Raw genomic sequence first — 57,671 nt, forward strand, 5'->3', positions numbered from 1 at the left:
TGTACTGAGCTATGAAAATAACATCTATCGAGCCAACTCCCAGTCCGAACACCATGATGCTGCATCTGGATGAGCGACTGGAAGCGGGTATCCGCAGAACATATACACGAGACAATGAGCGTTCCGCTCCCCCATTTATCCGGCGCATGCTGGGCATTGAAGGGGTCAAAAGCGTGTTTCACACGACCGATTTTGTAGCCCTTGACCGCAAAGGGAATGCAGATTGGTCTACCATTCTGGGTCAAGTCCGAGATCAGCTAGGCGAGGAAGGCGCTGACGCCAATTGGGATTTGCCAGAGGAAACCTCTGGAGAAGCGTTTGGCGAGGCACAGGTTTTTGTGCAATTTTTTCGCGGCCTTCCTATGCAAATTCGAGTCAAGGCAGGGCAGCAGGAGGAACGAATCTCCTTGTCCGACCGCTTTGTGCAGGCCGTTACCCGTGTAGCGAGTGCAACGCTGATTAAGGAACGCAAGCTGAGTGATTACGGCGTCCGCTATGGTGAACTGCCGGACATTGCACGTGAGGTTGAGCAGGAACTGGAGGCAGCCTTTCCACAAGAGCGGCTGGAGCAGATTATCCAACAAGCGATTGCCCACGGTGCAAACAACAGCGAATTCGTGGAGGAACGCCGCGAGTGGAGTGATGCCGAGCTGGAGCAGGCCCTGCAGCACGGGGATTGGCGCACACGCTACGCTGCGCTGGATCGGCTGGAACCGACGCCCGAGCATTTGCCGCTTATCCGGCAAGCGCTGCATGACGATAAAATGCAGCTGCGGCGGCTGGGCGTGGTCTATCTGGGCGATATTCGCTCTCCGGAAGCGATGGAACTGCTAGCCGAGGCGCTGCGCGATCCTTCAGCGGCAGTACGCCGCACCGCAGGCGACACGTTGTCGGACATCGGCGATCCGGTCGCTACCAGTGCAATGATCGGAGCCCTGTCGGATAGCAGCAAGTTGGTACGCTGGCGGGCGGCACGTTTTTTATACGAGGTGGGAACCGAGGATGCGCGTGATGCGTTGGAGAAGGCGGTCGATGATCCCGAATTCGAGGTCAGTCTACAGGCTAAAATGGCGCTGGAACGCATCGAATCAGGCGAACAAGCCGCGGGCACAGTTTGGCAGCAGATGGCCAAGCGGAACTCTTAATTTAAGATTCTACGAGTGATTTTCAAAAAATTGTCGATTGTCAGAAGATGTACAGGTACGATATACTGTAATTCGCTATACAATAAAATATCATGTCATACACCTCATCAACCCTGTTTTATGATGAGGTAGAGGTCGCGGATGTAATCGGTACACCGGAGGAGACGATAAGAGCCGTCTGAGATTCCAGTGGAAAGGTACACCCGCCGAAGTATGCGGAGCTGACTCTTTGTAAATACTCCGAATGCTGGGGCTGCTAACCGAAAGGAGCAGAACTGTCACACGCTGTCCTAACACAGACACGTGTGTTGAGCTATCTTGTTATAGAAGAAGGTATGGTGCGGAATGCATAGACAAAACCGCAGGCGTATTCCCTGCGGTTTTTTGATTTATATACTCCCCCTCCTTCTAGCTCTTGCCCTGACATGAAATACAATTTCATGAAGGAGTGTTTGAACGTGCAACACAGAGCAACATCTGACGGAACCTTGCGTAAAAGTCTCAAAGCCCGCCATATGACGATGATCGCCCTCGGCGGTTCTATCGGAACAGGTCTGTTCCTCGCCAGTGGAGGCGCAGTTGCCGAAGCTGGACCCGGTGGTGCCCTGCTGGCTTATGCAGCAGTTGGCCTCATGGTCTACTTCCTTATGACCAGCCTCGGTGAGTTGGCTACATTTATGCCTGAATCCGGCTCTTTTAACACCTATGCAGGTCGCTTCGTCGATCCGGCTTTTGGTTTCGCCATGGGCTGGAACTTCTGGTACAACTGGGCGGTGACGATTGCTGCCGAATTGGCAGCAGCGACCGTGCTGATCAAATACTGGTTCCCGGAAAGTCACTCTGCCTGGTGGAGTCTGTTATTCCTGGCCGTAATCTTCGCACTGAACGCGTTGACCGTCAAAGGCTACGGTGAGTCTGAATACTGGTTCGCCATGATTAAAATTGTGACTGTGGTCATCTTTTTGACTGTAGGTGTGCTGATGATCTTCGGCATTATGGGTGGTCCTGCGGTCGGCTTTGCCAACTTCACGGTAGGAGACGCCCCGTTCCATGGTGGATTCTTTGCTGTACTGGGTGTATTCATGGCAGCGGGCTTTTCCTTTCAGGGAACGGAGCTGATTGGGGTAGCCGCAGGAGAGAGCGAAAATCCGCGTGAAAATGTGCCGCGCGCCATCCGTCAAATCTTTTGGCGCATCCTGTTCTTTTATATTCTCGCAATTCTCGTGATTGGATTGATCATTCCGTACACCAATCCGAATCTGCTGCGTGGAGATATCAGTGATATCGGGGTCAGCCCGTTCACGCTCGTATTTGAAAAAGCAGGGCTTGCGATTGCTGCCTCTGTTATGAACGCCGTTATTTTGACTTCCGTATTGTCGGCAGGTAACTCGGGTATGTACGCGGCCACTCGGGTACTGTACGCTTTGGCACGAGAAGGTAAAGCCCCGCGTTTCCTCGGACGTATCAATAGACGCGGCATTCCTATGAACGCGCTGCTGATCACGACCGCTGTCGGTATGCTAGCCTTTCTCGCCTCCCTGTATGGAGACGGTGTAGTCTATAACTGGCTGCTGAATGCTTCTGGAATGTGCGGATTTATTACGTGGGTCGGAATTGCAGTCAGCCATTATCGTTTCCGCCGTGCCTTTAATGCACAGGGTCACAGTCTGAGTGAGCTTCCATACAAAGCCCGTTGGTTCCCATTTGGCCCGTTGTTCGCCTTCGCTCTGTGTATCATTGTCATTATCGGGCAAGGGGCGGATGCCTTCACCGGACAGGAGATTGACTGGAAAACGATGATCGCTACGTACATGAGTGTGCCGCTATTCCTTCTGCTGTGGCTCGGCTACAAATGGACCAAACGTACTAAAATCGTGCCATTAAAAGAATGTGATTTGAGCCCGGATGCTTCTTCGGATAAATAATAGAAGACATTAAAAAAAGCCCGTCTCCACATATCAGGGAGAACACGCTGGTAAACCTGGTCCAAGACTGTTTATCCGCATGTTCACCTGTATATGCCCGGAGACGGGCCTTTTCTTTTTCTATTTCTTTTTCTGTTTATTTGGAAGAAGCAGCTACTTCAGCTGATAAAGACATAGATAAGGCACGACGACTAAAAATACCGTATATGACAGCAATCAGCGTCAACCCTGCTGAAAACAAGTACAAATTAACGATACCCAAATGATCTGCAATCCAGCCCATTAAAAGCAGCGAAATACAAAACGTTAGGCTTGTCAGCGTAGCCTGGGCGGACAGCACCTTAGGCAAATCATGTACAGACACACTCATTTGCATCATCGTACGGCGGGATACGACGGACATTTCCGCAGGTAGTCCCATCAACAGCACGATAAGCAGCGTTAGTGGCGGTAATGTGTTCAGTGCATACCAAGCTGTCAGCAGCCCATAACCTGCCATCCCCGCCAACATGGCGGGCAGCAGTCTGCGCTGCAAATACTTGACGCAGGCGAGGACCACGATACCGCCGCCAATCGCTCCTGCAAAATACGCTGCATTGATGTATCCCCACCATGCCTCACTTTTGTGCAAGACCTGCTGAGCGAAAGCAAGCGTGAACGCGCCTACCCAAACCGAACCCCCTAGAAGGTCAATCATATCCATAAAAATAAGAGCTTTCAGTCTGCGACTGGCTCCGATGAGGCTCCAGCCTTCACGAAGTATTTCCTTTTTACGCTTGGGAGGTAGTGTGGGGCTCTCAGATTCCGGGCCATATAGTGTATCTTCCAACTGTGCAGGAGGCAAGTCATGATGCCCTTGCCCGGGTTCAGTTAGAGCTTCGAAAACTGAGACATCTCCACCTCGCACCCTTGTTCCAGGTTGCAGCAAATAATGAGCTTTGCCCTCTAGTGGATCTCGAATCAGGCTGGTGAAGATCATGGCTATCATATATAATCCGCCAGCAACCAGTAGTGTTTTTTCCGAACCTAGCATGGCTACGAGCACACCACTAAGCCCCCACCCCGCTAATTGCACCGTCTGATCGCTGACCGATACCAGACTGTTTGCCCGCATAAGTCCTTCCCCGGACGCAAGGCGAGGAATCAGCGCATTACGCGCAGGCGTAGTCCATCCGTCCAGAAAGGACATGGCTGCCACCAACGTAAACACAATCACCCATATCGGCTCCGTGCCTGCTGACCACAAGTGGCCCAGCAGAACAGCAAAGAAAGCCAGTTGCCCGAACTGAGAAACGAATAAAATAAAAGGAAGCTGGAATCGGGCCAAAATGAGCGGTGCTAAAAAGCCGCTGATCATCTGTGCCCCCATTCGCAGCAACGGAACGAGCACCGAAGAGAAGATGGAGTCTGTTTCATGAAAAACCAAAGACACAAGTGCCATAATATAAAGAATGTCGGCCGCATTGGACATGGTCTGCGTGCCAAGCAAATAGGTAAAGGAACGCCTGTGCATATAAATAAAATACTCCTTTGTTAATGTAGCTTTTTACAGCAGATGATTAGGTCCATTTCAGGGTTACCCGAAGATTGCCGGTACTTCCAAGGTCCGTAATCTGATAAGAAATGGATTTTAAGCCGAGTTGATATAAGGACTGTAAATCCTCCTTGAGACTTCGCTCTGTTCCCTGATAGGCGAAGGTAAGCGTCGTCCCTCCCTTATTTACAATCTTACGCACCTGTTCCTTGATGTCGGCGGATGATTTAACCAGACCCTTACCATCTTGCAGCGGATATTCGAGGGTATTGTACAGTTTTTGATACACAGCAGCCTTTGATCCTCCGGCAGCTACCAGTGCTGATAAGGTTTCCCGATACGATGTATTCGCCTGAGGATACGGTTTCACCCATGAGTGATCCCGCCGCATTTCGGTATCCGTCAGCAGATAATATGAAGTGCTTACTTCGTTCGCGCGATCTGGGGTTGGATCATCCCATGTCGTATCCATGTGATACCATCGACCATCTAATAAAACAAGATTCCATGCATGCAGCTGTCCCCCTGCTCTACCTTCCACAATCCGATTCGTAATGCCTGCACGTTCCAGCATTTTATAGGCTAGCAGTGAATAACCCTGGCAGACCGTGCTTCCCGTTTTCAGGCCATCGTAGGCTGTGTACTTTTGCTGTGCTTCATCATACTTCAGGCGAACGACGATCCAATCATGGATGGCCTTCACCTTCTCATGATCCGTCATTCCCTTCGTAATAATATCCCCCAGCACCGCTTTAACTGTGCTATCCACATAAGCTGTCTGTTCCTTCGTCTCCCGGTAGCTTAAACGAATCGTAACCTGAGCGGAGGTCGTTGTGCCTGTATAGCTGAATGCGTAGCTTTTGATCGTATAATTCACATACGGATCGCTCTCCATGGCCTGTTGGATGGCCGTCTGTAATTGCTGTTTGAGACCGTTCACTCGCCCTTGATATGTAAAGGTCAGCGTTTCACTCCGCGTAGCCATTGCCTGTAAAAGCTTGTTCTGAAGCTGCTGCGATGATACCGATGGAGCCGGCTTGATCGACGCCGCATACACATTGCTGCCCCACTCCACAGCCTGCGGCAGCAACACAGCCAGCGCTGCACCCGCAACCAGACATTTTACAAGCCTAACCCCGATTTTTCTGTTCATACAGAGCGTTCCTGCCCTTCTTAGCATAGTTATAAACAGCTCTATCTTACCATAAAAACAGTTGCCCCAAACGCTCTAGTTTTGTCGGTTGCAGACGAGTAATGGGACCGTTAAAAAGACAGGTTGCGACACACATACTCGGCGATATAACAGATGGGAGCAAGGGGCAAACATGTCGTTCGCAGCGAATTTTATCACAGCAATCTAAGTATCCTCATGATATGGTACTGGCATCGGAAGTAAATGATATTGATTCTCATTCTAGATCAGAAAGGCTGAACACCATGCCAGAATGTATTTCACTTCTTCGTACGCCACTAGGTCAGACTGTGCGTTTGCAATCCCTTGACCCTCTTCATCCCTCATTGCGCCGCCGCTTGACAGACATGGGCATCAACGAAGGTTCCATCATACGCTTAAAAAAAATCAGTTTATTGGGCGGCCCGATCGTCATTGAATGCAACGGCCAACTGGTCGGCCTCCGTCAAAATCAAGTGAAACAACTGGAGGTCGTTCCGACATGGACATGATCGCTCTATTTGGCAATCCCAATACAGGAAAAACCTCATTATTCAACAAGCTGACTCGTACGTATGCAGAAGTAGGGAACTGGTCCGGCGTCACCGTGGAAAAGAAAACAGGGCTCCTGCGTGACAAGTCTGCCGTATTGGTGGATTTGCCAGGTGCCTACTCTTTACTCCCTCTTTCGCTGGATGAAGGTGTCGCAACCCGATATTTGCTGGAAGAGCCGCCTGCGGCCCTGATCAATATCGTGGATGCCTCCCAGCTCCAGCGTAATCTCTATCTGACCGTACAACTACTGGAATATGGCCGTCCCCTTGTACTTGGCTTAAACATGACTGACGTAGCTGATGCCACGGGTCTTCGCGTAAACAAGGAATTGTTGGCTGAACAATTGAACGTTCCCATCATTCCTATGGTGGCGCGCACAGGTAGTGGAAGTAAGCAAATGCTCGCATCTCTTCGAGAAGTAAGACATGCATCCAATACTTTTCAACTGGATTACGGCCCTGCCGTCGAAGCGGCTATTCATGATATTTGCAACTTACTGCCGGATGCATCTGTACCGCAACTCCGGTGGGCCGCACTGCAATGTCTGGAAAACAATCCTGTCGTCATGGAATGGATGACAGATGAGGTGCAGCGTGAACAAGTAACTGCGCGTATTCGCCATTGCGAAGAAGACCTGCTCAGTGAAGGCTGTGCCATCACGCCTGCTCAGCATATTCGTTCTGTACGAACAGCATGGATTGCTGATCTGTGTACCAAGGCACTCGACACCTCCAAGCTCAAGCCGCACAGCCTAACGGATAGGCTAGATGCACTATTAACTCACCGGTATCTGGGGATTCCGATCTTTTTGCTGCTGATGTACGCTACCTTCAAGTTCACCTTCGATTGGGCGGGTACGATCCTTTCAGATATGCTGGATGGATTTTTTTCAGGTGCACTCAGCAGTTGGATTTCTGAATTACTCGTTCACTTGAACGCGTCTGCCTTTACGCAAAGTCTAGTCGTGGACGGCATCGTGGCTGGAGTCGGGGGTGTGCTTGTTTTTCTGCCTCAAATTGCTATTTTATTTCTGATTATCTCGGTGATCGAAGACTCCGGGTATATGGCACGGGTCACGATACTAATGGATCGTCTGATGCAAGCCGTGGGCTTGAACGGGAAAAGCTTCATTCCCTTCATCATCGGATTTGGCTGCAATGTCCCTGCGATTATGGCAGCACGCACCATTGAACAGCCCAGAGAGCGTCTCATTACCACGTTGCTGGTGCCCTTTATGTCGTGTTCGGCCCGCCTGCCGGTATATGCGTTGTTTGCGGGTGTGTTTTTCCCAACACATGCGGCAAGCATCATCATGCTGATGTATGTGTTAGGAATCGTCGTTTCACTTATACTTGCCAAAATTTTTTCCAAAGTATCCATTTTGTCGGGTGAGCCCTCCCTCTTCATCGTGGAACTTCCTCCCTATCGAGTGCCGCAGGCTCTTACACTATTCCGCAGCACATGGGAGAAGGTTAAAGGCTTCGTCCGTAAAGCCGGAACCATTATTCTTGCAGGTTCCGTTGGCATCTGGCTCTTGTCCAATTTCGGTCCGCAGGGCTTCGGGGTAGAAATGGATGACAGCCTGCTTGCCACCGTTGGAGGTTGGTTCGCTCCATTACTGGCCCCTCTCGGTTTTGGCACCTGGCAAGCAGGCGCTTCCCTGCTCACAGGCTTTATGGCCAAGGAAGTTGTCGTATCAACGATGAATATTATTTACCACGTTCCTGATATGCAGGGACTTGAACTACAAGTCAGACATGCCTTTACACCGCTTGCCTCTTTTAGCTTTATGGTGTTCATTCTGTTGTATGTTCCGTGTCTGGCTACGGTAGCGGTCATTCGTAAAGAAACCCTTTCGTGGCGTTGGACCGCATTTTCTGTGATCTATCCTTTGACCGTCGCATATATCATCGCCGTCTTGATCTATCAGTGTGGCAGATTATTAGGTTGGGGTTAAGTCAGGCCCTACAGTAAATAAAAGGAAGTGGATTTCATGATCAATATCATCATTTTATTGGCGATCCTCGGTTATAGTGCGTGGGTGCTGGTACGATTTTTGCGAAAAAGCCGTCAAGGCGCCTGTGCGGGGTGTTCGTCGAGCAAGTCATGTCCGGGTTGTGCGGCGAGCTCTATGCATGAAGATTATGCGAAAATCAAGAAAAGTATTTAATTCCAACTCATCATCACATGAAAAGCGGCTTCGGGGGTTTCTTACACCCGAAGCCGCTTCTTATTTACGCTTAAAGCTCACCGTATTCAGCGATACACTGCCAAATGCTCATTTAGCTCTCGCGTGTGCAAGTAAACTTCACGATACAGCTCGTATAGGCCTTCATACTGTGCCACACGGTCCGGGTTCGGCGAATATCTCGCTGCTTCACGCAGAAATGCTTCAGCACACGCTTGCAGAGATTCAAACCAGCCACTACCATAAGCAGCCAGCATGGCCGCCCCCAAGGCAGGTCCCTGCTCGCTTTCCAGCTTGATGATATCCGCGTTAAGAATATCTGCCTGCATTTGCAGCCATGCCTCATTACGCGCACCGCCGCCGATGGAAATCACTTCATTCACCGTTTTGCCCGTCCCTCTAAGAATATCTATAGATTCCTTGAGCGAAAACGTTATTCCTTCCAGTACCGCTCGTGTAAAATGCGCAAGCTTATGCCCCGCATCCATCCCGATAAAGCTGCCTCGAATGGTTGCATCTGGATGAGGTGTACGCTCGCCGACGATATAAGGCGTGAACAGTAGCCCTCGGCTGCCTGGCTCAATAGAGTTCACATCTGCCAATAGTGCATCAAAAGAATGCTGTGGTGCAAAGGTATCCTTAAACCAAGTCAAGCTGTATCCGGCCGCGAGCGTAACCCCCATAATATAATAAGCATCCTGCTCACTATGATTAAAAAAATGCGCCCGCCCCTGCACATCAATATCCTTGCGTTCCTCATAAGAAAGTACAACCCCTGAGGTGCCGATGCTGCATAGGGTGCGGCCTTCACTCAAAATGCCGGCACCAATCGCGCCACATGCGTTGTCCGCACCACCTGCAAAGACCTTCGTTTCAGGCGAAAGCCCGCTCTGCTCCGCAATCTCCGGCAATAGCGTACCCGTCTGATCAAAGGATTCCACCAGCGATGGGAACAGCGACAACGGAAGATCAAACGCGGCAGCGATCTCTTCGCTCCACTGCTTGTTCGCTATATCCAGCAGCAGCGTGCCCGCCGCATCCGAATACTCCGTCGCCAGCTCTCCTGTCAGACAGTAGCGCACATAATCCTTGGGTAGCATAAAATGTGCCGCACGGGCCAGCACGTCTGGCTCATGCTCCTGCACCCACAGCAGCTTGGGCAGCGTGAAGCCTTCCAGCGCGCGATTACGTGCGATATTCAGCAGGTCCGACCCGAGCTGTTCTTCAATACGACGGCATTGTGCTGTCGTACGCGTGTCATTCCACAGAATAGCCGGACGAAGCACTTGGCCTTCCTTGTCAGTCAGCACAAGCCCGTGCATCTGTCCCGAAAAGCTAATACCGTCTACGGCATCTGTGCCGCCGATTCCGGCCTTCTCCACAAGCTGTTTCAGTGATGCTAACGTGCCACTGACCCAGTCCTCAGGATGCTGTTCGCTATATCCTGCCTTCGGCTGATGGAGTGGATAAGACTGGGAGGTTTCATAAGCCACCTGACCCTTGAGGTTAACCAGCACCGTTTTGACCGCGCTGGTACCCAAATCTACGCCGATGACATAGCGTTCCTGCTCCTGATTTAGCTTCTCCTGCATCGGAGTTCCTCCTTCCCTGTTATCGTGTATTCCTTATTTTATATATGCTTAGTCAGCCAAAATGTATTGATTTAATGTTGCTTTCAGATATTCCTGGCGACCGGATACGTTTTTACGTGGTGTTTCGTTCGCCAGAGCATATTCAGCCAGAGAAGCAAGCGTTGCTTTTCCGGATACGATGTCTGCTCCAATACCTTCTTTAAAGCTGCTGTAGCGCTTCTCAATAAAGTCCTCAAACACACGATCCTCGATCAGTTTGGCAGCTACCTTCAGCCCCTTCGCATACGTATCCATACCTGCGATGTGCGCGAGGAACAAGTCTTCTGGCTCAAACGATGCTCTGCGTACCTTGGCATCAAAGTTGATACCACCACGGCCCAAGCCTTCATTTTGCAGCACTTCATACATCGTCAGGGTCGCATCATACAGATCAACTGGGAATTCGTCCGTATCCCAGCCCAGCAGCAAATCTCCCTGATTTGCATCCAGTGATCCCAGCATGCCGTTAATCCGTGCTACACGCACTTCATGATCAAAAGTATGACCCGCCAAAGTGGCATGATTAGCTTCCAGATTAAGCTTGAAATGTTGATCCAGATCATATTTTTGCAGGAAAGCAATCGTCGTCGCAGCATCAAAATCATACTGATGCTTCGTTGGCTCCTTCGGTTTTGGCTCAATCAGGAACTGAGCGTCAAAGCCAATTTCACGCGCATAGTCTACGGCCATATGGAACATACGTCCCAAATTGTCCTGCTCCAGCTTCAAATCCGTGTTCAGCAGTGTTTCGTAGCCTTCACGGCCTCCCCAGAAAACATAGTTATCTGCGCCCAGACGTTTGCCCACTTCCAGTCCTTTTTTAATCTGAGCAGCTGCGTGTGCGTATACATCTGCATTGCAAGTCGAGGCAGCACCATGCAAATAACGTGGATGGCTAAACATGTTCGCCGTGTTCCACAGCAGTTTTTTCCCCGTAGCTTTCATATGGTCCTCAATCAGATCCACGATGGTATCCAGATTGCTGTAAAATTCCTTCAATGACGCGCCTTCCGGTGCAATATCCACATCGTGGAAAGCGAAATAAGGTAAATTCAGCTTATCCAGCAGTTCAAAGGCAGCTTCCACACGTGCCTTCGCCAAATCCAGCCCGGTAAACTTGGACCATGGACGTTCCGCTGTTTCTACACCAAAAGGATCGGAGCCGCCTGCAACCAGTGTATGCCAGTAGGCCATGCTAAAACGTAAATGCTCCTCCATCGTTTTTCCCGCTACAATTTCCTGTGGATTATAAAATTTGAACGCAAAAGGATTGTCGGATTGCTTGCCCTCAAAGTTAATTTTAGATACCTGTTCGAAATAAGCCATTATAAGTTCCTCCTTTATAGTAAACGTTTACAAAAACGATTCTAGCACAGCCAAAAGACTTTGTCTATTGCTTAAACTAAGTTTGTTTTTATGATATAATATCAGGAATTACACCAACAGGAAGTGAATGAACCATGAATGTCACTGGCGATCAGGCGCTTGTCAAAAAGCTGAATAAATCCATTGTGCTGGAGCGTATTCGCCTTCATGCTCCGCTATCCCGGGCACAGTTATCCAGTCAAACTGGATTAAACAAGGCAACCGTTTCCAATCTGGTGGCAGAGCTCATTACCGATGGATTGGTGTATGAGACAGGATTAGGAGAATCCAGCGGTGGGCGTAAGCCTTTAATGCTGCTGTTCAATAGCCGTGCAGGCTTTGTACTCGGTATTGAGGTCAGCGTACAGTACATCAAGGGCGCTCTGACCGATCTGGCAGGTACCATTGAAACGGAGCTTACCTTTTCTCTAACCCAGCATGATCCCGCCTTTGTTATGGAACAGATTCGAAAGCTCGTTCAGGAGCTTATGCAGGTCACTCCTCCCTCCCCTCATGGTATTGTCGGCATTGGACTGGGGGTACCGGGTATGGTGGATGAGACCGGAACCGTGCTGTTCGCACCCAATCTGGGCTGGGAAGGGGTTCCGCTGCGGCAGCAGCTTGAGGCTGAGCTAGGTCTGCCCGTCGTAGTAGATAACGAAGCCAACGTCGGCGCGCAGGGCGAGTTGTACTATGGTATGGACGGCGATCACCGACAGCTGGTGCGGGATCTGGTCTACATCAGTGCAGGGTCTGGAATCGGGGCCGGGATTATCATTGACGGCAAACCGTATCAAGGAGCTTGGGGGTACGCCGGAGAGACGGGTCATATGACTATTGATTGGAACGGACGACTCTGCTCCTGCGGTAGTCGCGGTTGCTGGGAGCTGTATGCTTCAGAGAAGGCGTATGTAGCATCCACATTGAAACTACCTGCACATAATACAGCGGAATTACTGCCGTTTGCTCAGCAAGGTGAAGTAAGTACATTAAGCGTCCTTGATGATATTGGGCGATATTTGGGTGTGGGTATTACCAACATTGTGAACAGCCTCAACCCCGGAATGCTTATCATTGGCGGTCCACTGGCGGAAGCCAGACCTTGGTTGGAGCAAAGTATGCGTGAAGTGATTGACGAACGTGCCTTGCCCTATCACCGTCGGCAACTACAGATTCGTTTCTCCACGCTTGGCAGCCGTTCGACGATGCTAGGCGCCGCCTATGCAGCAACCGCTCCTTTTCTCGGGCGTGTACGCGTGTCCTTATAAGTAAAAAGGCCCCCATTGCAGTATGTAGCTGCGATAGGAGCCTTTTCTTAACCATATAACGATCATAGGACCGTCGTCTGCTGTTAGGTTGGATTAAGCGTTCAACACTTTTTCAAACTTGGTTTTGTTCATACCGGAAATACGTTCTTCCCCGATCAAAGTCAATGGAACGGCACGAATGCCCATATCCCAAACCTCTTGAGCAAAAGCTTCATTGGTTTCAATGTTGCGTTCTTCGTACTCCACGCCTTTTTCACTCAAGTAGCTTTTTACTTGACGGCAATGCGGGCAGTTTGTAGATGTGTATACGATTGCTTTTTCCATGAATATCACCTCATCATTTATTTTGTTACATCATATTTATTCAAACTTGCGTGGATCATTACAGGGCCAGTGCGCTGTGCTCCAGGCTTTCGATGTATTTCTCGCTGTCCATAGCAGCCATGCAGCCACTACCTGCTGCGGTAATTGCTTGTCTGTAGCGTGTATCCTGTACGTCGCCACAAGCGAATACGCCAGGCACGTTTGTTTCGGAAGTACCCGGATTTACGACGATATAACCGTTCGCATCCGTTGTAATTTGTCCTTCGAGGAAGCCCGTATTCGGATGATGACCAATCGCCACGAATACGCCGCTAACTGTAATGATTTCCTCTTCACCTGTTGCATTATTCAGTACTTTCAAGCCAGTGACTCCGTTCTCGTCCGCAATCACTTCTACAGGAGTACGATTAAGCGCCCATTCAATTTTGTTGTTCGCACGAGCACGATCCTGCATAATTTTGGAGGCGCGCATTTCTTCACGACGATGCACCAACGTTACTTTAGAGGCAAAACGAGTCAGGAAATTGGCTTCTTCCAGTGCAGAGTCTCCGCCGCCGATGACAACAATTTCTTTGCCACGGAAAAAGAAGCCGTCGCATGTTGCGCAAGTGCTTACGCCACGTCCGATATTATCCTGTTCACCGGGAATACCCAGGTACTTGGCAGTCGCTCCTGTGGAAATAATCAGCGTATCGGTAACCAGTTCACCCAAACCCTCTACATCCAAAGTAAATGGACGAGCAGTTGTGTCTACTTTGTTTACCCAGCCTGTGCGGAATTCAGCGCCAAAACGCTCCGCTTGCTTACGCATATTATCCATCAAATCGGGTCCCATGATTCCTTCCGGAAAACCTGGGAAATTTTCAACTTCCGTAGTCGTAGTTAATTGTCCGCCTGGCTGTGGTCCTTCGATCACCAGTGGGCTCATGTTAGCGCGTGCCAGATAAATTGCAGCGGTCAAACCGGCAGGGCCGGTACCTATAATAATGGACTTGTACATATCTTGGTTCCTCCTAAAATATCATAAGTATTATATAACGAGTTTTCGGAACCGGGCGCTGGGCAACTGCATATACTCTAAAAGTAATTCCGCCAGAAGCTTATCCCAAAATGTGGACACCCGGATATTACAAAAACGAATCACTTGTTTTGTAGCTTTTTATGACTTAGACTGATTCTAAATCCTAATTTCATTATGCGGAAATAGCTGTAAACAGTCAAATGAAGTTTTCATGAAGCGAAGCTTAAAGATAAATCAGGTATGGAGGGATTATCCCGATTATGAATGACGTTTTTGTAGGTAGCTTTATTTCTGCCCTGTCCACTGGACTCGGCGCCGTGCCCATACTGTTTATGCGTAATATCACGCATCGGCTTCGCGATGTTCTGTTGGCTTATGCCGCAGGAATTATGACCTCTGCCTCCGTGTATAACCTCATTCCCGAAGCGATCCAGCATTCCAATTGGTTCGTGCTGACTGCGGGAATTCTGCTCGGCTGCCTCGTATTACTGGTGATGGAGATGTACATTCCCCATGCGGATTTGGAGGACCCAGATTCCAAGACCTTTCAACTGGAATCCAAATCTTTTCTCATCATCGCAGCTATTACATTGCACAATTTACCGGAAGGACTCTCTGTTGGGGTCAGCTATGCGAGTGAGACTCACAATCTCGGCAATCTGATCGCCTTCTCTATCGGCCTGCAAAATGCCCCGGAAGGCTTTATCGTAGCGTTGTTCCTTGTGAATCAAAACATCGGCCGTTTCAAGGCCTTGGGCATTGCTACCCTCACCGGAGCTGTGGAAATCATTACGAGTCTGATCGGCTTTTATTTGAGTAGCTGGGTGAACGGACTGGTACCTTACGGCCTTGCTTTTGCCGCCGGAGCCATGATGTTTATCGTCTACAAGGAACTGATTCCCGAGAGTCACGGGGATGGCAACCAGCGGATCGCCACATTCTCTTTTATTCTCGGCTTAATTACGATGATTGGGCTAACCGAATGGCTATAGCCGAGCAACACAAAAAGGCCGCCTTCTGCCTGTAATCCAGACAGATAAGCAGCCTTTTTGGCGTGTTCACATGGAGATACCTCATTTTTTTTGGTTCATGGAGCGCAATGCTTCACGATACTGCTCGTCCTCACTTTTGTGAGTCTCCTTCTCTCCATTGGATATTGGGGAATGTCTTTCCTTTTCTTCGTCCTTTTTGGCAAAACCACGTAAAGCCGCACGATAATCCTGATCTCCGTATGCATCTTTAATATTCTCGCGATCTTTTTCCACCTTCTTATCCGTCTGGATATCAGGCACCTTGTGTTGTTCCTCCGCATGATGCTCTTCGACATCGATATCCTTAGGAGGCGTCTCTTGCGCAGGATCTATCCATTCACGCGCCTCGGGTTCCACCTGTACAGGATAAGGACGTTTGCTTCTTTGCCGTGAGTCCTCTTCGGTAGAGCGAGTCTTGGAAGAGGACTTGCGCGTCATCTTCGTATTAAATACCAGCAAAAAAATAAAGGCAACCGCAGCTACTACGATAAAAGCAATGGTCATCGGTAGCCTCCTATTCTCTTTCAGCGCTACGGTACCGTCCCGCTATTTCAGCGACCCGTTTGCCCAAAGAGCGGCCTAGTGCAAGATCATCACCCGTTGGAAGATTAGGTGGTCCATTGGGGTCAGTCTCCACCGGACATGTTATCCCTACGCCGTAATAGGAGCCGTATAATGCATTTTCCGTAATATTGGCGGGCAGTCCTACAATAATCATGCCTTGATGAAGCATTGGAGTAATCAAATTCAGAAGTGTGGATTCCAATCCACCATGAACGGTAGCGGTTGTGCAAAACACAGCGCCGATTTTGTCCACCAGCTTGCCCTGCGCCCACAGATACCCCAGCTTATCAATCCAGCTTTTCAGACCGCTGCTGATCGTACCAAAATGCCCCGGACAACCCCATAGGATCGCATCCACACTCACTAGCTCATTCACATCGGCCTCATTTACATGCTTTAACAACACTTCCGTGTGCTCAAGGTGTGCTCCTTCTGCAATTGAGCGTGCGAGACGTTCGGTATGCCCATTTTCACTGTCATATACAATCATGATTCTGGTCGTCGTCATTATGCGCATCATCCTTTGTCAGCAAAATCATCCTTTTCGCATGCGCTCTTAACCTTGCCCAAAATCCATCTGAATATTATGAATCGTTTGACGCATACTTTGAAAATCCAAGAACTAGGGAGGCATGTTAACACATGAATTCACGCGCCATATTAGTCAACTTGCTAGTTATTATCATTATTCTGGCAGGAGGTGGAGCCGCCGCCTATTACTACAATCAATCCGCCAACTACATAAAAACCGATAATGCCCAAGTGAGTGGACAAGCGGTTACCGTTGCCTCTCCAGGCGCTGGCAAGCTCACAGGCTGGAATGCTGAAGTTGGTAAAACCTACACCGCTGGAAGCACACTGGGTAATGTAGAAGGAGGCGGAAGCCGAATTAGCGTTACGATTCCAACCGATGGTACCATCGTGCAGCAATCTGCGGTCAACAACTCAATTGTTGGGGCAGGCACGCCTTTAGCGAAGGCTTTTGATCTAAACAATTTATGGATTACCGCCAATATAGACGAAACGGCTGTACAGGATCTTCAAGTAGGACAAACCGTAGATGTATATATTGATGCTTACCCGGATACGTCCCTGAGCGGTAAACTCGAAAAGATCGGCCTGGCGACCGCATCGACTTTTTCACTACTGCCCACTTCCAACACCACTGCCAACTATACCAAGGTGACGCAGGTCGTGCCTGTCAATATTTCCATTCAAGGTTACAAGGGGCTGGGTATTATCCCGGGAATGAGTGCGACTATCAGAGTTCACAAGTAGGGGGCTGTCATGGATCAAAAAATGTCCGTCGGACGTATTCTGTCCGTGCTGCTGCTAGGCGCCTTCATTTCGATTTTGAATCAAACGCTGCTTAACGTGGCCATTCCACACTTAATGAATGATTTCAATGTGTCTGCCACAACCGTTCAATGGCTTTCCACCGGATATATGCTAACCAACGGGATTTTGATTCCTATCACTGCTTTTCTGATTGAGTCCTTCGGAACACGTGCGCTGTTCATCTCCGCGATGGGGTTATTTACTGCCGGGTCTGTCGTCTGTGCTGCCAGTACCGGCTTTGCGCCTATGCTGGTTGGACGTGTTATCCAGGCCAGCGGAGCAGGCATCATCATGCCTGTGGTGATGAACGTGTTCCTGACTGTGTTTCCTCCAGAAAAACGGGGCGCTGCCATGGGTACTATGGGAATCGCCATGATGTTTGCCCCGGCGATTGGACCAACTTTATCCGGCTATATTGTGGAGCATTACAGCTGGCGGCTGCTATTTTTACTTGTTATTCCGCTGGCGGTCATTGATATTCTGTTTGCCATACGCTGGCTCAAAAATGTATCCAAGCTAACGAAACCGAACTTTGACCTGCTGGGAACCGTCTTTTCCACCCTTGGGTTTGGCTTCCTGCTGTATGGCTTTAGTTCAGCTGGGGACAAAGGCTGGGGTAGCAATACAGTAATACTCACACTCGCTGCCGGGATTGTGTTTATTGTATTGTTTATCGTGCGCGAGCTGAACATGCTACAGCCGATGCTGGAGTTCCGTGTGTTTAAATATGATATTTTTACTGTATCAACCTTAGTCGGGGCTACCGTCAACATGACGATGTTTGGCGGTATGCTGCTGCTGCCAATCTATTTGCAAAATATACGCGGCTTTACACCGTTGCAATCCGGTCTGCTGCTGTTGCCGGGTGCACTGCTGATGGGTGTGATGTCACCCATATCAGGGGCAGTATTTGACCGTATAGGCGCAAGGCCGTTGGCGATCATTGGGCTGATCATTACGGCAGTCACGACATGGGAGTTCAGTCTGCTAACCGACGCCACCACCTACGGACATATTATGATCATCTATACGATTCGCAGCTTCGGAATGTCACTGCTGATGATGTCCGTCCAGACGGAAGGGCTAAACCAGTTGCCTCCCCATCTCGGTAGCCATGGTACAGCCATGTCCAATACAGTACGGCAAATTGCCGGGTCTATCGGTACCGCTTGGCTCATTACTGTAATGAGCAGCCGGACCACGATTCATGTAGCGGATTATGCGAATGTCGCTACCACCGCCAATGTTCCTTTAACCGAAGGGGTAGCACAGTTGGGACAAACCCTCGCGCAAACGGCGGGTATTTCAACAGAAAGTGGTTCATCGTTGGCGCTACAACAGGTGTACCGAAATGCTGTTACGGAATCGACGATCCATGGCATTAATGATGCCTTTATCATTGCTACAGGGATTGCGCTGGCAGGGCTATTGTTTTCCTTGTTCTTACGACGGTCTACGCCACGCCGAAGATAGACGTACAGCGTTGCGAGGCTGCAAAAGAAGGAGCATTCACCCCTTGAATTTTTAAGAGGATGAATGCTCCTTCTTGTGATTATTAGCCCTATGACCGTAATAAGCGCAGGCCATTCAAAATAACCAGTAATGTGCTACCTTCATGCCCAATAACCCCAAATGGCAGGGCTATATCTTGCACAAAGTTGCTGATCACAAGCAGCAAAATGACACTTACCGCAAAGATCATATTTTGTTTAACCACCCGCTGCGCCTTGCGGGCCAGTGCTACCGTCGGAGCAATCTCCTCGATTCCATCGTTCATCAGCACAACGTCTGCGACCTCCAGTGCGGCTCCGCTGCCATGCATCCCCATGCCTAGTCCTACGGTTGCCGCTGTCAACGCAGGAGCGTCGTTCACACCGTCGCCGACCATGACGACATGCCCGTACTGCTCCCGCAGCATGCGAATATGGCTGACTTTGTCCTCCGGCATTAAGCCAGCATACACGGCGTCAACTCCGGCCTGCGCCGCGATCACAGCGGCCGTTTCTGGACGGTCCCCGGTTAGCATGACAACCCGGATACCCTGCGCTTGCAGTCGTTTCACGGACTCTTGGGCCTGCGGACGCAGCTCGTCGCGTAGTGCCAGCATTCCGGCAATCCGATCATTCGCGAGGATGATGGATACGGTTTTGCCCTCAGCTTCCAGCCGGGCCCGACTCTCCATCCACTTTGGCTCTGCCAGAGAACCAGGTTCATCCAGTACATTTGTACGCCCAATTTTCCACTTCACCCCACCTATGATGCCTTCCATTCCCCATCCGGTGAGTGCCTGCACTTCTTCGGTTGGAAGAAGATCTCTCTGTCCCAAATCAGCTTCGGCTTTGGCTACAATCGCTCGCGCCAGTGGATGCAAAGAATAGCTTTCAATTGTGGCGACCATATGCAATAACTCATCGGCATCGTATTCTGCGGCGGTAATCCAATCCGTGACGACAGGTGACCCCATCGTTAACGTGCCTGTTTTGTCAAAAGCAACAACAGAAGTCAATGCCATATTCTCCACATGTGCACCACCTTTGAACAGGATGCCCCGTCGGGCACGGTTGGAAATGGCCGATAGCATTACTGGCATAATGGATGATACGAGCGCACAGGGGGAGGCCACGACGAGGAACACCATAGCCTTGTAAAACGCTGCTGCCCACGTCCAGCCTAATGCTATGGGTGCACCGGCAATGACGATCAGCGTGACAGCAACAACAATTCGAGCGTACACCGATTCGAACGTTTTAATAAAACGCTGGGAATCAGGAACTTCGGTCTGAGCCTCTTCCACCATACGAATGATTTTCGAAAATAAAGTGTTCTCTGAGGACTGACTAACCTCCACATATAGCACCCCTTCTCCATTAATGGTGCCCGCATATACCTCGTCACCTTCCACCTTATTTACCGGAATAGATTCACCGGTAATCGATGCCTGATTCACTGCCGAAACGCCCTTAGAGATTCGGCCGTCCGCCGGAATCAGTTCGCCCGGCTTCACCAGCAGCAGGTCGCCTGGCAACAGCTGCTCAATGCCGACCGTTTCGGTCCCCTCGCGAGACAAGCGCAAAGCCGTTTCCGGCTTCAACGCCATAAGCTCAGAAATATCCTTACTACTACGCTCGGTGGTATAGCTCTCCAGCGCACCGCTGAGTGCAAAAATAAAGATCAGCATGGCTCCTTCATTCCAATAGCCAATGGCCGCAGCTCCTAGGGAGGCAGCAATCATGAGCAGGTTAACATCCAGATCATGTTCTCGGATCAGTGTTTCGACTCCTTCCCTGGCTTTGGACCAGCCCCCAAGGGCATAGGACACCACATACAGAATGACCGATAGCCATTGCCACCAATGTGAGACTCCCCATGCCATCAACATCAGCAATCCACTACCTAGAGCAGCTTGCATCTCCTTGTTTTTCAGCATACTTTTAAGCTGAAATTGCGGCTTACGATTCGGACCGGGTCGTCCGCTGCCACTGTTTTTTGAAAGGGTTCGGTTAGAGGGAGACAATGTATCTTGTAATCGTTGAACAGCTTGCATCATGTCACGTTCCTTTCCATATTTTGTTCCTTGTACTAGCATCTCATTGAGAATGATATCCATTGTTAAGTGCCTTAAAATAGCACATGCTGCTTCGGGAAGCCCGAAGCAGCATGTTTAGCAAATGAGAATGATAATCATTTTTGCATCTATACAATTATTTTGGTTTAGAGAAACTTTTGTTTTATTATATACCTTTTCTTTTCCACTTGTAAACCAGCAATAGTCTAAATAAAAAAAGATACCCGCGCAAACACCACAGGTATCCTCCATATTTAGAGCATCCGATTCAGGATTTGCAAAAATCGATTCCAGTCGCTCCAAAGTGCAATATATAGACGAACTAGACCATTTCGATCTATATTTTGTTCCTTGAAAATCGCTTATTGGATTTTTGCAAAATCCTCTATTACATGAATTCAGGTTATCTTCAGGCTAAAGGAAACTTCCACGCATGGTTGTGTGCAGTCCCAGAAGTGTGCTGACGATCTGCGGGCTGTTGCAGTTCCAAACGCGCAGCTGCAAGGCGTGCGGCGGGAATTGCTGTGTCCGGGCAAATGACCCCCGTCAGCTCATTCTCCCAGATCGAAATCCCATCCAGAGACTGGTTAATTTCATCTATTGCTATCCATAAAGGAAGCTCGGGCTTTACACGTCGAACAGCTTCCATTATGCATTTTATCGTATCACTAGTATTCTCATGACCATCGACACCGGGTGGAATCAACTGATCCTCAGTCCTAATATCATCGGATGGAGTTGGCATGACTTCTAAAATGACCGTATCGGCAAAACGTGTCAGATCTGCAGCTTGAGCCACCTGCTTGATCTGTCGTGCACCCACTTTGGATATGTTATTGGGGTTGGCTGACTCCTCCGACCGCGCGGCTTCCTTGTTCCATGTTGGGCTTATGTTAGGCACCAAAGACGGGGCAACTGTCAAAAGCACGCCTACCCGATATGGAATGCACCGAAGACGTCCGCATAAGGTCTGCTCCGCAACGCCGTCAATCCAGTCTCGGGTTGCCCGGAATTCGTCCACGTCAGCCGGATTGCGTACCATAATCTCCAGCTTGGGTTCTCCCCCCTGCCGCACGCTCCGCAACGCCGCACGCAGTAATGCCTCCAGCTGCATATCTTGCAAGCTGCCAATACCCACTGCATTGTTCTGCTCCATTAGGGCGACAGTGAGTGGCGATCCGTTCAGAGACTCGAATAAGCCTTCATACTCTGTTTCCAGCAAGCTGATGATTCGGCGGGACAAATGCTCACACAATCCAGGCAGGCCAGATGCCTGGTTAAAGGTTTTGTACGTGTCAGATGCACGAGAGCCGGGAATAAGGATGGGGTCGGGCTCCCCGTCAGGGGCATGAATCGTCTGTCCAGACTCAGCTACGTCCAGATAGGCATAGCATAATTCCCCCACGCGGCCAGAGGCCTGTGACAAGGGGCCATGCAGAAGACTATAACCGTCGAAACTGCCTATTTCTGTTGCTGTCTCTGTACTTATACGACTCATACTTGTAGGAGCATCGGCATAAATCCGTATGAAGGTACGTCTGTATTCATCGCTCCATTTTAGGAGTGTACCCATTGCTTGCCCAATATCGTTGCCGCTATTCAGCATCGTTTCCCCAAGTAATTCGGGATTCGCAGCCATCAAAGCCTCCGCTCGGCTGATTACGCCCTGCTCAGCTAAACCAACCAGCCAGCCCAACGGATCTTCCTCCTGCGTAGCAGATACTTCATGGCTGCCTGCCCTTAGCGTCTCCATAGCCAACCTCTGTGCAGCAGTCTCCATACCCGACTCTGGATCTTTGAGATCCCGGCTGTTTTTGCCGCCCAACAGCTCTGCGAATACATGCATCAGTTTAGCCTCCATGCTATTAATCCATCCTTTCTTCCGTCAGCAAGTTGGCACACACGAATTTGAGTACCCCTCCAATTAAGGAAAACGCTTACTCATAATGGAGCAACCGAATCTTACATGGGCCTTACTTGTAAAGCCCCTACCTTAACGTATTAGGCACGCCACACATTTATACATCTGGGCACAGCTACCCTACAACCCACAAGTAATCTCTATACTGCTGGTACAAGACCACTCGAAAAAGGAACTTATAAAATAAACACCCCCGGTTTTCACAGGATGCCTACATCCTATGTTAACCCGGGGGTACTTATTTTTACTCGTAAGAACGAACCTTCAATACACGCATCACATTCAATACGGCTAGCAATGTTACACCTACATCGGAAAATACAGCCTCCCACATCGTAGCAATACCGAATGCTCCCAGCGTAAGAAACACAGCTTTGACACCTAGTGCAAATATGATGTTTTGCCATACGATACGACGCGTGCGCTTGGCGATATGGATGGCCGTAACCAGCCTTGAAGGCTCGTCGTTCATGATTACGATATCTGCCGCCTCAATCGCAGCGTCCGAACCCAAGCCACCCATCGCTACACCGACATCTGCCAGCGCCAGTACGGGTGTATCATTGATTCCATCGCCCACGAACAAAATTTTGTCGCTCGTTTTTTTACTTGCAGACAACTGCTCGATGGCTTCGGCTTTGTGCTGAGGTAACAGCTCTGCCCTTACTTCATCCAAACCCAGCTGTCGTCCTACAGCCTCGGCAACTGTCCGATTGTCACCCGTCAGCATGATGGTTTTCACCACACCCAACTTTTTCAGTGAAGTAACCGTTTGGGCTGCGTCTTCCTTAACCTCATCTGAAATCAGAATGCACCCGGCATACGTTCCGTCTACCGCCACATGTACGACCGTTCCTTCATCCAGCGTCCCTGCTTGCTGCGCCACGTTAAAAGCAACATGTTCCCGCTCCATCAGCTTGGCGTTCCCGGCCGATACCAGACGACCATCTATTTGTGCCTGAATCCCGTGACCGGATATTTCACTATACTGCTGAACCCGTTCTGCTCTGAGTTCTTTACCGTAGGATTCACGCAAAGATGCAGCAATAGGATGTGTCGAATGCAGCTCCGCCAAAGTGGCGGTTTCGAGCAGGGTTTCGTTTGTAAAATCCCCGGCAGGATAAATCCCTGTTACACGGAAAACACCTTTGGTGAGTGTGCCTGTTTTATCAAAAACAGCGTATTTTACATGATTCAGAGCTTCAAGATAATTCCCGCCCTTGATCAGAATACCTGAACGGGAGGCTGCCCCGATTCCCCCAAAGAAGCCCAATGGAATAGATACTACCAGCGCACATGGACAAGAAATAACGAGGAAAACAAGCGCACGGTACACCCAATCTGCAAATTGTGCACCTGGCACAACAAGCGGTGGAACAACCGCCAACAACAGCGCTACAATAACCACTACGGGAGTATAGTATCTGGAAAATTTCGTGATAAACTTTTCAGTCGGCGCTTTTTTGGCACTCGCATTTTGCACTAATTCCAAAATTTTAGAGACCGCGGATTCACTAAACTCTTTGCTAACCTCTACCGTTAGAAGTCCGTTCGTATTGATAAATCCACTCAACACGTTGCTTCCCGGCTCTACGGTACGAGGCACGGATTCACCAGTCAACGCAGAGGTATCCACATGCGATTTACCATCTACAACTTTACCGTCCAGCGGGATCTTCTCGCCCGGCTTAATTACAATCAAATCCCCAATGCGAACGTCTTCTGGAGACACTCTCCGTACGGACTCAGCCGTCTTCAAGTTCGCATAGTCCGGTCTAATATCCATCAGATCACTGATGGACTTACGTGAACGGTTAACTGCGATGCCTTGAAACAGCTCTCCGATTTGATAAAAGAACATGACAGCTACGCCTTCCGGGTATTCCCCAATCGCAAATGCACCAACAGTAGCCAGCGTCATCAGGAAGTATTCGTCAAAGGCCATTCCACGCACCAGACTGCGTGCAGCCTGCAAGACAACATCACCGCCAACGATGATATATGCCAGTAAAAATAAAGCCAGCTTGCCTACACCTTCAACAGGTAACCACCAGGCAACAGCCGCAACGACCGCACCAATAGCCAAACGCGCAATCATGCGGCGCATACCGTCCGTACCGTGATCATGCGTATGCCCAGCGTGGCTATCATCTCCATGCGAATGTGAATGAGCATGGGTGGATTCACCATGTTTGTGCTCTGCATGGTGGTTGTGATGCTCGTGTGTATGCCCTTCACCTTCATCATTATGCTCATGACCGCATGCACAATCCTCTACGCTATCTGATTGTACTGCACCAGCATGGCTTCGACTGTCTTCATGTAGGTGGCCACGGGCACTTTTTACCACCATCCGAACATGTGGCTCAAGTCTATGAACCTTCCGTTCCGTCTGGCGAAAAACCTCTTCTTTTTGATCCGAACTTGTGGTCATCGTCAACGTTTTCGTAACAAAATTGACCGAGCAATCCATAACCCCTTCTATTTTACTGACTCCATTTTCAATCTTGAGCGCACAGTTGGCGCAATCCAAACCTTCCAAAATCCATTCATGCCGTTCCGTTCTTTTTAGAGCATCCATAATCATTGGCCTCCAATTAACTATATATGAGCAACTGTTCATATATTATTTATTAAGGTCATTATATTCAGGATCAGGGTCAAAAGTCAATGACATCTAGCCCTTTTTAACAAAAAAATCGACTTCAACGGACAAACGCCAAAAGAGCGCCAATCGCTTGGCGCCCTCTGTTGTTTTATCCCAAAAGATTATTGATGTGATATGTGTTGATGGGTTTGCAAAAAGATCTGCTCCACATGATTATCATCCAGTGAATAAAACACCGTTTTGCCTTCTTTGCGTCGTTTGACAATACGCAGGTTGCGCAAATAACGAAGCTGGTGGGATACCGCAGATTGTCCCATATTGAGCACCTGGGTCAGATCATGAACACACAGTTCTTTTTGTGCCAGGGCATAAATCAGCTTGATTCGTGTCGGGTCACCCAAAGCTTTAAACAGCTCCGACATTTTGTATGCGATGGAATCCTCAACAAGGGAAGATTTTATGCGCTCGATTTCCTGATCTGAACCGTGACAAGCCGGCTCGCAATCCAAAGCTTCCGTTTCAGAATTCATCCTTTTCACCCCGTGTATTTCGACTTGATGCTCCTATTATAGCAAATTCGTAGAGTTTACGAATAGCTTATATTACAGCTTGCCCTGTAACAGAAGACTTCCAAGTCTCAAATGCTTGCCTAACGCTATAGCTTTACACTACATAGAGCTTAATAAAGCTTAATTCAACGTTTTTAATACTTCATCACTGTAAGGAATAATTTCTTCTATTTGTTGATCACGTAACTTCATCGCAAACGCTGGATCAACCAGCAAAGCACGCCCAACCGCAACCAGATCAGCTTCCTCTCGTTCTACTTGCCCCACGAGTTGTTCTAATCTTGCCTCTACACTACTGGATTGTTCGGTTTGACGATTATTATTTTTTTCAAAATCACTCAAAAATGCCTTCTCCAAGCCAATGGAGCCTACGGTAATAACTGGCTTACCTGTTACCTTTTTCGTCCAAGCTGCCAGGTTTAGATCGGACCCTTCAAATTCCGGTTCCCAAAAACGGCGGCTTGAGCAATGGAATACATCCACTCCTGCCTTCACTAATGGAGCGAGAAACTGTTCAAGTTCCTGAGGTGTCTGTGCCAGCTTTTCTTCATAGTGGTACATCTTCCACTGGGAGAATCGCAGTATAATTGGGAAATCCGGCCCTACTGCACGCCGACAAGCCTCAATGACCTCCACCGCAAATCGAGTACGCTGGACCAAATTGCCTCCATATTGATCGGTACGCTTATTCGTTTTGTCCCAGAAAAACTGATCGATTAAATAGCCATGTGCCCCATGAAGCTCAATGCCGTCAAAACCCACTCGCTGGGCATCGGCAGCAGCCTGAGCATAAGCGGAGATGATATTCGCAATCTCGGTCTCGGTCAACGGCTCAACTACCTTTTCACCGGCAGGAGAAATACCGGACGGACCGACAGGCAATGCCTCGGGATTCGGTTGGTTATCCGCACCTATTTGGCGAGCTGTACCCACATGCCAGAGCTGCGGTATAATCTTGCCACCTACCGCATGAACCTCCTCGACTACCTTGGCCCACCCCTTTAATCCCTCACCATAAAAATTAGGAATGCTGGTGTGCTCTACAGCTGCGGGATGATTAATAGCAGTTCCCTCCGTAATAATCAAACCAACCGCATTTTCTGCACGCCGACGATAATACATCGCCACGTCAGACCCTGGGATACCTTGAGGAGAAAAATTTCGTGTCATTGGCGCCATAACAATCCGATTGGGAAGAGATAAATTACCTGCCTTAAAAGGTTTAAACAGTAATTCTGTGTTCATTACTTTTCCCTCCGCTCTCCACTAGTATTATCGTTTTCACTCTACTGTTATACAATTCCATTTTACACATACGTAAACTTGAGTTCAAGAAACCACAGTTTTAATTTTAATAAGCTACACAAAAAAAAGAAGAAGCGGTTCTAAGTCCGCTCCTTCTTTCCTAATTAGTTTGTACTTGTGTGATTTTTAGTGTGCTACCATGTTGTATTCCATAATCCATACTGAACCACCAACGACGGTCAACAGGATCACTACACCAAGAATCAAGGTCATAACATTCCAACGTGGTCCATTGCTTTCACGGATGTGCATGAAGAAGAAAAGCTGAACCAGAAATTGCAGCACTGCCGCGGCTAAAATAACAACCATGGTCGAAGTGCGGCTCAACATATGATTCATCACCACGAAGAGAGGAATGATGGTCAGTACGATGGACAGAATAAACCCGATAACATAGGATTTCACTGAACCGTGAGAATCATCATGACCATGCGAACCCGCTCCTGATTGATGCTGTGCCATCTACATCACCCCCATCAAATAGACGACTGTCAGCAAGAAGATCCAGACAGCGTCCAAAAAGTGCCAATACAAGCTCAATGCCGAAACTTTCCCCTTCGTCTCTGGTGTAAGCCCGCGTTTTTTCAACTGGAACATGAGTCCAATCATCCAAACCAGACCTAACGAAACGTGAAGTCCGTGCGTTCCGACTAGAGTGAAGAATGCCGACAAGAACGCACTGGTTCCAAAATTGGCTCCTTCGTGTACCATTTCAACAAACTCGTAAACTTCAAAACCGATAAAACCAAGACCCAGGATCGCTGTTACGATTAACCAGCTGATTAATCCCTTCATGCTTCCTTTGTTCATAGCCAACACAGCCAGACCACTTGTGAAGCTGCTCGTGAGCAAGAGGAACGTTTCAATAATAACGCCCGTCATGTTAAACAGCTCTGCGCCACCTGGTCCTCCGGCTGTGTTATTCCGAAGGACAACGAAGGTTGCGAACAAGGTACTGAACAGGATTACGTCCGTTACGAGGAAGATCCAAAAACCAAGCATCTTCAGCTCTTGCGGATCGTGATGCCCGTGGTCATGATCATGGCTGTGATGTGCTGCAGCTTGTGCCATTATACAGACCCCCTTATTGCCGCTTCCGTGCGTTTTACTTCATCCGCAGGGATATAGTAGTCGCCATCATAGGAGAAGAACGAACGGCAAATCATACAAATTGCCACACCGATCAGCCCTGGAATATAGAAGAACGACCATCCGAATACGAAACCGAAACCTGCAATGAAAAAGAATACCGACATAATGAATGGAATCGCCGAGTTTTTCGGCATATGAATCGCTTCAATTGGCGGTTGCTTTCTGAAAATACCTTTTGCACGTTTATCTTTTTCTGCCCACCAGTCATCACGTTCTTCTACTTGTGGAATGGTAGCAAAATTGTATTCCGGTGCAGGTGAAGGAATCGACCATTCCAACGTATGGCCACCCCAAGGGTCACCTGTTGTATCCTTCAGCTTGCGGTAATTCTTGATGCCCAGAAGAATTTGAAGAACCTGGAACAAGAACCCAATCCCCATCAGGAATGCCCCAACGGTCGAAACGAGGTTAAGCGGCTGCCAGCCGGTATCCCAGCCATAAGTGCTCAGACGACGCGTCATACCCATCAGACCGAGAGAATATTGTGGAATAAAACATACATAGAAACCGATGTTCCAGAACCAGAAAGCCCATTTACCAGGCGTTTCAGGCAATGTGAAACCGAACATTTTAGGCCACCAATAGTACAGACCTGCCAAGTAACCGAACACTACACCACCAATCAGAGCGGAGTGAAAGTGAGCGATCAAGAAGTAACTGTTATGGAACTGGAAGTCAGCAGGCGCTACAGACAACATGACGCCCGTTAAACCAGCAATCAAGAAGTTCGGAATAAAAGCAATTGACCACATCATAGGGGTTTTGAATGTAATCTTACCCCGATACATCGTGAACAGCCAGTTAAATACTTTAACCCCTGTCGGTATAGCGATAACCATCGTCGAAATCGCAAAGAATGCATTAACATCTGCGCCTGATCCCATCGTGAAGAAGTGATGCGCCCAGGTGAAGAAGGACAGGATCGCAATCATGAACATAGCGTAAACCATGGATTTGTAGCCAAACAATTTCTTTTTGGAGAATACACTGATGACCTCGGAATAAATACCGAAGGCAGGCAAAACTACAATGTATACCTCAGGGTGACCCCACATCCAGATCAAGTTGATATACATCATCGGGTTACCGCCGAAATCAAGCGTAAAGAAGTGTCCTCCTCCAAAGCGGTCAAGGAACAGCAATGCCAAAGTAACCGTCAGAATCGGGAATGCGAAAATGATAATAACACATGACGAAAATACGGACCACGTAAAGACAGGCATTTTCATCCAAGTCATACCAGGTGCACGCATTTTAATAATGGTCACAATAAAGTTGATCCCCGTAGCCAATGAACCTATACCAGAAATCTGAATACCCCAGATATAGAAGTTCTGACCGACGCCTGGACTAAATTGCAGTTCTGAAAGCGGTGGATAACTCAACCACCCTGCATCTGGCGAACCGCCGATAACAAAGGACAAGTTGAACAACATCGCTCCCATAAAGAAAAGCCAAAAGCTCAATGCGTTCAGGAAAGGAAACGCAACGTCGCGCGCACCAATTTGAAGGGGTACGGCGATATTAAACAAACCAAACATCAACGGCATCGCCATAAACAGGATCATGATCGTGCCGTGAGTTGTGAAAATCTGATTGTAATGCTCAGGATGCAGAAGTGTCACATCCGGTGTAGCCAGTTGAACACGCATCAATAATGCATCCACGCCTCCGCGGAATAACATCAAGATGGCCGCAAGAATATACATAATACCGACTTTTTTATGGTCAACAGTAGTCAACCAGTTTTTCCAAAGCCAGCCCCATTTTTTGAAATAAGTGAGCACAAACACGATCCCGATCGTCGCTAATGCGATGGAGACGTCCGCTCCATAGATCATTGGGTCTCCAGTAACGAAGAAAGTGGATGCAAACTCTTTTATTTTGTCAAGCATTGGGGGCCTCCTTCCTTATAATCATTTAATTGTGTCCGCTCATATTCATATGACTCATGTCCATTCCAGCATGATCTTCTGTGCCGGACTTGGTTGAATCTTCTGTGGATGTAGCTCCGCCATGTCCAGCATGGGGGTTAGGAGCCCCTTCCACTACATACTTGTTGACAATCTCTTTGAACAAGCCATCTGGAATCGAAGAATACTCATCAGGCTGGGACAAACCTGGTTTTGCAAGCGCCAAATAGCCGTCTTTCGTCAGCGGCTTAGACTGCTTCTTGATGTCAGCGACCCAGTTTTTATACTCTTCATCCGACTGGACCTCTACATCAAAACGCATTTGTCCAAAATGCTCACCGCTAAAGTTTGCACCCGAACCAAAGTAAGTTCCTTCGTGATCGGCCTGCAAATGCAGTTTCATAGCCATGCCTGACATGGTGTAGATTTGTCCGCCCAATTGCGGAATCCAGAACGAGTTCATCGGTGCGTCAGCAGTCAGTTCAAAACGGACTGGAACACCTTTAGGAATGTGAACTTGGTTAACTGTAGCTATACCTTCCTCTGGGTACATAAAGAGCCATTTCCAGTCCAGTGAAGTCACTTGAATGGTTACTGGCTTTTGCGTACTTGCCAATGGCTTGGAAGGCTCCAGCAAGTAGGTATATCTTGCAGTAATAACCGCAATAATACAGATAACGATAATTGGAATAGCCCACCATGTGGTCTCCAGCTTTTTGCTGTCATCCCAGTGGGGTTGGTACTTCACCTTATTTGTCGGTGTATCACGATACCGCCAAATGATGAAGAAAGTCAAAATCATGACCGGTACAATTATTAGCGCAGACAATGCCGTTGTAAGAATGATCAGCTCTTTTTGTGCTTGCCCAATGGGTCCTTTCGGATCGAAAACAACGTATTTTCCGCCAGCATAAAAACACGTCCAAATGAGCAATGCTACCGTGAGCACGGTCAAAACCAACGCAATAATCGCTTTTGGTTTTTTGTTCATGTTGTTCCCCTCTCCTTAAATAATAAATTACTCAAAACTTAACGAACTCCTGTAATGTTGCCCCTATATAAGATAGCAGAAAAGCGACCATTTTTTTTATTGTTAACAGAATTGTCGATTATTTGTCCGATTTTTGTGAAAAATATCTCTAAAAATAAAATTTCTCTTGCAAATTCAAAATATATTATAATTCAAAGATGACATATTAAAAACGTTATTTGTGTATCTTAAAGAAGTTATATTAAAGAAAAAAGCGGGACTCCCTACAGTTATCATCCTACACTGCTCGAAGCCCCACGTTGTTGTTTTCAGTATATATTTGCTTTAAATCATTTTTAATTTTATTAACTGCGACCGTTTTCCTGGTCTTCCTTCTTGCGTGCAATGACAAATGATTTCCCAACGAGAAAAATAAAAATCCCGGCAACAACGCAGCCAATGCCTGTCATTAAATATATATTTCGATCAGTCAAATTTCCTATATCAAGCAAAATAAGGATAATACCTGCAATACAAGCGATCAAAGCGATAACAGATACCGTACGGCTCATCTGCCCGTCAGTTGATCCTGATTTTCTAAAATTTGCAGCCATCCCCTCCACTCCCTTCGGTCCAAAATAATTTTAACGCCCTCGTTCGGTATTTTTGTCAGTATGCACACATCTTGCTTCTTTATTCCCTTTGGTCTCTACATACCTGAAACAACCCTCTGCATATCCTGACTATTATTACCCCGGAAGACCCAGTATTCAAACAAAAGGGAATGAAGACAGATCCGTCTTTGCTATATTTTTTAAAAAAATTGCTCTTCGTTTAACGTCTGGTCTCCAACCAGTTATTACTTACTATATTTCGATACCAATAGTAACTTTCCTTCGGGGTGCGGACCTGTGTGCGAAAATCGACATGAATCATGCCAAATCTCATATTATATCCCTCTGCCCACTCAAAATTGTCCATAAGTGACCATGCCATATATCCTTTGACATGAAGGCCGTCATGAATCGCCCGGTGTACCTGCACCAAATGCTGCTGCATATACGAAATGCGACGGTCATCCTGAACCTTGCCATTCACGACATCATCGTTGATACAAGCCCCATTCTCTGTGATATAAATATCGAGGTTACCGTATTTTTGCAAATAATGCAGTACCTCGTACAGCCCACGCGACTCCACTGGCCAGCCGATATCTGTTACAGGTAGCCCCATATTGATTTCTTCAGATTGAAGAAACCCGGCTTCAGGATTAAAGCGATTAACCGACATACTATAGTAATTAATACCGATCATATCAATAGGCTCGCCAATAATATCCATATCACCATCCTGAATAGGCACGGTAGCTCCCTGCTCCGCGAACCAGTCTACCAAAAACTGAGGATACGAGCCTTGATAAATAGGTTGAAGAAACCAGTCACTGTGCAGGGAAATGGTGCGCGCACAAGCAGCTTTATCTTCCTCAGATGTACTGTAAGGGACAGCCCATGAGACATTGGGAGCGATACCGATCTGGCCACTGGTGCCCAGCTCACGGAAGCGGCGCACAGAAAGACCATGTGCAACTAGCAGATGATGTCCTACATCAATGGCTGTCTGAAGATTTGTCAGACCTGGGGCATGAACACCCAGCATATTGGATAAAAAGGCGATACACCACGGTTCATTGAATGTTAGCCAATGGTGTATTTTACCGTGGAACTCGCGGAACATCGTTTCTGCATACTGGACAAATGCTTGAATCGTGTGACGATTCTCCCATCCTCCAGCATCCTGAAGCGCTTGAGGCAGATCCCAATGGTACAGTGTACAAAACGGTTCAATCCCGTTTTCGTTCAACAAATCGACTACGCGATGATAATAGTCCAATCCTTCTTGATTGACTTCACCGTCACCATTGGGAAATATACGCGGCCAGGACACGGAAAAACGGTATGTACGAATGCCCAGCTCCTTCATTAGGCGGATATCTTCCTCGTAGCGATGATAGCTGTCACAAGCTACATTGCCGTTATCACCGTTGAATACTTTGCCAGGCGTATGGGCAAAGGTATCCCAGATCGACAAGCCTCTCCCATCCTCCTCATAAGCTCCTTCGATTTGATAGGCTGCCGTCGCGGTGCCCCACATAAAGTCCTGCGGAAATTGAAAAATGGTCATATTGTCTATTCCTCTCCTTCAATTATAATCGTATGTCCGTTCGTTATTTCCTGCTCTTTGGTAAAAATCCATGACAAAATAAATCCTCCGTGCTCAGGATCAGGCAGAGCCTGACGAGCATCTGCGCTAAATGGATGTGCACTGCGAATCGTGCAGCTTCCTGCTGAGATGGATGTGGCCAGTTCTGCACGGACAAGCCGGGAACCGGACCATTCCATGCCGACCGTCATCCCGCCATGTCCCTTCAATCCACTGACCCGTCCCTCCGGCCATGCCGTTGGCAGGGCAGGCAGTAACGTCAGCTCTCCCGGACGGCTTTGTAGCAGCATTTCTGCGATCCCCGCCGTCGCACCAAAATTACCGTCGATCTGAAAAGGCGGGTGAGCGTCAAATAAATTAGGATAGGTCGATTGCGACAGCAACGTGCGAACATACCGATGTGCGGCGTCGCCATCTTCCAGTCGAGCGTACAGATTAATCAACCAGGCACAGCTCCATCCGGTATGCCCACCACCGTGATCAAGCCGTCGACGCAACGATATGCGAGCCGCCTCAGCTAGCTCCGGGGTATCACGGATGTGAATTTGTCGACCAGGATATAACCCATATAGATGCGAAACATGTCGATGCCCAAGCTCCGCTTCCTCAAAATCGACAAACCATTCCTGTAGCTGACCGTGGCGACCAATTTGATAGGACATTAATCTGTCTCGTGTCTCCTCGCAGCGGTTGCGGAACTCATCATCTAGTTCCAGCAGATCCGCAGCTTGAATGCAGTTACCCAACAGCTCTCGAATCAGCGTCATATCCATGGTAGAGCCCATAGATATGCTGCAATCCTCGCCATCCGTCGTTTTGAATTTATTTTCAGGTGATGTGGATGGGGACGTCACAAGCTGACCCTCCGGGCCTTCTACGAGCCAGTCCATGCAAAAGGCTGCCGCCCCCTTCATGAGCGGATAAGCTTGTTCTGCCAAATAGGCTATATCCAAGGTAAACAGATAGCGCTCCCATAGGTGAGCAGTTAGCCATACACCTCCAAGCGGCCAAAATGCCCAGCTGGCATGTCCCCCTGAAGGTCCGGCGTATCTCCACACATCTACATTGTGATGAGCCGCCCATCCTTGAGCACCATAATGGATGGAGGCTACCCTCCGTCCCGTACGAGCCACTTCTCCAATCATGTGCAGCAAGGGTTCATGGCACTCGGCAAGATTGCATACCTCTGCGGGCCAATAGTTCATCTGAGTATTAATATTGGTTGTATAATTACTGTTCCACGGCGGCTGCACCCAGTCATTCCAGATGCCCTGAAGATTGGCAGGCTGACTCCCCGGACGCGAGCTACCCATGAGCAAATAGCGGCCATACTGAAATAACAGCACTTCCAGCCCCGGGTCGGCCTGACCTTTCTGATAACGTTCTAATCGCAGATCGGTCGGTAGAACGAATTCGTCGGGTAGAGTATCACCTCCCAGTTCTAATGCAACGCGGTCAAACAGCTTTCGGTGATCCTGTTCATGGCGTTGCCGCACCTGCTCAGTTCCCAGCGAAATTGCTCCGTCTAAAATGACTTGACATGCTTCTGCTGACTCCGTTGCATCACTATTCGGCATAGCGTGAAATCCCCTAAATCCAGTAGCTGCTGCCAAATACACCGTGATTTTATCCGCGCCTGAGATGATCAGCGCACCATCAGTGTCCTTCGTCAAGGTTCCTCCCTCGGGAATAACCCTCGCCTGAACTGCAAAAGCCATCCCCAAATCATTTTCATAAACGACAGACTGTGGATGATCACCGTGATAATTAGATTCCACATGACTGGGCGCTCGTCCAGTCAATGTCATAAAGTCCCCGGATGGCTCCTCGGATGGATCATCCTCTTTATCGCTATCCCATTTGGATGAATCACCAAAATGTACATCCTCTCCAACCTCGTCTTCACAAGGATGGGGGGAAGTGATGCGCACGGATGCTTGGATCTTCCCAAGCTTATTCGCAGTCAGTGACACCATGATGATTCCATCTGGCGCACTGGCGATAACTTCACGGGTATAGCGGACTCCATCACTCTGAAAAGTGACCGCTGCGGTTCCGGTCAGCAAATCCAGTTTCCGTTCATAATGTGCAATTTCCCCTAGGCCCTCCTGCGTAATCCACAAATCTCCCAAAGGCTGATAGGCTTCCGTATCGCGACCTAGCATATTCGTATTAATCAGTTGTTCCGCTTCCTTGTATTTTCCATCTGCAATCAACTTTCTGGCAGGCTGCAAATATCGCAATACATCATACTGAACGCCATCTCTGGGAAACCCGGACCAGAGCGTATCCTCGTTTAATTGCAAATGCTCCTCTCTGATTCCGCCAAATACCATAGCTCCCAGCCTTCCATTGCCGACTGGCAATGCTTCCTCCCATACCTCAGCAGGCTGGCGATACCATAAACGCAGGGACTGTGGCCTTTCGCCTTTCGTCACATCAAACCCTCCCCCATCAAGATCAAACAGAGCGCTAATCCCGTATGGACCTTAAGGACAAGCGCTCTGTCATTCCGGCATTTAAAATTTCGTTAAAAGCAGTCAGCTATTTAGAAGCCTTACCGCTCCATAACTCCACTCTGTCCTTCACCAGTTGCGTGTATTGCTGTTCCATTTGGACAGCTCCGGCGGCATCCAGTTCTTTAATCATGTTGTCGTATACCGTATCAAAATTGGAAGCTGGTGCTAAAATAGCTTCGGGTATACGTTTGCGGATAATGTCGGTCGTTTTTTTGAATGTAACGTTATAGTTGGATTCATTGTCTGTTGTCAGGTTATAGGCTGCGCCCCAAGGCTTTACATCAAATTCTTTTTTGTCTGGGAACAGATCTTTCCACGTTTTTACGCCATATGCTTTAAGGGATTCTTTCTCCGGCTTCGAATAAGCCGCGATAATTTGCTCCGGGAATTTGGCAGTATAGTAGTTACCCGTAGGGTCCTTCACGCCGTCACCATAGTGTCCGCTGATGAGCGTGTACAAATCTATACCCGTGGATTTGCTGAAGTTGGTTGCATTGTTCGTTTTTTGCTCCAGCACATCAGCCGGAATGATGCGTTTGCCATCTTTGATCTCATAATGCTTGCCCTCGATCCCCCAGTTCACTAGCACCTGTCCTTCATCGGAAGCTAAATAATCAAGGAATTTTATAGCCCGCACCGGGTCCTTGCAATTTTCCGTAATACCTACACCATAACCGGACACGAAGCCCATATCCTGAAAGGAACGATCCTTGTATTCCTCCGAAAGTGTAACTGGAAAATGCGCGTAGCTGGCATCAGCCTTACCTGACGCTTTTAATGCATTTTCAGCATCCTGATACCCCCACTCCTGGTCAATCAGACCGAGGACACGGCCGCTGGCAATTTTGGATTTGTATTGATCACTTTTTTGCACAAACGAATCTTTATCGAGCAGCCCTTCATTGTACATGTGGTTCAACCAACGAAAATATTCCTTTTCTTCTGGACGTTTGTAATGAAGTTTGGCTTCAAATGTTTTGGGATCAATAAAATATTCACCATCATCCGGCGCTCCAGTCGTCTGGAAGGCAGGATTCGTTACGGTAATCATAATTCTCCAGTCATCTGCATCCAGCGTGAGTGGGATTGTTTTTTTGCCATTGATCGTCGGATGCTTGGCAGTATAGGTTTTGAGTACGTTTTCATAATCCTGTAGCGTTCTTACCTTTGGATAACCTAACTCCTTGAGCACCTTATGCTGAATTTCAAATCCGCCTGTTGCGTCAAAACTTTCCTGTCCCACACCTGCATACGTAGGAAGGACATAGATGGATTGATCCTTATTACTGTATTTCAAACGATCCATATAGGGTCCATATAGCTTTTTGAGATTAGGTGCGTGATCGTTGATCAGATCTGTCAGATCAATCATGGCCCCCGCATCCACAAGCTTATTAATATTCGCTTTAGGAGAAACCAAGTCCGGGTATTCTCCACTTGCTGCCATCAAAGCAATTCGGTCATCTCCACCTCCACCGCTGACATCAAATTCCGCATTCAAGGTTACACCTGTTTTCTTGGTGATTTCCTTGCCTATTTCATCCTTCATTCCGTTCCATTGTGGGCTTGTATCTGCTCCGAAGAAGCTAAACGTAATCGGGTCTGTACCGCTGGATGTGCTCTCCTTCGCTGCTTTATCGCTTCCCCCACAACCTGCGAGTGCGGTAAGTGACACCGCGAGGAAAGGAATCAGTGCAAATCTGGACCAGTGTTTTTTCATGTATAAATCCTCCTATATTCTTATGATGACTTCTCCTGCAAATAACTACTATTTACTGCCAGAATCCTGGCTTTTATGATTTCACTGCCCCCAGCGTCATACCGCCTACAAAATACTTTTGCAAGAACGGATACACCATCAGGATGGGGAGCGTAACCGTAATCGTGATTGCCATTTTGATCGACTCTGGTGAAATTTGAGCCATTTGTTTAGCCATGTCGTTGCTATTCGTCATACTGGAGCCGCCTTGCTGCGTACTTTGCAGTATTTTCATCAGCTCATACTGTAACGTCGTCCATTGCGACGCCCCACCGTTGTATAAATACGTATCAAACCAAGCATTCCACTGACCTACTGCCAGAAAAAGAGCAATCGTTGCCAATACTGGTTTGCACAGCGGCAAAATAATTCTCCAGTAAATCGTAAAATCATTTGCTCCATCGAGTTTGGCAGACTCCTGCAACGCATACGGCAAACCATCCATAAAGGAACGAATGACAAACACGTTAAATGCACTGATTAAGCCTGGAAAAATGTACACCCAAAACGAACCTAGCAGATGCAAATCCCGCATCAAAATAAACACGGGCACCATCCCGCCGGAAAAATACATCGTCAACGCCAAAAACGTAGAAATAAACTTACGAGCACGAAACTCGACCCGACTCAATGTAAAAGCAAGCATAGATGCGCAGATCAATCCGAGTACCGTCCCGACCAAAGTACGAAGAATAGATATTTGCAGTCCCTGAAGAAGGCCATCGTACTGGAAAATCGTTTTGTAATTTTCGAGCGTAAATTGGCGGGGCCATATATAAATACCACCACGAACCGTGTCCGTTGAATTGTTCAGGGAAATCGCAAGTACGTTCAGAAATGGGTACAGCGTCAACACCACGATCAGAGCCATGAGGATATAGTTAAATAGGTCAAACAGCTTCTCAGACCGGGTAGCATTAAATGCCTTATTCGTCATTTCGCTTCTCCCTCCCTACATGATGCTTTCTTTGGTCAGTTTTTTGAATATACCGTTCGCCGTAAACAACAGCAGAATGCTAACCAGCGAGTTGAAAATACCAATTGCCGTCCCGTAAGAGAAGCGACCCAAATTAATCCCGTAATTGAGCGCGTACAGATCCAGCACCTCGGAATAATCCGTCACAAGACTATTGCCAAGCAAGAACTGCTTTTCAAAACCGTTGCTCACCAGATGTCCAATCGCCATAATGAACAGAATGGCAATCGTCGAGCGGATACCCGGCAGTGTAATATGCCACATCTGTCTCCAACGACTCGCTCCATCCACGCGCGATGCTTCATACTGTTCTTGATCAATTCCGGTGATTGCAGCTAAATAAATAATCGTATTCCAACCTGTCTCCTTCCATATGTCGGAAGCGGTTACAATATACCAGAACCAGCTCCCCTTTGCCATGAACTGAATCGGTTCATCCACAATATGAAGCGCTACCAATACATCGTTGACAATGCCTCCGTCAATGGACAGCATCTTGGTGACCAAGCCGGCCACAACTACCCAGGATACAAAATGCGGGAGGTAGGATATTGTCTGCACAAACCGTTTGAACAGCATACCACGCAGCTCATTTAACAGAATTGCAAAGAAGATCGGTACGACAAAACCAAATACAATCCCCATCAGGCTCATCGCTAGCGTATTGCGTAATACCAGATAAAATCGTTCATCCTGAAATAGCTCAATAAAGTTATCCAGCCCTACCCATTTCTGGTCCGTAAAAGATTTGGCTGGCTTATAATTTTGAAACGCCATCGTCCAGCCCCAAAGCGGAAGATAGCTGAAAACAAACACCCATATGACGAAAGGAATGGACATAAAATAAAGATACTTTTGCTGCTTCACACTGTCCCACAAGCCTTTTTTACCACGGTCAGGCTTCGGGCCGCGAGCCTTGCGTGGTCTTCCCCTATTGGATTCAGGAATCAAAGCACTATTGTTGGAAGCGGTTTCAGTTGAAGATCCCATAACAAGCTCCTCCTCATCTCTAGATACTATTATCATACTTTGCTGGCTTGGAAGCGGATACCCGACGAATTAGGAGAAAAATCAGTTCAAAATTAGATATATGGGATGAAAAAAATTACATTCGTGCCACTACGCATGCGGATGGTGCTTCCCATCGCTGTTGTCCCCGGATTTCTTGAATAAGCACACAAAGGTAGAAAGCCGGGGACAGTTTATGCTTGCGATGCGAGCTTTCCTGCAGAAAGCTTTAAGGCGACCGCTTCGCTTGTCCAGCACATTCCGCCTGTTCCGTTCTAATGTAAATTCCCTGAAAGAAGTCTTGTAAAAAACAAAAGATCAGCAATGTAAGCTGATCAGAGGTAAAGGGTAAAGGATAAAGCATAATGCAAAAAGGATAATGCATACTGCACCACAGGTGGTGGATGATATATACACACTGTCGCAATTAACCTAATGATTGATTGAAGGAAAAAAAGCTTTCTGGCATCAATGTGCCAGAAAGCTTTTTTGATTTATTTTACTGTGATGGTCCCGTAGTACATGTACATACCGCAATTGTACTCATATACGCCTGGTTTCAAGTCCTGGACGGTAAAATAATTATTTTCGTGATCCAGGTAAACGTCCATTCCGATCTTCAACGACTGCACTTCATCAATGCAAGTGAAGGATGTCATTTTCTTGAAATTGATTTTGGTTGGAACGCCGGCTTTCACTTCAATATTTTTAGGATAGAAACCGTCCCCTTTTACACCCACTGTAACAATCTCATATTTAGTTTTGTCTGGCTCTTCCTGAGCTTGTTTAGGTTGAATGGCCGGAAACGACGACACGCTCCCCTGAAAATAAAACAAGACAAACCCGCCCATGCTCAGGGCTACAAAACCAATCAGCATCAAATGCCAATGCTTAGAGATTAGTGTTTTCATTCATATCAGCCTCTCCAGTTGAATGTCTGCATGTGACGCATCAACTCTAACCAGTATATAAAAGTTAATCAAAATTTTAAATACCTCATTTCACAGGCTCGGATGATCCAGCTCATACAGATTACGGTAACGAGACTGCTCCTGCCACAGCTGCTCATGACTGCCGCGCATGGAAATGGTGCCCTGCTCCATAAAGATCACCTCGTCCATATGCTCCATTCCTGTGAGATGATGCGTGATCCAGATCAATGTTTTGCCCTTCAGCACACGAAACATCGTCTGCATGAGCTCATGCTCTGTCAGCGGGTCAAGCCCCACTGTCGGCTCATCCAGCAAAACAATCGGGTGATTTTGCAGCAAAATCCGCGCCAGTGCAATTCGCTGTTTTTCTCCACCGGAAAAACGAAGGCCCGTCTCATGCATTCGGGTATCGTAGCCCTCCGGCAAAGAATCAATTAGAGTTCCAAGCCCTACCTGCTTCGTCACTGCACGCACCTCATCCAGCGTAGCATCGGGTCGTCCCAGCCGAATATTGTTCGCTACCGTTGTATCGAATAAATACGGCTGCTGGTTCAGCACCGCAAATAGATTGGAGTATGCTCCACCTGTGTATACGGGAATCCCTGCGACAGTGACGCTCCCTTCATCAGGCTGCAATGCTCCCTGAATCAGATTCAGTAGCGTGGACTTGCCCGCACCACTGCGACCAAGCAATGCAACCTTGCCCCCCTGCGGTACGTGCAAGGAGATACCACGCACGCTCCATTCCTGCGTTGCCGCATAGCGGTAGCTTACGTTGTTCAGCAGCAGGTCTCCTCCGTGGCCCAATCCCAGAGCGGCAGCCTGCTCATCTATAGTGTCAGCTGTGCCGCCTGCTGCTGGGTGTCCTGCATCCACAGTAACCGGAAGCGATGATGACACAGGTGTAGGTGTGTCTTTCTCCGAATCCTTCAACCGTCGAAGGGAATCCTGATACTCCGGTGCATGCACCACTGCTTCTCCAGCGCGAACGAAGGCATCCAGCAACGGAAAAGCCACAAGGGCAAAGGATGCCAGGCATGTGGCTTCTATACGATTCTGTGCTACTAGGCCTCCGGCCCACACAGTCATAATCACAATCCCACCGCCTACAACGCATTGTGCCATCCAATGAGAACGCCACTCGCCCCGGCGAAGTGAATTTTCCATCACGGCAGCCCTATTGTGCCGTTGTGTAAAGGTACTCAGGAAATGCCCAGTCCGTCCGCTCAGCACCAGATCACTCATGCCGAACAGAGCATCCGTCAGGTCCTGATAGGCTTTACTCCGTTCCTGCTTGAACATTCGCCGTTTGGCGAGTGAGGTCCATAGTGAGATAGCTGGGGCAATAAAAAGCAAAAATCCTCCATATAGCGCCATAAGCAAGGCAAAGGTTCCGTCCATCCGTCCGAGCGCCGAGATGCCTGCTGCATAAATCAGCAAAGCCGATAGCGCAGGCAGAACTAGCTTCAGATAGATGTTTTGAAGCTGCTCAATATCCTCTGCCAGCAACCCCAATAAATCCCCTGTACGGAATTTGCTGCGGATCATCAGCGCCTGCGGTTCTACTGCCCGATATAAGCGTACCCGCATACGGGACACCAGACGCAGTGCGGCATCATGTCCTACCAAGCGTTCCAGGTACTGAATAACCGCTTTACTAAAACCAAATGTTCGCACAAGCACAATTGGAACGTACACCATTAATATATTTTCCGGTTTTAAGGCCGAACGGGTAATCAGATGACCGGACGTAAAAAGCAACGCGCCCGCACATCCAATGGCCAGCGCGCCTAAAAGAGCAGCTAGCAGAAAGGCCCAAAAATATTGTCTCAGATACGTCACAAACCAGCCTTGTCTGCTATTATCCGTTACTCTCATATCGTCCGTTCCCTCCTTCCGACATCCCCGTCAGCAATCGGTAATATGCCCCCTTACGGGCAATCAATTGTTGATGGGAACCTACTTCTTCCAGACGACCTTGATTCATCATCCAGACACAGTCCATATCTGGCATCCAATGTAGCCGGTGGGTGGCAAGAAACACTCTTTTGTGTTTCAAAACCGATAAAATCGTCTGTTTTAGCTCCCACTCTGTCTCAATATCCAGATGCGCCGTAGGCTCATCCAATAAAATGACCGGACGGTTACTGAGCAACGCCCGCGCCAATGCAATCCGCTGCGCCTGTCCTCCGCTCAACGTCCTACCCGCTTCACCAATGGACTCATTCATTCCACCCGGAAGACCGTCTACCAGTTCACGCAGTCCAACCGCGTCAACCGCCCACTCCACCTGCTGGTTGGATGCCTCCGGTTCATAAAAACGAATATTATCTGCCAGAGAAGCGCTAAACAGGTATGGATGCTGTGGAATATACGCAATATGCCGTTGCCATTCAGCTTTTGCATCCCCAGCCAATCTGCATCCATTCAGGAGCAGTTCGCCCGAAGTGGGATCAGCAAAACCGCCAAGCAGGCTAAGCAGCGTCGTTTTACCTGCACCGCTAGCTCCAACGATGCCGATCATGTTCATGTGCGGTTCAACATTGGCAGACACATGTTCAAGCCGAGCCGAACCGTCTTCATTAAGGAGGCACACATCGGACAGCTCAAGAATGTCCTGTCCCGTGATGTCCAATCCTTTATCGTTAGCTGCCTGTTTATTCGGCTCGGTAGCGTCATCTTCTTTACTGAGAATGGAGCGGATTGCTCCCCAAGCCTCCTTACCATCCAGTGAAGCATGATAGTCTGATCCCAACTGGCGTATGGGCATAAAATATTCTGGGGCCAGAATAAGCACCGCAAGCGCTGCCTCCAAACCCACCGAGCCACTAATCAGGCGCAAACCCAAGCCTACCGCAACAAATGCGACCGATAGCATACTAAAAAAATCAAGGGCAAATGAGGAAAGAAACGCTACCCGCAGCGTGCGCATCGTTGCCGTGCGGTATTGGTCGCTGACCTTCCCAACTGTTTCCCCATGCTCTTGGCTACGACCCAAAAACCTTAATGTCTGAAGTCCACGCAGCGAATCCGTGAAATGGTGAGATAACAGACGATAGGAACGCCACTGCTTGTCTGCCTGCTTCCGCGCCGCCAAGCCGAGTAAAATAAAGAAGCCTACCAGAATCGGCATCGTAGTCGTCAAAATCACACCTGAAATGACATCCAATGTGAAAACATACACAAGTACAAGTATAGTGACAGCCATCATGTCAATCATACGAGGAATGGACAGTTCCAAATATGTGCGAAAACGATCCATGCCGTCCAGCGCTAGCGTCACCAACTTGCCGCTACCTTCCTGCGCTGCAAAACCCGGTCCCCGTTCGAACAAACGTGCAAGCAGACGCTCCCGTAAGGAAGCGCCTGAAGCTTCAGCAAAACGGCCTGCTGTCCGGCGTTGCAGCCAGATCGCCGTATGCCTCGTTGCAAAAGCAGCGAAAAACAACGCCAGCGACGGCCAAGCCATCACCAGCGGATTTTGTTCAAACAAAATCGTAACAGCCTTTGCCAAGAAGACTGCTTGTGCAATCACTGCGGCCCCCTGGAGCAGGGAAAGGGCAGCCAGTAGCAGCATCACTGGCCGAATGCCCTTTAATTCAAACCATGCCTTATCCATTAGTATTCCAAATGATCCTTCTCACTGAGACGCTTATGGAAAACAAAATAGCTCCACGCCTGATAAGCCAGCACAAAGGGTAAAAGCGTTGCTGCAACAATCGTCATGGCTTTCAGGGTGTAATGACTGGAGCTTGCATTATAAATCGTCAAATCAAAAGCACTGTTAATCGAGCTCACCATAAATCTTGGGAACAAACCGACGAATAACGAAACGAAGGTCAGCAAAATCACTGCACCTGTCATCCCGAAGGCCCATCCTTCACGGCGCTGCTTCAGGAAGTACCACGTCAGCACATAGGCGACAATTCCGACTGCTACCGCAGCATACATAAAGGGACCGCGACGCGCAAATAAATCCGTTGCAAAATAAGTCCATACCACCATGCCAGCGAGTAAAATGCCCAATACCGGAAGAAATTTGGATGCCATCACGCGAGCACGATCCCGTACTTCTCCAATCGTCCGCAGAGAAATAAACGTCAGTCCGTGCATTAGGCACATTCCGACCACTGTCAGTCCAATCCATACGGTATATCCATTGAATACATCGGAAAATCCAGCTTTCAAATCCATGTTTTGCTGAATAGGTACACCTTTCACCAAAGCCGCAAAAGCCATACCGAACAGCATCGGCGGTAGAAAGCTGCCAATCAGAATGCAGGCATCCCACGTTCCTGTCCACCATTTTCCTTCAGCCTTTCCGCGGAACTCAAAAGAAACTCCACGCAAGATCAAACCTAGCAAAATAAACACAAATACGAGATAATATCCGCTGAACATAGTCGCATAAAAATGCGGAAAAGCGGCAAACATTGCACCTGCTGCTGTAATCAGCCACACTTCGTTGGCATCCCAGAATGGACCAATCGTATTGATCATCAAACGTTTTTGTTGGTCATTACGCGGCACCAATCCTGTGGCCATTCCTACGCCAAAATCAAAGCCCTCCAGAAAAAAGAAGCCCGTAAACAGCACAGCGATCAATAAGAACCATAAATCATTTAGCGACAATGGTGTCACCCCCTTGAGCAAAAGGATCATGAATTACCGTTTGCTGATGTGGCTCAATATCTGGACCTTTGCGAGCCGTACGGTAAAACAGAAACGCCAGCACACCTGTTAAAATTAAATACAATGTGGTAAATGAGATGAACGAGAATAGCACTTCTCCTGCCACAACTGTAGGCGAAACAGAATCTTTCGTTTGAAGCAAACCAAATACCGTCCACGGTTGGCGACCTATTTCAGTCATGATCCAACCTGAAGTATTCCCAATGAATGGAAGGGATATCCCCCATATCATCAGACGGAAGAACCAGCGATGTGAACCTTCCAGCTTTTTACGGAACGTCAGGTAAGCCCCGTATAAGGCGAGTGCAATCATGCCACATCCAGCCGCAATCATAATGCGGAAGCTCCAAAACGTGGTACGTACTGGCGGGATATAATCGCCCGGACCATACGTTTTTTCATATTGGGCTTGCAGCTCATTCATACCAGGCACAGAGCCGGTAAATTTACTATAGGATAGAAAACTCAAAGCAAAAGGAACTTTAATCTCAAAGGTATTTCCCTTGTTTCCAGGATCAATCCATGCGATAACGGTCCAAGGAGCGGGGTCACCACTGTTCTCCCATAATCCCTCACTGGCAGCCATCTTCATCGGTTGTGTTTTCACCAAATATTGAGCCTGTCCATGACCAAACAAAGGAATAGCAATGGCACTGATTAAGGCAACAATAATACTCAATTTAAAAGAAGGTTTAAAAAAGTCCATATTCTTTTTGTGCATCAGCTTCCATGCACTGATACCCGCGATCAGAAATGCCCCCGTTGCAAAAGCAGCAAACAATGTATGTGGAAATTCCCATAACAGTTGTTCGTTTGTTAACAAAGCGGCAAAATCTTTCATTTCTGCACGTCCATTTTGAATCTCATATCCTACTGGACGTTGCATGAATGAATTAGCAGCTAGAATCCACAATGCCGATAACATCGTACCGATCGATACCAACCACATACAAATTAGATGGACCGTTTTGGACAATCTTTCCCAACCGAACACCCATAATCCGATAAAGGTCGATTCTAGGAAAAATGCAAGCAGTGCTTCAATTGCCAGCGGCGTACCGAATACATCACCCACAAAACGGGAAAAGTCCGACCAGTTCATCCCGAACTGGAATTCTTGCAAAATCCCGGTGACTACGCCCAGTGCAAAGTTAATCAGCAGAAACGTTCCCCAGAATTGAGCCATTTTTTTGTACAAGTCATTTTTCTTGATAACATACATAGTCTCCATAATTGCCACCAATAACGACAATCCAATGGAGATCGGCACATAAACAAAGTGAAGAATCGTTGTGGTTGCAAACTGCAACCGTGCCAAATCCAATACGTCCATGATGTTGCTCCTCCCCCTACACTTCTCTTAACATTGATTTATAGTGTCTGTAATCTGAAGTCTTCTACATTTGTGATAGTATTCACATTCTTACATATGCAGCGGTCACTTTTTTAGAAAATGAATCACTCAACTACCTTCACTATGGTTATCATGATCCGGCTTCAGATTATCCCCATTATATAGAATAAATTTAAATGAAATAGAATCAAAAATGTGAACATCGTGTCAAAGTTGTGTCATAACGATGGCGATTTGATGAAAACGACCTAAACTCCATAATAAATGTGACATTTTCGATTGATCTATCTGTTTTTTCACCATAAAAAAGAGCCCCTCTTCGTTCGAAGGTTGTACCTCCGACATCTGCAAGAGAGACTTCATAGCGTTATACCTAGGGATTCTATCAACAGCCATCTGTTCCTCCGTTCTTTTGAACCCGATTACGATAGGAGGAAGGTGACATTCCAGCATACTTTTTAAATTTACTATGAAAATAATCTGCGTTCGCATACCCTACGCGTTCCGCCACCTGGTGTACCTTAATTCCTTGTGCAAGCAACTCCCTTGCTCGCTCAATCCTCACCTTATCCAGGTAGGCATTAAAGGCCTCGCCAGTATGACTTTTGAACAATTTGCCCAAATAGCCACTATTGTAATTAAACATATCTGCCAGTAACTCCAATCGCAAATTTTCATCATAATGACTATGAATAAAGTCAATCATTTGTTTCATGATGATGTCCTTGCCACCGGGATCAGTCTGTCCAATCCATTGCAACACATGCTCCAGCGAGTGATCCACCAGCTCGCCCAATGTGGAATAAGCATATACATCGGTTATAAAGCTGGAGTGCTCCTCCAGCACGGTTCGGCTGTGATCCTGTCCGGCTGCATACTTGTTCAACGCCAGTGTGAATGTTTGGGCGAACGCCGCCTTGATTGCGGATTCTGTACGATAAATACGTGGAAATTGGCCTTCCATTTCCTTAATGACACGGGTTGCAGCTGCACTATTAGCCATATCTAGCGCATAGTACAGCTTTTCTGCATAACGTATGGGATCATCTGTGACACTATCAGACGTTCCACTCATCTCAGTCTCGACTGTCTCCAATTTGTGTAGGTCTCCGGAAAGCATGACTCTTTCTGCCCGGAACAAAAACGTACGCTCTAACAATCGTAGTGCCTGCTCAAAAGATCTGGGAATGTCGCTAAGACTGGCTACAGGATCACCGGCAGCCACATAAATTTCCGTAGCCCACGCCTTTAGCTCCTGTCGCCAAGCAGCCAGTAACTGAACAGCATCTCTCTCCGTTTTTAACGTGGCGGGAAGCAAAAGACCCACATATATTCCAGCCTCAAACACGATACCTCTGCCTTGCTCATGGCACATTTCTGTTAGTCGCTGCTTTGCTGCCGACTGCCGGGCTTGCCGATCCCAGTCAGGTATACGTAAATCTATCAGAATAATCTGATAGCTACTCCAGTCCAATGCTGGTAACGCTGGCTGTTGTCCATGTTTTCCGTTACCGCTTTGATGTTCAGCCTGCTTGGATGCTCTGTGCAGAGAATTGCTGCTTTCTACAGCATTACGAGTATACTCTCGATGAACCGGAAACAATAGAGCTTCGATCCAATTACGCTCATGAGAAGGCGGACTTCCCCATTTGCCGACTTCTTTCTCATCCTCAATGTTTTGCCGTACCCGCTTCAACTCTGTCGTCATTTCTTCCTCATCAACTGGCTTCAGTAGATAGCCATCTACTCCGAAGCCCATGGCTTGCCGTGCATAATCAAAGTCTGCATATCCGCTTAATATGAGAAAATGATACGGCTCCCCGTTCTTTTCACGTATACTACGTATAACCTCCAGTCCACTCATCCCGGGCATACGAATATCTACAATGACTAGCTCCGGCCGATGCTCTCCGAACTTATCCAGAGCCTCGCGTCCATTCCCTGCCGTATCGACAATACGGAAGCCACAATCCCCCCAGTCAATAATGGAGGACAATCCTTCACGAATCGCTGGCTCGTCATCTACAATCATCGCTTTATACATTCGACTCTTCCTCCCTTGGTATGGAAAAGTATACGGTTGTTCCTACTTGTAATGCGCTTTCAATATGCAATCCATAACGTTCACCATACATCAATGTCAGACGTTGATGTACATTACGCAGGCCAATACTGCTCCCTTCTGGCTCATCCGTCCCCCTGATCCGAGCTAGCAGACGGGTCAGTTGCCCAGCTTCCATGCCGATCCCGTCATCTTCTACTTTAATTTTCAACTTTCTTTGTTCTATTGCAATATTTACCTTCACGGTAACCGGCTCTTCCTTATTTTCCAGTCCATGAATGACCGCATTTTCCACCAGCGGTTGTATGATTAAGGGAGGAATCGACATGTCCGTCGCATCTTCTTCCAAATTCACTTCATAGATCAAGCGATTTCCAAATCTGAACTGCTGAATTTGCAAATAGGATCGCACCATATCCAGCTCCTGTAGTACCGTCGTTTTACCACTGCCAATCTCCAGATTCCGGCGCATCAGCCTGCCAAGCAAACGCACCGTCGTTGCAATTTCCGCTTCCCCATTCAGATGTGCTTTCATTCGAATAGATTCTAATGCATTAAACAGAAAGTGTGGATTAATTTGGCTGGCCATCATTTTTAACTTGATATCCTTTTGTGCCAATTCCAGCCTGTTGTTGTGCTCACTCGTCTCATAGACCTGCGCCATGAGTTGGCGAATACTACTCACCATATAGTTGAAACGGCGGGATAAATCCCCGATCTCGTCCCTTCCCTCCACACTCGATACCACATGAAAATCGCCCGCGGCTACCTTACCCAGCTCATAGCTCAACCGCTGTAGGCGTTTGGTAATCAGCCAGGAAATGATGGTGATCAGAATCAGTGCCATAACCAGCACTGCAAGAACACATAAAGCACCAATCAGGCTGATTCGGTTGGCTCCCTGTACAATATGCTCCGTCGAAAACACTGAAATAATCGTAAATCCGCTCACACTGGAGGCGGGCAGCAGCTCATCCACGATGATGTTGGAGGGCATTCCGTTGATTTTCGCTTCATATATCCCCTTACCCGCACGCTGGACATCAAAGCCCAAATGTAAATCGCCCAACGTCTGCCCCACCGACTGCGGACGAGTAGCTGCGACCACAATCCCGTTACGATCCGCAATCAATGTTTCAAAAGGCTCCTTGCTCAGCATATGATTCAACTCGGTCTGGCTCAGCGATATCATCAGAACTCCCTTGGTATTGTATTCGGGAAATGGAATTTGCCGTACCAGGCTTAAGCGATTAACCGGGTTATCCTCCTTATCCTGAATGTAAAACCAGTTAATCGCCGTCCCCTTCAAAGCCGTCTGGAACCACTGCTGCCGCTCAATGTTAGAGTCCACTGGAATAAACTCCAGATTATTGACAAGCGTCGGATTGTACGAATAGAACCGGATGGTAGCAACTTCTCTATATTGCTGAGTATACTCATTAAAATCCTTGTATTGATGATACGCATTCATCAGCTCTACCATACCCGGATACCGTCGGTTCGCCATCTCCCTCAGCCTTTTATCGAACATGAGCCCATTTGAAATATCCGTTGGCACACGCAGTAAATTTGCCGTCTGGCTCTTGATCTTTTCCACATTGTTTACCGTCTGGGCAATTGCACTATTCAATGCCTGCTCTCGCAAATAAAAAGTTACGCAGCCGCCAACCACCAGCACCGGGATCATGACAATCAGTACGTAGGAGAACAGCAACTTATTCCGCATACGCATATTATTCATCAGAAGCCGTACTCCACGATTCATGCCATCCCCCCTTAAAATAAGCGCTTACATTTTTGTGTATTTTCACATCCTCCATCTCGATCAACATGTTTTCAGTTTAATGCTTCGTAACCTCTATATCTATATTTTTAGAAAATTTAAAAAATGTGGCGAACAGAGTCACCACACTTTACGATTCCTAAACTATTTACGTACAAAAGGTTCGATATGCACTCCCTGCGGTAGCTTGTGCGGATCTTCCGGGTTGATACGGTCATAGAACATAATACCATCCAAATGGTCCATTTCATGCTGTACAACAATCGCTGCATAACCTTTGAACGTCAATAGCTCCTGTGTTCCGTCTGGTAAAGTGGCCTTAATACGAATTTTTTCGTAACGCGGTACATATCCGGCTACGTACCGATCTACCGACAAGCACCCCTCACCCTGCTCCAAATAAATCATGGACGTGGAGTGGCTGACTAACTTCGGATTAAACAACGCATACTCTACCGTTTTGTCTCCATCTTCATAATAAATAGCGCACATTCTTTTGTTCAAACCTACCTGGTTTGCAGATAACCCCACACCCGGGCGCAGTTCATAGCGGGTAGCCAGCTCTTCATTTTGGCTATTTTTCAGATAATCCAGCATCCATTGCATCTGTTGAAGATCCTCTTCAGATAGTGGCAAGCATACCGGATCAACCTTCGTACGCAAAATAGACTCCCCTTCACGCACGATATCCTTCGTGAGAAGCATGTCCATCGATTGATTACTCATTCGTCAGCCTCGATTCATTAAAATAAATATATTTTCATGTGATGTACTGCCATGTAATATATGATGCGATGCAAAAACTGGGGAATTCCCCGGTTTTCTGCAAGTTTTATCCCATAAATTATATCTATTCATGAAATGAATTGTCAAAATAAAGCGACGTTTTTTTTGGGGGAAATTGGCGCAATAAAGACCTCTACGGGGGCGTCCTACTCTTTTAGATTAAGTCATTAAATATACACTGCCTTTATTATTTATCACATTAAATGATTTTGTCTCTATATAAAAGCCTCCTAAATCATTTCAATGATCAGGAGGCTTTTGAAAATAATTTTTCTTACTATTAAGATGGCTGCTCCAACGCACTTGGAGCTTCACTAAACAGCTTCGCCTTTGGATTCGGGTGTGTCCAGGTATTATAATATTGCGAGTTCTTGCCGTAGGAATTGTCAATGACAACGTGCGGCATATCAAGCAGGCAGGCCAGAATGTGACCGTGTAGCCGTGAAGTGCGAACCTCGCGATAAGAACTGAACAGCGTAACCGCCTTGTTCATGAGATGGTCTGTGTACTTGTACCAGAATGTACGCGTAGGCAACGGGCCACCGATTTTCTTATCCAGTCGGTAAAACTTCTGGAAATAGACGATTCCCTTCACTTCCAACGGAGTGAACAAAGTATCCCAGTCCAGCCGGTGAGCGGCATCTGCCTCGTCATCGAACTTCTTTTGTCCACCCACCGTTTCAATATCCGTACGCAGGAAATACAATACATCCTTCACGGTTTCCGTAGTCGGCTTCAATGGCCAGAGCTGGTGCGCCATATCAGGACATAGTGTGATACTGCACTGGTTCAGCTTGTCCTTAGCCCACTGATAAGAGCGTGTATCCCGCACAAACATATGTAGATCCGGGTGAGCATTAAACAGGGCAGCGACCTCATTAGCCTTCTGTTCAGATTGGAAGTGGATCGTTTGCGGCATAATCACAATTCGGTGGTCAGGGAAATCGCGAACGATGCGTTCCCGCAAATTTTGGTGATTTGAATAGAGATCGCCGAAGTTGCCGCCGCCGTGGCACACGATAATCCAGTCACCCGGAATTTGAAGCTGATCGGGAATATCCATGGCGCTATAACGAGCACGGACACGGATGCCATTATCCTTGAAGAACGCCTCGGTGCCTTTCATGATGAGTACATCCCCACCGTTATTATAGACGGGATAGTCGACATAAATGATATTCGAACCTTGGGGGACTACGTCGAGAATGACGCTCAGCTTATTTTTCAGTTTAGCCATGGGATGCAAATTCGGCATCTTTCAGTTCTCCCTTCCTGCGCTTCTTTTGTATAGTTTGAATGACAAATGTAATATCACTTTTATCAAAAATGATCCGTGATAGCGGAACATTGAAAAACATGGGGAACGAGAACAGTGAGAACGCCAACCGAACACAAGCGCCTACAAGCAAAGCAATCGCAATGCCATCCAGACCGAAGATCGGTGTACAAATAAAAAACAGACCGACGGTGATCGCATAGGCTACAATTTGCCGGAACAATACCAGTCCCGGACGCCCCAGCGCGTTAAAGGCCGAAGCCAGAATCCATGAGCCGCCACCAATGATACATTCCAGTGACAGCAGGTAGAACGTTAGCGATGCTTCCAGAAAAGCGGGGCCGTACAGCAAACCCAGCATGTATCGTCCAATGAAGAGAGCAGGCACAATGACGATTAGCATCGCAGCCATAGAGATGCGAAAAGCACGTCCTACCGTTTCGACAATCTTGCTGTGCTCCATTCCCGTAACCTTTGGAAAGGTAACGTTAGTGACGGCATTTTGCACTACATTGAACACACGAGACAAGGCGTAGACGACAGAGTACAGGCCGAACGCTTTGGGTGATAGCAGTGCCACAATAACGATTTTGTCCGTTTGTGTGGACAGCGTCCCCATCAACTCCATCCCGTAAACCCTCGCTCCATAGCTATAATAAGGACGAAGCACTTGGCGGCTGGTAAATGGGCGGAAAGTACGCAAATTCATATACTTGCGCAAACGGAGGAACGCCCACACTAGTGCAAGGAAACTCGCGGCAAAATTCACTGCTCCAGCCAGTTGCACATTGAGCAAGCCCATCAGCCACAGTGTCACCAGACCGATGAAATTCAGTAGTGGGTAGTAAAACAACAGGCCGTTATATACGCTAAATCGATCCAGCCCTTGCGACAATGCTGTCGTCAGCGCTGTAAGCACTGCCAGCGGTATGGCTGCCGCACAATAAAGCTGGGACAGTTGGATGATGTCCGCACCATAACCATTCAGCCACAGCGGCATGCATATCCAGGCCACCGCTCCTGCCAACAAGCTGGCAGGCAACTGAATCCAGAGCGACAACGCCAGCAATTCTTCCGTCGTGCCTGTTTTCTTCTTGATGTTATAAATTAACGACGTTGGTAACCCGAAGCTCAACACACTGCCGATCAGCGTAGGCCAGAACAGAACTGCCGCCAGTTCTCCTTTCCCCTCCACTCCGAGCATACGTGCGGTCAGGATGGAAGTCAGGGTCGTGACGATTAGCACAAAAAAATTGTTAAAGCTCGTGCGCATGATCGTTTTGGCGAGACTGTCACCCGTGAATACTTTCCTTGCTGCTGTCCATGTGCTCATGTTACGTCCAACTCCTGTTCCTTATTAAGCCTCTCGTCTCTATGCTCGCATCGCGTCTTTTGACGCACCTCCATCAGCCTACCGTTTTTTTGGAATTGCGTTCAGGCAACTGCCCCCCGCCAACAAGCTCCTTTGGACTTGAAAAGATTGCTTTCAACGCTCTTCTATAGCCTTGAATGGCAGTATGATTTTTCTTGGGCTTTTCTCTCAAAATCTGATACAACGTCGTCCAGTATAGCGCTGCATAACCAATCGGCCCAGATCCCTCATCACGCAGTAAATGAATATGATTCATCACACGCATATAAGTAACCTGCTCCATATTGTCGCGTGAGGACGGCGATTCGTGATGAAGCAGCGTAAGCGCCGGGTTAATGTATAACGGACCGCTTTTCATTGCGATGCGCGAAAGTAACAGATCCTCGCCTACGCTATAGCTTTGCAACCAAGGTACCGGCTCCAGACTGCGAATCGCCTCACGGCGAAATGACATATTGCAGCCATGAAAAAACTGGGTTCTAAACGTCTTCTTGGCCTTATGCCAGTTATACATCGAGCCGGACTGACCGCTGAGGGACAACCTCCCTTTGGACAAAGACTGCTGGAATGACAGCAAGCATCGAATCGTTCCCATGAAGCTGTTACTCATTCCCTGTGCAATACCGCCGACACCAGCAGCCTGCGGGTAAGCTTCATAGGTACGCATCAACTCATTTAAATAGTTGCTCGGCAACTCAACATCATCGTCAAGGAACAAAATAATGTCACCCTGCGCAAGTTCAGCTGTCTTTACACGAGATAACCATAATCCCGGCTGCTCCTTACGATGATATCGGTAGGTAATTCCTGCTCTGCCCAACTGACGCTCATAGCGTTCCAGCACATGCTTCGGCAGTTCTCCGTCATCAATAATCCATAGCTCGGTTTCACATGCCTCCGGTGCTCCCCCAATGGCAATTGAATTGATGCATCGGGTCAGATCGTCAACCCGATTTCGGGTGCACAGAGCAATGGACAAGCTTAACATCATACTCCCCCTTTATCCTGTCAATGTGTAAAAAAACAGATTACTGAACCGCCGGGCCTAAATATTCGTTATATTTTTGCTTGCGCGGGTTCAGAATGAACAACACCCCCTGCTTGTATCCATCTGCGGCATTAAAATTGCGACGCAGCGTTTCTTTGAGCATCAAGTAGGATAAGGTCCATAAAAGGGCTCCATACTGAATCACTCCAGCCTTTTTCAAGGCAAGAAAATAATAGTGGTTAATCGCTGTAGCCTTGGCTACTTTGCCCGCCTTATCGCGCGAGCTTGGAGATTCATGATGAATAATGGTTAAGTCAGGATTGATAACCAATTTGCCGTAACGGCTCGCCAACTGGCACATGTACAAATCATCAGCCACAGCATAACTGGTCATCCACGGATACGGCTTCATATCCCGAAGCGCATCCCTACGAAAGGACATATTGCAGCCATGAAAGAATTCTGTATCGAAAACCTCAGTTGCTTCGCCCCAACGCAGCAAAGAACCTGCCAGACTACTAGGCGAGAGCTTGCCGAGGGATGAAGACATCTGAAATGTCAAAACGCCCAGCAGCTTTCCTGCCCGGCTCGAATGTAATCCCTTTGCAATCCCTCCAACACCCACAATCGTTTTATCCTGATCATAGGTATCGAGCAAGCGCCGGATATAGAGTTTATCGTCCAGTTCTGCATCATCGTCAAAATACAGCACAATATCATACCGCACAAGGGACAAGGCCTCATAGCGAGATAACCAAACGCCGGGACGACTTTTTTTATAATATTTCAAAACGCTTTGAGGCAATCCGGATACCATGTGACGGTACTGCTCGATCTGTTGGTCGGAAATATCGCCGTCATCAACAATCAGCAGTTCTACAGCCGTATGCTCCAATTGCTGCTGTACTGCAATAGATTGTATACAGCGTGTCAGGTCTTCGATCCGGTTGCGGGTACAAATGATGATGGAGACATCGGACATGCCATTACCTCCTGTGTGTGTATCCAGATGCTTTGGAAGAGATATTCAAAGTTTTTCCAATTGCTGGATTATATATGTTTATTGTATCTTTGACAGCGTTTTAGTGTATATACCTCTTTTGTATACTTTTTCAGTCTCCAAAAGGGTAGACAATCCTCTAAAAAGAGCAAAAAAATAGGATTGGCTTCTAGTGCCAATCCTTATTTACCCTTGGAAGTCCAGAAACAACGTCGCATTCACATACCGACGTGCCATGGACAAAAAATAACTATTTTGCACCGCTACTGCTGCCACCAGCAAAGTATTACGCACTGCTTCACACTGGTTAGGGGTCAAATGCTGTAAACGACTGGTGTATTGATCAGCCGCCTGAACCAGCAACTCCTCTGTCGCACCTTCCTGACGCTGCTGTACTGTAACGGAATCTCCGTTATCCTTTACATAGCCTGCACCAGCAACATCGAGCAGTTGGTCTCCGTTCGCATCCAGCTCCTCAAACAAAGTTGAGTAGGCAGCGTACAAATCGACCGGCTGAATCAGATCGTCCGTATCATCTTCGGGCTGTTGGAACAGGATATGAAATAGCTGACGAATGGATTCAAAATCAAGACATGATTTTAAATCTTCTACAATGAGCAATATAGCTGCCTGGTTGACCGAGTATTTTTTGCCGATCTTCGGAGCGCCGAGAAATTCCTTGAAGTCGCGTTTGACCCAATTTTGCATAGATGCTAGTGACACATGGCTGTACTCGACTAGTTGCCCCAGGGAAACAATCTCTTGCAGCGAAAAGGCTGCGCTGTGCTTACCCTTGATGATTTTATCTAGCACAGGTGTCACATCGGTGTATAAAAATGTCGGCATCGCGCTCCCGGAGCGGGCGAGATGGCTATGAGTGCGCCTCCAGGCGTCCTGCAGAACGGCCAAAGGCTGCAATTCGCGGCGACCTTCCATGGCCAGCAGCAAATGGGCCATATCACGACGAGTAAGGGTAAAAGACTCCATCTGCTTTCCTCCCTTTATTACATTTCAAGTTCATTTGAACTCATCATACGCCCTCAAACTAGGCTTGTAAAGTGAAGCAATGAGACGTGCGGGTTCTATTATGCCTTATTTTCTGTGTAAATTGGAGGTAGGCGACCTGCTACGATTCCATATGAACCTTGTATATTTTCTTTTAAGTTCTTAAAATAAGTTCAAGTGAACTTAAAATGGAGTTCCTTAAAAAAATTGAACGAAAAAGGGATGAGTGAAAATTATATGGGTATAGGTGTCAGTCTATTTTTGTTTGCGGTGTTGATTTTATTTAGTGCTTTCTTCGTGGCTACCGAGTTTGCGATTATTAAAATCCGTTCCAGCCGGGTCGATCAGCTGGTTGTGGAGAACCGTAAAAACGCACTGGCGCTACAAAAGGTCGTCAATAATCTGGACGGCTACCTGTCCGCCTGTCAGCTTGGTATTACGATTACAGCGTTGGGACTCGGCTGGCTCGGTGAACCGACCGTAGTCAAATTGCTGGAGCCTCTCTTTCAACAGCTCAACATCAATGGGGATTTTTCACATATCCTGGCCTTTATTATTTCATTCGTCATTGTAACTTACCTGCACGTGGTGATCGGCGAACTGGCTCCCAAAACATTGGCGATCCGCAAAGCGGAAGCTGTCAGTTTGTTAACCTCTCCAGTCATCGTGTGGTTTAACCGGATTATGTATCCGTTTATTTGGCTCCTTAACGGCTCGGCCAATCGTCTGGTTCGTCTGTTTGGTCTTCAACCGGCTAGTGAGCATGAAGAAGCGCACTCTCAGGAAGAAATTCAGATCATTTTGTCCGAAAGCGTGGAAAGTGGTAAGATCAATAACACCGAATATGGCTACGTAAATCGTATCTTTGCTTTTGAC

The 57,671-nt window shown here is 47.8% G+C and carries 47 protein-coding genes and 1 riboswitch (1 of these 48 only partly in view); of the genes, 11 read left to right on the top strand and 36 right to left on the bottom strand.

What is annotated here, in order from left to right; genetic code table 11:
• Nucleotides 1–11: 11 nt before the first annotated feature.
• Both ACYCS5_RS10190 and ACYCS5_RS10195 read left to right on the top strand, forming a co-directional pair.
• On the top strand, nucleotides 12–1,145 hold the full coding sequence (locus ACYCS5_RS10190) for a virulence factor (protein WP_318628076.1): 1,134 nt from the start codon (nucleotides 12–14) through the stop codon (nucleotides 1,143–1,145).
• Between the two features lie 121 nt (nucleotides 1,146–1,266).
• Nucleotides 1,267–1,469, top strand: a riboswitch (Lysine riboswitch).
• Between the two features lie 134 nt (nucleotides 1,470–1,603).
• Entirely contained in the window at nucleotides 1,604–3,070 is a 1,467-nt protein-coding gene (locus tag ACYCS5_RS10195; protein ID WP_029519205.1) for an amino acid permease, read from the top strand.
• Nucleotides 3,071–3,206: 136 nt separating this feature from the next.
• On the opposite strand, the gene ACYCS5_RS10200 is transcribed toward ACYCS5_RS10195, so the two are convergent.
• Complete coding sequence (locus ACYCS5_RS10200; RefSeq protein ID WP_029519207.1) at nucleotides 3,207–4,583, bottom strand: MFS transporter; 1,377 nt, start codon at nucleotides 4,581–4,583, stop codon at nucleotides 3,207–3,209.
• A 46-nt stretch (nucleotides 4,584–4,629) separates the two neighbouring features.
• Complete coding sequence (locus ACYCS5_RS10205) at nucleotides 4,630–5,757, bottom strand: transglutaminase domain-containing protein (RefSeq protein ID WP_029519208.1); 1,128 nt, start codon at nucleotides 5,755–5,757, stop codon at nucleotides 4,630–4,632.
• 101 nt (nucleotides 5,758–5,858) lie between these two features.
• Here ACYCS5_RS10205 and ACYCS5_RS10210 point away from each other — a divergent pair, with 101 nt between their 5' ends.
• The 3 genes from ACYCS5_RS10210 to ACYCS5_RS10220 are packed head-to-tail and all read left to right on the top strand — an operon-like array spanning nucleotide 5,859 to nucleotide 8,500.
• Nucleotides 5,859–6,287, top strand: coding sequence for a FeoA family protein (locus tag ACYCS5_RS10210; protein ID WP_459761002.1), 429 nt, complete (start codon nucleotides 5,859–5,861; stop codon nucleotides 6,285–6,287).
• On the top strand, nucleotides 6,278–8,287 hold the full coding sequence (feoB, locus tag ACYCS5_RS10215) for a ferrous iron transport protein B (RefSeq protein WP_340886380.1): 2,010 nt from the start codon (nucleotides 6,278–6,280) through the stop codon (nucleotides 8,285–8,287). Before ACYCS5_RS10210 ends, feoB begins: the two co-directional genes overlap by 10 nt.
• A 36-nt stretch (nucleotides 8,288–8,323) precedes the next feature.
• Nucleotides 8,324–8,500 (top strand): FeoB-associated Cys-rich membrane protein, encoded by a 177-nt coding sequence (locus tag ACYCS5_RS10220; RefSeq protein ID WP_080658679.1) that lies wholly within the window; start codon nucleotides 8,324–8,326, stop codon nucleotides 8,498–8,500.
• 86 nt (nucleotides 8,501–8,586) lie between these two features.
• Here the strand turns inward: ACYCS5_RS10220 and xylB are convergent, their stop codons facing one another.
• Together xylB and xylA are read right to left on the bottom strand one after the other, a co-directional pair.
• The gene (gene xylB / locus ACYCS5_RS10225) at nucleotides 8,587–10,110 is read right to left on the bottom strand and encodes a xylulokinase (protein WP_340886382.1); all 1,524 of its coding nucleotides are present in this window, start codon (nucleotides 10,108–10,110) and stop codon (nucleotides 8,587–8,589) included.
• Nucleotides 10,111–10,158: 48 nt separating this feature from the next.
• Nucleotides 10,159–11,475 (bottom strand): xylose isomerase, encoded by a 1,317-nt coding sequence (xylA, locus tag ACYCS5_RS10230; RefSeq protein WP_039273722.1) that lies wholly within the window; start codon nucleotides 11,473–11,475, stop codon nucleotides 10,159–10,161.
• A gap of 134 nt (nucleotides 11,476–11,609) precedes the next feature.
• Between xylA and ACYCS5_RS10235 the strand changes: the two genes are divergently transcribed.
• On the top strand, nucleotides 11,610–12,782 hold the full coding sequence (locus ACYCS5_RS10235) for an ROK family protein (RefSeq protein ID WP_459761003.1): 1,173 nt from the start codon (nucleotides 11,610–11,612) through the stop codon (nucleotides 12,780–12,782).
• A 93-nt stretch (nucleotides 12,783–12,875) separates the two neighbouring features.
• Here ACYCS5_RS10235 and ACYCS5_RS10240 read toward each other — a convergent pair whose 3' ends face one another.
• Nucleotides 12,876–13,106 (bottom strand): glutaredoxin family protein, encoded by a 231-nt coding sequence (locus ACYCS5_RS10240; protein WP_007432162.1) that lies wholly within the window; start codon nucleotides 13,104–13,106, stop codon nucleotides 12,876–12,878.
• 58 nt (nucleotides 13,107–13,164) lie between these two features.
• Nucleotides 13,165–14,106 carry a thioredoxin-disulfide reductase gene (trxB, locus tag ACYCS5_RS10245; protein WP_023990316.1) on the bottom strand — a complete coding sequence of 314 codons (942 nt, stop codon included), beginning with the start codon at nucleotides 14,104–14,106 and terminating at the stop codon, nucleotides 13,165–13,167.
• Between the two features lie 281 nt (nucleotides 14,107–14,387).
• Between trxB and ACYCS5_RS10250 the strand changes: the two genes are divergently transcribed.
• On the top strand, nucleotides 14,388–15,119 hold the full coding sequence (locus tag ACYCS5_RS10250; protein WP_013311970.1) for a ZIP family metal transporter: 732 nt from the start codon (nucleotides 14,388–14,390) through the stop codon (nucleotides 15,117–15,119).
• An 81-nt stretch (nucleotides 15,120–15,200) separates the two neighbouring features.
• On the opposite strand, the gene ACYCS5_RS10255 is transcribed toward ACYCS5_RS10250, so the two are convergent.
• Together ACYCS5_RS10255 and ACYCS5_RS10260 are read right to left on the bottom strand one after the other, a co-directional pair.
• Nucleotides 15,201–15,662: a hypothetical protein gene (locus tag ACYCS5_RS10255; protein ID WP_209949905.1), complete on the bottom strand. Its 462-nt coding sequence runs from the start codon at nucleotides 15,660–15,662 to the stop codon at nucleotides 15,201–15,203.
• A 10-nt stretch (nucleotides 15,663–15,672) separates the two neighbouring features.
• Entirely contained in the window at nucleotides 15,673–16,230 is a 558-nt protein-coding gene (locus ACYCS5_RS10260; protein ID WP_165149444.1) for an NAD(P)H-dependent oxidoreductase, read from the bottom strand.
• Between the two features lie 134 nt (nucleotides 16,231–16,364).
• Between ACYCS5_RS10260 and ACYCS5_RS10265 the strand changes: the two genes are divergently transcribed.
• Nucleotides 16,365–17,000 (top strand): HlyD family secretion protein, encoded by a 636-nt coding sequence (locus ACYCS5_RS10265; RefSeq protein WP_025724158.1) that lies wholly within the window; start codon nucleotides 16,365–16,367, stop codon nucleotides 16,998–17,000.
• A gap of 9 nt (nucleotides 17,001–17,009) precedes the next feature.
• The gene (locus ACYCS5_RS10270) at nucleotides 17,010–18,533 is read left to right on the top strand and encodes a DHA2 family efflux MFS transporter permease subunit (protein WP_029519221.1); all 1,524 of its coding nucleotides are present in this window, start codon (nucleotides 17,010–17,012) and stop codon (nucleotides 18,531–18,533) included.
• An 88-nt stretch (nucleotides 18,534–18,621) separates the two neighbouring features.
• Here the strand turns inward: ACYCS5_RS10270 and ACYCS5_RS10275 are convergent, their stop codons facing one another.
• From ACYCS5_RS10275 to ACYCS5_RS10345, 15 genes are all read right to left on the bottom strand, one after another.
• A complete protein-coding gene (locus ACYCS5_RS10275) occupies nucleotides 18,622–20,604 on the bottom strand; it encodes a heavy metal translocating P-type ATPase (RefSeq protein ID WP_049817084.1) in 1,983 nt (660 codons plus the stop codon).
• 430 nt (nucleotides 20,605–21,034) lie between these two features.
• Nucleotides 21,035–22,486: an aldolase/citrate lyase/malate synthase family protein gene (locus tag ACYCS5_RS10280; protein WP_340956856.1), complete on the bottom strand. Its 1,452-nt coding sequence runs from the start codon at nucleotides 22,484–22,486 to the stop codon at nucleotides 21,035–21,037.
• 304 nt (nucleotides 22,487–22,790) lie between these two features.
• The gene (locus ACYCS5_RS10285; RefSeq protein ID WP_459761004.1) at nucleotides 22,791–25,127 is read right to left on the bottom strand and encodes a heavy metal translocating P-type ATPase; all 2,337 of its coding nucleotides are present in this window, start codon (nucleotides 25,125–25,127) and stop codon (nucleotides 22,791–22,793) included.
• Between the two features lie 188 nt (nucleotides 25,128–25,315).
• Nucleotides 25,316–25,684 (bottom strand): ArsR/SmtB family transcription factor, encoded by a 369-nt coding sequence (locus tag ACYCS5_RS10290; RefSeq protein ID WP_007432172.1) that lies wholly within the window; start codon nucleotides 25,682–25,684, stop codon nucleotides 25,316–25,318.
• Nucleotides 25,685–25,843: 159 nt separating this feature from the next.
• The gene (locus tag ACYCS5_RS10295) at nucleotides 25,844–26,968 is read right to left on the bottom strand and encodes an NADH:flavin oxidoreductase (protein WP_459761005.1); all 1,125 of its coding nucleotides are present in this window, start codon (nucleotides 26,966–26,968) and stop codon (nucleotides 25,844–25,846) included.
• A gap of 186 nt (nucleotides 26,969–27,154) precedes the next feature.
• Nucleotides 27,155–27,490: a cytochrome o ubiquinol oxidase subunit IV gene (cyoD, locus tag ACYCS5_RS10300; protein WP_029519230.1), complete on the bottom strand. Its 336-nt coding sequence runs from the start codon at nucleotides 27,488–27,490 to the stop codon at nucleotides 27,155–27,157.
• On the bottom strand, nucleotides 27,491–28,099 hold the full coding sequence (gene cyoC, locus ACYCS5_RS10305; RefSeq protein ID WP_013373104.1) for a cytochrome o ubiquinol oxidase subunit III: 609 nt from the start codon (nucleotides 28,097–28,099) through the stop codon (nucleotides 27,491–27,493).
• Complete coding sequence (locus tag ACYCS5_RS10310) at nucleotides 28,099–30,075, bottom strand: cbb3-type cytochrome c oxidase subunit I (protein WP_025723659.1); 1,977 nt, start codon at nucleotides 30,073–30,075, stop codon at nucleotides 28,099–28,101. Before ACYCS5_RS10310 ends, cyoC begins: the two co-directional genes overlap by 1 nt.
• A gap of 25 nt (nucleotides 30,076–30,100) precedes the next feature.
• Nucleotides 30,101–31,084 carry a ubiquinol oxidase subunit II gene (cyoA, locus tag ACYCS5_RS10315; RefSeq protein WP_029519232.1) on the bottom strand — a complete coding sequence of 328 codons (984 nt, stop codon included), beginning with the start codon at nucleotides 31,082–31,084 and terminating at the stop codon, nucleotides 30,101–30,103.
• Between the two features lie 344 nt (nucleotides 31,085–31,428).
• Nucleotides 31,429–31,677, bottom strand: coding sequence for a hypothetical protein (locus tag ACYCS5_RS10320; protein ID WP_029519233.1), 249 nt, complete (start codon nucleotides 31,675–31,677; stop codon nucleotides 31,429–31,431).
• Between the two features lie 220 nt (nucleotides 31,678–31,897).
• Nucleotides 31,898–33,244, bottom strand: coding sequence for a GH1 family beta-glucosidase (locus ACYCS5_RS10325; RefSeq protein ID WP_029519234.1), 1,347 nt, complete (start codon nucleotides 33,242–33,244; stop codon nucleotides 31,898–31,900).
• Between the two features lie 5 nt (nucleotides 33,245–33,249).
• Nucleotides 33,250–35,721 carry a glycoside hydrolase family 95 protein gene (locus ACYCS5_RS10330; RefSeq protein WP_459761006.1) on the bottom strand — a complete coding sequence of 824 codons (2,472 nt, stop codon included), beginning with the start codon at nucleotides 35,719–35,721 and terminating at the stop codon, nucleotides 33,250–33,252.
• Nucleotides 35,722–35,827: 106 nt separating this feature from the next.
• Entirely contained in the window at nucleotides 35,828–37,522 is a 1,695-nt protein-coding gene (locus ACYCS5_RS10335) for an ABC transporter substrate-binding protein (protein ID WP_459761007.1), read from the bottom strand.
• A 73-nt stretch (nucleotides 37,523–37,595) separates the two neighbouring features.
• Nucleotides 37,596–38,498 (bottom strand): carbohydrate ABC transporter permease, encoded by a 903-nt coding sequence (locus tag ACYCS5_RS10340; protein ID WP_029519239.1) that lies wholly within the window; start codon nucleotides 38,496–38,498, stop codon nucleotides 37,596–37,598.
• 15 nt (nucleotides 38,499–38,513) lie between these two features.
• On the bottom strand, nucleotides 38,514–39,527 hold the full coding sequence (locus tag ACYCS5_RS10345; RefSeq protein WP_029519240.1) for an ABC transporter permease: 1,014 nt from the start codon (nucleotides 39,525–39,527) through the stop codon (nucleotides 38,514–38,516).
• A gap of 175 nt (nucleotides 39,528–39,702) precedes the next feature.
• On the opposite strand from ACYCS5_RS10345, the gene ACYCS5_RS10350 reads away from it, so the two are divergent.
• Entirely contained in the window at nucleotides 39,703–39,852 is a 150-nt protein-coding gene (locus tag ACYCS5_RS10350) for a hypothetical protein (RefSeq protein ID WP_340886406.1), read from the top strand.
• 187 nt (nucleotides 39,853–40,039) lie between these two features.
• On the opposite strand, the gene ACYCS5_RS10355 is transcribed toward ACYCS5_RS10350, so the two are convergent.
• The 13 genes from ACYCS5_RS10355 to ACYCS5_RS10415 all read right to left on the bottom strand — a co-directional run bounded on the left by ACYCS5_RS10355 (nucleotide 40,040) and on the right by ACYCS5_RS10415 (nucleotide 56,777).
• A complete protein-coding gene (locus tag ACYCS5_RS10355) occupies nucleotides 40,040–40,456 on the bottom strand; it encodes a cupredoxin domain-containing protein (protein WP_209949899.1) in 417 nt (138 codons plus the stop codon).
• A 90-nt stretch (nucleotides 40,457–40,546) separates the two neighbouring features.
• Complete coding sequence (gene cydC, locus ACYCS5_RS10360; RefSeq protein ID WP_069011657.1) at nucleotides 40,547–42,355, bottom strand: thiol reductant ABC exporter subunit CydC; 1,809 nt, start codon at nucleotides 42,353–42,355, stop codon at nucleotides 40,547–40,549.
• Complete coding sequence (gene cydD, locus ACYCS5_RS10365) at nucleotides 42,339–44,096, bottom strand: thiol reductant ABC exporter subunit CydD (RefSeq protein WP_322252658.1); 1,758 nt, start codon at nucleotides 44,094–44,096, stop codon at nucleotides 42,339–42,341. The genes cydC and cydD overlap by 17 nt, the downstream gene beginning before the upstream one ends.
• Entirely contained in the window at nucleotides 44,096–45,109 is a 1,014-nt protein-coding gene (gene cydB, locus ACYCS5_RS10370) for a cytochrome d ubiquinol oxidase subunit II (protein ID WP_080710733.1), read from the bottom strand. The genes cydD and cydB overlap by 1 nt, the downstream gene beginning before the upstream one ends.
• Nucleotides 45,096–46,502: a cytochrome ubiquinol oxidase subunit I gene (locus ACYCS5_RS10375; RefSeq protein ID WP_069011655.1), complete on the bottom strand. Its 1,407-nt coding sequence runs from the start codon at nucleotides 46,500–46,502 to the stop codon at nucleotides 45,096–45,098. Before ACYCS5_RS10375 ends, cydB begins: the two co-directional genes overlap by 14 nt.
• A 406-nt stretch (nucleotides 46,503–46,908) precedes the next feature.
• The gene (locus ACYCS5_RS10380) at nucleotides 46,909–48,567 is read right to left on the bottom strand and encodes a response regulator (RefSeq protein ID WP_459761008.1); all 1,659 of its coding nucleotides are present in this window, start codon (nucleotides 48,565–48,567) and stop codon (nucleotides 46,909–46,911) included.
• Nucleotides 48,560–50,350: a cache domain-containing sensor histidine kinase gene (locus tag ACYCS5_RS10385; RefSeq protein WP_459761009.1), complete on the bottom strand. Its 1,791-nt coding sequence runs from the start codon at nucleotides 50,348–50,350 to the stop codon at nucleotides 48,560–48,562. Before ACYCS5_RS10385 ends, ACYCS5_RS10380 begins: the two co-directional genes overlap by 8 nt.
• Before the next feature lie 162 nt (nucleotides 50,351–50,512).
• Nucleotides 50,513–51,094, bottom strand: a complete 582-nt coding sequence (def, locus tag ACYCS5_RS10390; RefSeq protein ID WP_023990342.1) for a peptide deformylase — start codon at nucleotides 51,092–51,094, stop codon at nucleotides 50,513–50,515.
• Between the two features lie 340 nt (nucleotides 51,095–51,434).
• Entirely contained in the window at nucleotides 51,435–52,409 is a 975-nt protein-coding gene (locus tag ACYCS5_RS10395) for a polysaccharide pyruvyl transferase family protein (RefSeq protein WP_340933206.1), read from the bottom strand.
• Complete coding sequence (locus tag ACYCS5_RS10400) at nucleotides 52,384–53,763, bottom strand: lipopolysaccharide biosynthesis protein (protein ID WP_029519252.1); 1,380 nt, start codon at nucleotides 53,761–53,763, stop codon at nucleotides 52,384–52,386. The genes ACYCS5_RS10395 and ACYCS5_RS10400 overlap by 26 nt, the downstream gene beginning before the upstream one ends.
• 73 nt (nucleotides 53,764–53,836) lie before the next feature.
• Entirely contained in the window at nucleotides 53,837–54,790 is a 954-nt protein-coding gene (locus ACYCS5_RS10405) for a glycosyltransferase family 2 protein (protein WP_029519253.1), read from the bottom strand.
• Nucleotides 54,791–54,830: 40 nt separating this feature from the next.
• Entirely contained in the window at nucleotides 54,831–55,772 is a 942-nt protein-coding gene (locus tag ACYCS5_RS10410) for a glycosyltransferase family 2 protein (protein ID WP_029519255.1), read from the bottom strand.
• A 204-nt stretch (nucleotides 55,773–55,976) separates the two neighbouring features.
• Nucleotides 55,977–56,777, bottom strand: a complete 801-nt coding sequence (locus tag ACYCS5_RS10415) for a DUF1836 domain-containing protein (RefSeq protein ID WP_039273781.1) — start codon at nucleotides 56,775–56,777, stop codon at nucleotides 55,977–55,979.
• A 255-nt stretch (nucleotides 56,778–57,032) separates the two neighbouring features.
• On the opposite strand from ACYCS5_RS10415, the gene ACYCS5_RS10420 reads away from it, so the two are divergent.
• On the top strand, nucleotides 57,033–57,671 hold the 5' end (the start) of the coding sequence (locus ACYCS5_RS10420) for a hemolysin family protein (RefSeq protein ID WP_176715730.1). Its footprint extends 702 nt past the window's final position; the window shows 639 of its 1,341 coding nt (coding positions 1–639); it begins with the start codon at nucleotides 57,033–57,035; its stop codon lies off the right edge, out of view.

The organism is Paenibacillus sp. SEL3, from assembly GCF_054602585.1.

Bases quoted from the DNA above. Each gene is read 5' to 3' on its own strand.
- ACYCS5_RS10255 (WP_209949905.1), bottom strand. From the start codon at position 15,662: ATGACCATTGCTTTTATCGTAGTAGCTGCGGTTGCCTTTATTTTTTTG.
- ACYCS5_RS10410 (WP_029519255.1), bottom strand. From the start codon at position 55,772: ATGTCCGATGTCTCCATCATCATTTGTACCCGCAACCGGATCGAAGAC.
- ACYCS5_RS10400 (WP_029519252.1), bottom strand. From the start codon at position 53,763: ATGAGCACATGGACAGCAGCAAGGAAAGTATTCACGGGTGACAGTCTC.
- ACYCS5_RS10240 (WP_007432162.1), bottom strand. From the start codon at position 13,106: ATGGAAAAAGCAATCGTATACACATCTACAAACTGCCCGCATTGCCGT.
- cydC (WP_069011657.1), bottom strand. From the start codon at position 42,355: ATGAGAGTAACGGATAATAGCAGACAAGGCTGGTTTGTGACGTATCTG.
- ACYCS5_RS10220 (WP_080658679.1), top strand. From the start codon at position 8,324: ATGATCAATATCATCATTTTATTGGCGATCCTCGGTTATAGTGCGTGG.
- cyoC (WP_013373104.1), bottom strand. From the start codon at position 28,099: ATGGCACAAGCTGCAGCACATCACAGCCATGATCATGACCACGGGCAT.
- ACYCS5_RS10290 (WP_007432172.1), bottom strand. From the start codon at position 25,684: ATGAATTCTGAAACGGAAGCTTTGGATTGCGAGCCGGCTTGTCACGGT.
- ACYCS5_RS10205 (WP_029519208.1), bottom strand. From the start codon at position 5,757: ATGAACAGAAAAATCGGGGTTAGGCTTGTAAAATGTCTGGTTGCGGGT.
- xylA (WP_039273722.1), bottom strand. From the start codon at position 11,475: ATGGCTTATTTCGAACAGGTATCTAAAATTAACTTTGAGGGCAAGCAA.
- cyoD (WP_029519230.1), bottom strand. From the start codon at position 27,490: ATGGCACAGCATCAATCAGGAGCGGGTTCGCATGGTCATGATGATTCT.
- ACYCS5_RS10405 (WP_029519253.1), bottom strand. From the start codon at position 54,790: ATGTTAAGCTTGTCCATTGCTCTGTGCACCCGAAATCGGGTTGACGAT.
- ACYCS5_RS10270 (WP_029519221.1), top strand. From the start codon at position 17,010: ATGGATCAAAAAATGTCCGTCGGACGTATTCTGTCCGTGCTGCTGCTA.
- ACYCS5_RS10265 (WP_025724158.1), top strand. From the start codon at position 16,365: ATGAATTCACGCGCCATATTAGTCAACTTGCTAGTTATTATCATTATT.
- ACYCS5_RS10295 (WP_459761005.1), bottom strand. From the start codon at position 26,968: ATGAACACAGAATTACTGTTTAAACCTTTTAAGGCAGGTAATTTATCT.
- ACYCS5_RS10345 (WP_029519240.1), bottom strand. From the start codon at position 39,527: ATGGGATCTTCAACTGAAACCGCTTCCAACAATAGTGCTTTGATTCCT.
- ACYCS5_RS10235 (WP_459761003.1), top strand. From the start codon at position 11,610: ATGAATGTCACTGGCGATCAGGCGCTTGTCAAAAAGCTGAATAAATCC.
- ACYCS5_RS10320 (WP_029519233.1), bottom strand. From the start codon at position 31,677: ATGGCTGCAAATTTTAGAAAATCAGGATCAACTGACGGGCAGATGAGC.
- ACYCS5_RS10415 (WP_039273781.1), bottom strand. From the start codon at position 56,777: ATGGAGTCTTTTACCCTTACTCGTCGTGATATGGCCCATTTGCTGCTG.
- ACYCS5_RS10260 (WP_165149444.1), bottom strand. From the start codon at position 16,230: ATGACGACGACCAGAATCATGATTGTATATGACAGTGAAAATGGGCAT.
- ACYCS5_RS10340 (WP_029519239.1), bottom strand. From the start codon at position 38,498: ATGACGAATAAGGCATTTAATGCTACCCGGTCTGAGAAGCTGTTTGAC.
- ACYCS5_RS10335 (WP_459761007.1), bottom strand. From the start codon at position 37,522: ATGAAAAAACACTGGTCCAGATTTGCACTGATTCCTTTCCTCGCGGTG.
- ACYCS5_RS10325 (WP_029519234.1), bottom strand. From the start codon at position 33,244: ATGACCATTTTTCAATTTCCGCAGGACTTTATGTGGGGCACCGCGACG.
- def (WP_023990342.1), bottom strand. From the start codon at position 51,094: ATGAGTAATCAATCGATGGACATGCTTCTCACGAAGGATATCGTGCGT.
- trxB (WP_023990316.1), bottom strand. From the start codon at position 14,106: ATGTACAAGTCCATTATTATAGGTACCGGCCCTGCCGGTTTGACCGCT.
- ACYCS5_RS10275 (WP_049817084.1), bottom strand. From the start codon at position 20,604: ATGCAAGCTGTTCAACGATTACAAGATACATTGTCTCCCTCTAACCGA.
- ACYCS5_RS10310 (WP_025723659.1), bottom strand. From the start codon at position 30,075: ATGCTTGACAAAATAAAAGAGTTTGCATCCACTTTCTTCGTTACTGGA.
- ACYCS5_RS10385 (WP_459761009.1), bottom strand. From the start codon at position 50,350: ATGAATCGTGGAGTACGGCTTCTGATGAATAATATGCGTATGCGGAAT.
- cyoA (WP_029519232.1), bottom strand. From the start codon at position 31,084: ATGAACAAAAAACCAAAAGCGATTATTGCGTTGGTTTTGACCGTGCTC.
- ACYCS5_RS10200 (WP_029519207.1), bottom strand. From the start codon at position 4,583: ATGCACAGGCGTTCCTTTACCTATTTGCTTGGCACGCAGACCATGTCC.
- ACYCS5_RS10190 (WP_318628076.1), top strand. From the start codon at position 12: ATGAAAATAACATCTATCGAGCCAACTCCCAGTCCGAACACCATGATG.
- ACYCS5_RS10285 (WP_459761004.1), bottom strand. From the start codon at position 25,127: ATGGATGCTCTAAAAAGAACGGAACGGCATGAATGGATTTTGGAAGGT.
- ACYCS5_RS10250 (WP_013311970.1), top strand. From the start codon at position 14,388: ATGAATGACGTTTTTGTAGGTAGCTTTATTTCTGCCCTGTCCACTGGA.
- ACYCS5_RS10395 (WP_340933206.1), bottom strand. From the start codon at position 52,409: ATGCCGAATTTGCATCCCATGGCTAAACTGAAAAATAAGCTGAGCGTC.
- ACYCS5_RS10280 (WP_340956856.1), bottom strand. From the start codon at position 22,486: ATGGAGGCTAAACTGATGCATGTATTCGCAGAGCTGTTGGGCGGCAAA.
- ACYCS5_RS10380 (WP_459761008.1), bottom strand. From the start codon at position 48,567: ATGTATAAAGCGATGATTGTAGATGACGAGCCAGCGATTCGTGAAGGA.
- ACYCS5_RS10210 (WP_459761002.1), top strand. From the start codon at position 5,859: ATGGGACCGTTAAAAAGACAGGTTGCGACACACATACTCGGCGATATA.
- feoB (WP_340886380.1), top strand. From the start codon at position 6,278: ATGGACATGATCGCTCTATTTGGCAATCCCAATACAGGAAAAACCTCA.
- ACYCS5_RS10355 (WP_209949899.1), bottom strand. From the start codon at position 40,456: ATGAAAACACTAATCTCTAAGCATTGGCATTTGATGCTGATTGGTTTT.
- xylB (WP_340886382.1), bottom strand. From the start codon at position 10,110: ATGCAGGAGAAGCTAAATCAGGAGCAGGAACGCTATGTCATCGGCGTA.
- ACYCS5_RS10375 (WP_069011655.1), bottom strand. From the start codon at position 46,502: ATGGACGTATTGGATTTGGCACGGTTGCAGTTTGCAACCACAACGATT.
- cydD (WP_322252658.1), bottom strand. From the start codon at position 44,096: ATGGATAAGGCATGGTTTGAATTAAAGGGCATTCGGCCAGTGATGCTG.